Raw genomic sequence first — 56079 nt, 5'->3', positions numbered from 1 at the left:
CGCATGGTCGATGCGATCACCACCGGCCGCAGCGCGGCCGACTTCGATCTCTCGCAGGTGCCACGCGTGCTGAGCGGGGCCGAGGTGGTCGCGCTGCAGCAGGCGACCGCGGCGATCACGGTCGATCCGGAAGTGATCGACTACGCGGTGCGTATCGTCGCCGCCACGCGGCAGTGGCCGGGTATCGCGCTCGGTGCCGGCCCGCGCGGCAGCATCGCGCTGGTGCGGGCAGCGCGTGCGCAGGCGGTGCTGTCCGGCCGTGATTTCGTCACCCCCGACGACGTGCGCGACATCGCCAAGCCGGCATTGCGCCACCGCATCGCCTTGGCACCGGAACTGCAGATCGAAGGACAAAGCGCCGACGATGCATTGACCGCACTGCTGGCCAAGGTGGACGCACCACGCAAATGAGTGCGCGCGCCGTCCATCGCAGGCGACCGGCATGAGGCCGGGACCGCTGCTGCTGGCACTGCTGGCCGGCTGGGGCCTGCTCGGCGTGCCGGTGGTGCTCGGTGCCTGGCCGCACGCGGTCTGGTGGGCGGTCGGTGCCGGCGTGGGCCTGATCGCGCTGGTGGACCTGCTGCGCCTGCGCCGCCAGCCCTCGCCGAGCGTGCACCGCGAGTTGCCCGAGTCGCTGGCGCTGAACGTCGAGCGCGAGGCCACGCTGCGGCTGGAATCGAGCCGGCACCAGCGCGTGGAGGTGTTCGATCTGGTGCCCGGTGGCTGGGCCCTGCACGGCCTGCCGCGTGCACTGGCGCTCAAGCCGATGGTCAGCAGCAGCGTGGCGTACCGGCTGACGCCCACCGCGCGTGGCCGATTCGTGTTCGAGGGCGTGCACCTGCGCGTGCACAGCGCGTGGCGGCTGTGGCATCAGCGGCGGCAGCTGCCGCCGGCGATGACGGTGCGCGTGTACCCCAACTTCGCACCGCTGACCCGCTTTGCGTTGTTCAGTGCCGAACAGGCCTCGCGCCTGGTCGGTGCCCACCTCAAGCGCCGTCGCGGCGAAGGCACCGATTTCCACCAGATGCGCGAGTACCGCATCGGCGACAGCCTGCGCCAGATCGACTGGAAGGCGACCGCGCGGGCGCGCAAGCTGATCTCCCGCGAATACCAGGACGAGAAGAACCAGCAGTTGGTGCTGATGATCGACACCGGCCGGCGCATGATGGCCAGCGAAGGCGGCCTGTCGCACTTCGATCATGTGCTCAATGCAGCGCTGGTGGTCTCCTACCTCGCGCTGCGCCAGGGCGACGGCGTGGGCCTGTTCGCCGCCGGTGGCGAAAGCCGCTGGGTCGCACCGAAACGCGGCATGGGCACGATCGATACCCTGCTGCGCGCCAGCTATGACCTGCAGGCGCAGCCGGTCGCCACCGACTATCTCGCCGCGGCCACCGAGCTTTCGCTGCGGCAACGCCGGCGTTCGCTGGTGATGCTGGTCACCAACGTGCGCGATGAAGACATCGAAGACCTGCTCGCGGCCGTGCACCTGCTGCAGCGCCAGCACCTGGTGTGCGTGGCCAGCCTGCGCGAGCGCGAGCTGGACGATGCGCTGGCCCAGCCGGTGGAGACCCTGCAGGACGCCACCCAGGCCGGTGCGATCGCCCGCTACCTGCAGCAGCGCAGCGACGCACATGACGCGCTGCGCAGCCATCGGGTGATGGTGCTGGATGTCACCGCCGAGGCCCTGCCCGGGGCGCTGGTGGAGCGCTATCTGGCGGTCAAGCGGGATGGGTTGCTGTAACCCACGCGCAGCGACCAACGGTCGGTAGCTACCCGGCGATGCGGGCGCTGGCGATCAGGCGCGTTATCGCCTTCTGCACCGCCACACGATTGCGGGCGAGCTTCATCCACCCCGGCAGGCGGGAAAACATCGAACGATGCACGCCACGGCTTTCGCGCAGTGACGCGTTGACGTAATCCAGAAGGGCCTGCAGATGCGCTGTGTTGTACGCCCACAGCAGACCGGCGCGGGTCGGCTCGACCAGGCGCAGGGGTAGCCCGAAATGCGGATCGGCCGGGTCCCCAGCGCGCAGTGGGCGTACCGTGACGCTGACCTCGCTGCTGCGCCCGCATTGCGCGCACTCCGCAGGCAACGTGCCCGGCACCCCGGTGGTCGCAGATGGTCGGTGCTGGTGTACGGACAGCCATTGATGACCACAGTGGCCACAGGGCCGACGCCCATCCAGGCGGACCGGGCCCACCCAGGGGTTGTCGACGCTGTCCAATGCCGCGCTGCAACCGGTGCAGCGGAAACGCGCGGTCCAGCGATACGGTGCCCAGCTCGCCAGCACCCAGCCAGGCGTATCGCAGCGGTGGCAGCGGACGGCCACGCGATCGGCAAACGCCTGCAGGCTGCGGCCGTCATCGAAGTGACGGCCGGCAACAGGTGTTGTGCGCCCGCGCGAGCCGGGCCGGCGCTGCACAGCCATCAGACGAAGATACGCGTCGGCGCTTCGTCGATGATCGCGTGCGGTACGAAGCGGGCGCTGTCGCGGGTGATCCGGCTGTTGTCTTCGCGGATGCCCATCCCACAGGCCTGGTCGCCCACGATCCAGCTGCCGATCAGCGGATAGCCGCCATCGAACGCGGTAAGCGGATGCGCGGCCTGGCGGATCGCCGGGCCGGTGTAGGGGCCTTCGCTTTCCTGCCAGCTGCCGTCGGCCAGGTGCATGGCCACGTTGGCGCCCTCGCGCGAGAACAACGGCTTGCGCACCCAGCCGCGCGGCAGCTCACTGCCGTCGTCGAATTCGGCGGCGAGCAGGTTCGGGTGGCCACGGTGACGCTGCCACAGCAGCGGCAGCACGCCCTTGTTGCTGAGGATTGCCTTCCACGCCGGTTCCAGCAGCTGCACGCCCGAGGCGGGCAACGCCTGGCCGAACGACTCGGTCATCAGGTCTTCCAGCGGGTACAGCTTGAACAGGCTGCCGATCACGGTGTCGTCGAGCGCGGTGAAGCGCCCATCCTCGGACAGGCCGATATCCTCGATCGCGATCGCGTCGCCACGCAGGCCGGCCTGGGCCGCACAGTCGCGCAGGTAGGCGACGGTGCCCTGGTCTTCTTCCGAAGCACCGACCGCGCTGAAATACAGCGGCGGCGGCAACTGCGCGGCCAGTTCGCCGAAGCGTTCGACCAGCGCCTCATGGATCGCGTTGAACTGATCGGCATCCGGCGGCAACCGGTTCTGGTTGCGCTGGTCCTCCAGCCACTGCCACTGGAAGAACGAGGCCTCGAACAGCGAGGTGGGCGTGTCGTAATTCAGCTCGTACAGCTTGGCCGGGCCGCTGCCGTCGTAGGCGAAATCCAGCCGACCGTACAGATGCGGCTCGCGGCGGCGCCAGCTGTCGGCGATCCAGTCGCGGAACTGCGGCGGGATCGCCAGCTGGTCCATCAACTGCTGGCTGCCCACCACCTCGTCGACCAGATCCATCGCCATCGCATGCAGCTCGGCGCTGGGATCCTCGATGTCCTGTTCGATCTGACGCAGGGTGAAGGCGTAGTACGCGGTTTCATCCCAGTACGGCAGGCCATCGATGGTGTGGAAACGGAACCCCGACTCTTCGGCCCGGGCGCGCCATTGGCTGCGCTCGGCGATACGCACGCGCTGCATCGATCAGCCGCCGACGCTGCTGCGGTTGCTGCTGGTGTTGCCGAAGCCACCACGGCTGGCGGTGACCGCACGGTTCGGGGTGGCAGTGACCGGGGCCAGGCCGGCCTTGCCGGCGCCAATGCCGCTGGCGGTGTTCAGCCCGCCGGTCGACGGACCCGGGCGTGCCCAGCCCTTGGCCTTGTCCTGATAGGCCGGGCTTGCCGCCGGCTGCTGGGCCAGGCCTGCACCGCCGCGGTTGCTGAGCATCTGCGACATGAAGAAGCCCATCATCATCGGCCCGATGAACGAATGGCCGGTGGAGGTCTTCTGTTCCACGCACTGCTCGGCGTTGTACTCGGCTTCGCAGGCTTCACGCGAGGCGTACTTGGGGGCGGCATCGGCGGACTGCTTCTGCGCGTCGGCAAAGGCCGTGCGGCAGCTGGACGGATCGCCGGTGGCTTCGGTACAGGCCTGCACCGAGGTGTAGAGCCCTTCCTGCACCTGCACGGCCTCGTTCTTCTGGCAGGCGGTGAACAGCAGCGGCGCAGCGCTCATCAGCAGCAGCGCAGTGGTCCTGGAACGTTTCATGGCGTCATGCCCCCTAATGCGGTTATCTCCCCAATCATGCCTGATCGGGGCGAACAACCAAAACCGGCAAAGTCCAGAACATGAACAGCATTTCAGGATTCCATCACGGCAGCGGCGAAGGTGGTTGCAAACGCAACCGGAATTTTTCGGCAGAATCGAGATGAAACGCGCCCCCACGGCCCGCCAGATCCTGCCAGCCACCATGCCTGAATACCGCTCCCGCACCTCCACCGCCGGCCGCAACATGGCTGGCGCACGCGCCCTGTGGCGCGCCACCGGGATGACCGATGGCGACTTCCACAAGCCGATCATCGCCGTCGCCAACTCGTTCACCCAGTTCGTGCCCGGCCACGTGCACCTCAAGGACCTGGGCCAGCTCGTGGCGCGCGAGATCGAGCAGGTCGGCGGCGTGGCGAAGGAGTTCAACACCATCGCGGTGGATGACGGCATCGCCATGGGCCACGACGGCATGCTGTATTCGCTGCCCAGCCGCGAAATCATCGCCGACTCGGTGGAGTACATGGTCAACGCGCACTGCGCCGACGCCTTGGTGTGCATCTCCAACTGCGACAAGATCACTCCCGGCATGCTGATGGCCGCGCTGCGCCTGAACATCCCGGTGGTCTTCGTCTCCGGTGGGCCGATGGAAGCGGGCAAGACGCGCCTGTCCGAGCACAAGCTGGACCTGGTCGATGCGATGGTGATCGCCGCCGATGAAAGCGCCAGCGATGAGAAGGTCGCCGAGTACGAGCGCAGCGCCTGCCCTACCTGTGGCTCGTGTTCGGGCATGTTCACCGCCAACTCGATGAACTGCCTGACCGAAGCGCTGGGCCTGTCGCTGCCCGGAAACGGCTCGACCCTGGCCACGCATGCCGACCGCGAGCAGCTGTTCCGCCGCGCCGGGCGACTGATCGTGGAGCTGTGCCACCGCTGGTACGGCGGTGAGGAGATCGGCGCCCTGCCGCGTGGCATCGCGACCCGCGCGGCGTTCGAGAACGCGATGACGCTGGATATCGCCATGGGCGGCTCCACCAACACCATCCTGCACCTGCTGGCCGCGGCGCAGGAAGCGGAAGTGGACTTCGACCTGCATGCCATCGACGAACTCTCGCGCCGTGTGCCGCAGCTGTGCAAGGTCGCCCCGAATACCCCGAAGTACCACATGGAGGATGTGCATCGTGCCGGTGGCGTGTTCGGCATCCTCGGCGAACTCGCGCGCGGGGGGCTGCTGCATACCGACGTGCCGACCGTGCACAGCCGCACCCTGGCCGAGGCGATCGCACGCTGGGATGTCGCGGTGAGCACCGATGAAAAGGTCCACGATTTCTTCCGCGCAGGGCCCGCCGGCATCCCGACCCAGGTCGCCTTCAGCCAGGCCACGCGCTGGCCGACGCTGGACGTGGACCGTGCCGAAGGCTGCATCCGCGCCGTGGCGCATGCCTATTCGGCCGAAGGCGGGCTGGCGGTGCTGCGCGGCAATCTCGCCGTCGATGGCTGCGTGGTGAAGACCGCCGGCGTCGACGAATCGATCCATGTGTTCGAAGGCAACGCGCGTGTGTTCGAGAGCCAGGACGCCGCCGTGGCCGGCATCCTCGCCGACACGGTGGTGGCCGGCGATGTGGTGGTGATCCGCTACGAAGGCCCGCGCGGTGGCCCGGGCATGCAGGAAATGCTGTACCCGACCAGCTATCTGAAATCCAAAGGCCTGGGCAAGCAATGCGCGCTGCTCACCGACGGTCGTTTCTCCGGCGGCACCTCGGGCCTGTCGATCGGGCATGCCTCGCCGGAAGCGGCTTCGGGCGGCGCCATCGGCCTGGTCCGCGACGGCGACCGCATCCGCATCGACATTCCCGCGCGGCGCATCGACCTGCTGCTGGATGACGCCACGCTGGCCGCACGCCGCGCCGAGCAGGATGCACTGGGCTGGAAGCCGCGCGAGGCCCGCCCGCGCAAGGTCACCGGCGCGCTGAAGGCGTATGCGTTACTGGCCACCAGTGCCGACAAGGGTGCGGTGCGCGACCTGGCGAAGCTGGAGGACTGAGGGTGCCAGCGCAGGCTCCCGGCTTGACCTGAGTGCAGCACTGGCAAACACTCAGGTCAGACCTCTGCACAAGGATGTGACAATGCACGGCACGCGTTCTCTGCTGTTACTGGCTTTGTCGGCCGCCGCATTTCCGGCCTTTGCCGAGGCGTGCGCCGTGGATCGCGCCGCGATGCTGGCGCTGAGCCCGGAGCACTTTGATCAGGATCTGGAAGGCGGCTGGCGACCGATGGCGGAGAAAGCCGAGTGCCAGTTGGCCGCCGCCGATCTGATCGCGGCCTACCGTGCGCAGCCCAAGGCTGCCGGCAACACCACGATGATCTGGCATGAAGCACAGATGCGCGCGCAGGCCGGTCAGGACGCGCAGGCGGTCGCACTGATGCGCCAGACCTACAAACCCGCACCCGATGCCGGCGGCTGGAATCCTTACATGGATGCCAGCGTCGCGCTCATCGAAAAGGACCGCCCGGCCCTGGCCGCCGCCCGCGCGACGCTCGCAGCCCTGCCTGCGCCGCCTGAGACCAACGTCGAGAACGGCTTCTTCGACTTCACGATGCCCAACGGTGAGGTGGTACAGGTCGCTTGGCCGCCCAATCTCGATATCGTCGATGCGTTTGTGCGGTGCTTCGGCCAAAGCTACCGGGAGGCCTTCTCCAACCAGGCCTGCCGTCATCCAGACACCTCGGCCGCGCCTCAAGGAAGCACACCCTGACCTAACTGCCAGAGAGCATTCGGCGCTACCCGATCACCCGCTTGAACGGCGGCAGTGAATCGATGATCCGCTTGCCGTAGCGGCGGGTCAGCAGCCGCGAGTCGAGAATGATCACGCGGCCGGTATCGGTGGAGGTGCGGATCAACCGGCCGGAGAACTGGGTGAGCGTACGCAGCGCGTGCGGGATCGCGATCAGGTTGAAGGCGTTCAGGCCGCGGCTTTCGAACCACTCGCTCAGAGTGGAGGTCTGCGGGTCGGTCGGGACCGCGAACGGCACCTGGGTGATCACCACCGTGGTGCAGGCTTCGCCCGGCAGGTCGAGGCCTTCGCCGAAGGAATTGAGCCCGAACAGCACCGAGCCCTCACCGGCCGAGGTGCGCCGCAGGTGCTCGTCGATCATCTTCTGCTTGGCGGTTTCGCCCTGCACCAGCACCTGCTTGCGCTGCGCGGCCGGCATCAGCTCGGCCACCTTTTCCATCTTCCAGCGCGAGGTGAACAGCACGATGCTGCCCTTGTCCCAGTCCAGTTCCTTGACCAGGTACTTGGCGATTTCCTTGGGGTGACCTTCCTTGTCATCCGGAGTGACCGGGAACGCCGGCACGATCAGCTGCGCCTGGTTGGGCAGATCGAACGGCGACGCCAGCGAGACCATCTCGGCCTCGGCCGGAATGCCGTTGTCGATCGCCAGCGCCTGGAAGTCCCCGCCGCCGGTGAGCGTGGCCGAGGTCATCACCACCGAATCCACTTCATCCCAGAGCAGCTTGCGCAGCACGTTCGCGGCCGAAACCGGCGAGCCGTGCAGGACCAGGTCGCCATCGCGCGAGAGGGTGATCCAGCGCGCGGTCGGCGGCTGGCCCTCCTTGTCTTCGCGACGCCAGCCGGTCCACAGGTTGTGCTGCTGCTCGATCATCTCCAGCGCCATGCCGAGGTTGCGCTGCAGGCGCTCGCGCGCGGCATCCTCGGGCTTGCCCTTGGCCACCTGGGTCAGCGCGGCGTGCGCCCAGTTGAACAGCGCGCGGGTGTCGTCGGCGATGGCCTCGATATCCGGCATCCAGATCTCCGGCAGGCGACCGTTCGGGGCGCGCCACATCGGCTCCTGCGCGGACGGGTCCGGCCGCCAGCTGCGCTCGATCACATCGCGGAAGGCCTTGAGCTGCTTGCTGACCTTGGCGGCGGCCTCGATGGCCTCGTTGGGCAGCAGGTTGCCCAGCTTGTCCTTGTCCACCGCGCGGTAGGACGCGGCGATCAGCACCTGCAGGCGGCCGGTACGCTTGGCCATCTCGTCCAGCGCGAGGCTGGCCGCGCCCTGGTCGATGGCGACGTTGCCGATGTGATGGCCTTCGTCGAGCACCAGCAGCATGTCCGACGGCGGCGCGATCAGCGGCTGGCCGTTGTCGCTCTCCCCGATCGACAGCGCCGACAACAGCAGCGCGTGATTGGTCACCACGATCTGCGCCTCACGCACCGTGTTGCGCGAGCGCAGCACCGCACACTGCGCCGAGTAGGCGCACTTGCGCCCGGCGCAGCCCGAGGCCGGCGTGGTGATGCGCGAGCGCAGGGTGTTGCTGATCGTTTCCGGGGCGTTGTCCAGGTCGCCGTTCCAGCGGCCTTCGAGGAAGGCCTTGCTCAGCGACTGCGCCAGGTCCATTTCAATCGGTGCCAGCGGGCGATCGAACAGCGGCTGCTCGTCCTCGAACATGCCTTCCTGCGCGCCGTCGCCATGCGCTTCGGCGGCATTGCGGGTGCACAGGTAACGGGTGCGGCCCTTGGCCAGCGCCACGGTCGCTTCGATGCCGGTGGCCTTGAGGAAATTGGGGATGTCGCGCTCGACCAGCTGCGACTGCAGCGCCACGGTGCCGGTGCTGATCACCAGCTTTTTCTTGGTCGCCAGCGCGATCGGCACGCCGGCGGTCAGGTAGCCCAGCGACTTGCCGACGCCGGTCGGCGCTTCGACCACGCCGACGCCGCCGCTGTGCGAGAGCGCACGCGACACCACGCCGATCATCTGGCTCTGCGAGCGCCGGGTACTGAAGCCGGGCGTATTGGCCTGCAGCTTGGCGTAGGCGTCGCGGATGCCGGCCTTGAGCGCGTCGTTCAGGGCGCGGGGGGCTTCAACTTTTTCGGTCACGCCGGGGGACTGCCTGACTGGATCACGGTCCCCATTTTCTCACGACCCGGGGGCCGTGACCGGCGCCATTTTCCGCGCCGGTTCATATCCGTGACGCGGCCCACGCGAAAGGTGTGGACCACGGCAGACGGCGGCTGCACCCGCTCAGCGCGGCGGCAGCGGCGGAGACGGTTGAACGGCGCGGCCGCGCAGCGCGCGGGTCATGGCCCAGACCAGCAGGACCAGGGCGAGCGCCTCGAACAGGTTGAGTGCGAAGTGGCCGACACCCAGCAGCGTCGACATCAGCTGCAGGTTCTCGTAGTTGCCCTGCTGCACCAGCCACATCGGCACCACGTTCAGCACCAGGCCTGCCAAGGTGGTCAGGGCCATCACGCCCAGGGCCCACAGGGCCACGCTGCGGATCGATCCGCGCGGGGTATCCACTACCCATACCACGGCGATCGCCAGCGCGATCAGCACGGGCAGGCGTACGCCGACCATGCCCAGCATCGAAATCAGCAGGTCCATGTTCACCGGCTCAGTCCTCGCCGACCAGCGGCGCCAGTTGGGTTCGCAGCTCGGTGTAGACCGCATCGGTCTGCGGACGCACCGCGTGCCACTGCAGGAAGCTCTCGGCGGCCTGTTCGACCAGCATGCCCAGGCCATCGACGATGTTGCGGCAGCCGGCCGAGCGCGCCCACGCGGTGAAGGCGATGGCCGCCTCGCCGTAGTTGAGATCCACTGCGGTGGTCATGCTGTTGACCAGCGACAGCGGCAGCTTGAACTCCGCGGCGCGGTCGCGGCCGGCCGAGGTGGCGTTGATGATCAGCTCGAAATCGCCCAGTTCGCGGATGTCTTCCCAGTAGCGGGTGATCGCGCGGCCCGGCTCGCCCATCGCATCGATCAGCGCGTCGGCGCGTTCCGGCGTGCGGTTGACCACCACCAGCTCCAGGATGCCGGCATCCAGCAGGGCCGGGGCCACGCTGCGGGCCGAGCCGCCGGCGCCGATCAGCAGGGTGCGGCGGCCACGCAGGTCCAGCCCGTGGCGGTCGGTGAGGTCGCGGACCAGGCCGATACCATCGGTGGTGTCACCGTGCCAGCGGTCGCCCTTGCGCAGCAGCGTGTTGACCGCACCGGCGCGGCGCGCGCGCGAGGTCAGCGTGGTGCACAGTGCGAAGGCGGCTTCCTTGTGCGGCGCGGTGATGTTGGCGCCCACGCCCCCCTCGGCGGCAAAGGCCTCCAGGGCCGCCAGGAATTCGGCCGGCGATGCCTCGATCGCGCGGTAATCCAGCGCCAGGCCTTCCTGCCGGCCGAACGTGGCGTGGATGTGCGGCGACTGCGAATGCGCGATGGGCTGGCCGAATACGGCGTAACGGTCGGTCATGGGTTTCCTGCTCCGGGCCTAGAATGGAACGCAAACCCCAACGGACGCGATGATGCGCATTCCATTGTCTCTGCTCGCGCTGAGCGCCAGTTTACTCTGCACACCCGCCGCGATGGCGCTTTCCGAATTCGGCATCGAGGGCATGGGCGTGGTTTCGACCCAGGCCAATGAGGCCCAGGCCACGATCGCGCCGGACGGCCAGCGCATCGTCTGGGCCAGCGACCGCGCCGGGGGCAGCGGCGGTTGGGACCTGTGGCAGGCGGTGCTGCGCGATGGCCGCTGGCAGGACGCCGCCCCGCTCGCGCTCGACAGCGCCCGCGACGAACGCGATCCCTACTTCAGCCACGATGGCCGCTGGCTGTACTTCGCCTCCGACCGCAGCGGCGGCCAGGGCGGGTTCGATCTGTACCGCGCCCCGGTGGGCGCCGATGGCAGCCTCGGCCCCGTCCAGGCCCTGCCAGCATCGCTCAACACCCGCGATGACGAACGTACGCCTGCGCTGCGCCCGGATGGACGCACCCTGCTGTTCTCACGCAATGGCAGGCAGACCCAGGGCGGCTTCGATCTGTACCTGGCGCCCGTGCAGGGCGAAGGCGTCGGCACCGCGCAGGCCCTGCCTGCTCCGCTCAATACGGCCGCCGACGAACTCGGTGCCGCCTGGCTGGACACTGCGGGCGCACTGGCCTTCACCCGCGCGACCGATGGGCATTCGCAGGTGTGGCGGGTGGGCTGCGATCACCGCCAGGCGGCGGAGCCGCTGACGCTGTCGTTCAATACCGCCGACGGCCAGACCGGCGCGCCGGTGGTGGACGCCTCGAAGCCGTCGGAGATGGTCCTGGCTGGCGTGGCACGCGCACCGCGTGCCGGCGGGCTGGATCTGTACCGGATCAAGACGCCGTCAGCGCCGCAGGGTCCGGGCTGCGGGTGACGTTGCGGGGCCGAAGGGCAGCGACGCTTGGCGTCGCTCTACCCGTGGAGGCGGCGTGGCCCGGCGTCACTGGCCCTGCAGCAGCGCCGCACGTTGCTGTTCGTACTGCGCTTCGCTGATCTCGCCGCGGTCCTTGCGCTGGTTCAACGTGGCCAGCTGCGCCTGCAATGCGGGCGACAGCTGGGCCTCACGGGCGATGCGGGCGGCGGCGGAGGGTTGCTCCGGTGCCTGCCGCGCCGCGCGGCGCACGCCACGGATCACCAGTCCGATGACCACGGCGAAGGCCAGTACACCGGCACTCCAGGTCACCCACTGTAGCCATCCCATCGTCTGCATCATCGTCGTCCTGTGTCGGGGTGGGCGCGTATTGTCAGCGCTCGCGCAGCCAACGCGCCACCTGCGGGGCGAAATAGGTCAGCACGCCATCGGCGCCGGCACGCTTGAAGCCGATCAGCGACTCCATCACGCAGGCCCGCTCGTCCAGCCAGCCATTGGCGAAGGCGGCCTTCATCATCGCGTACTCGCCGCTGACCTGGTACGCGAAGGTGGGCACGCCGAACTGCTGCTTCACCCGGCGCACGAGGTCCAGGTAGGGCATGCCGGGCTTGACCATCACCATGTCCGCGCCCTCTTCCAGGTCCAGCGCGATCTCGCGCATGGCCTCGTCGCCGTTGGCCGGGTCCATCTGGTAGGTCTTCTTGTCCGCCTTGCCGAGGCCGGTGGAGCTGCCGACCGCATCGCGGAACGGGCCGTAGAACGCCGAGGCGTACTTGGCCGAGTAGGCCATGATGCGCACGTTGACGTGGCCGGCGGCATCCAGCGCGCGGCGGATCGCACCAATGCGGCCGTCCATCATGTCCGAGGGCGAAATGATGTCCACGCCCGCCTCGGCATGCGACAGCGACTGCTTCACCAGTGCCTCGACGGTGATGTCGTTGAGCACGTAGCCCTTGTCATCGATGATGCCGTCCTGGCCATGCGTGGTGTACGGATCCAGCGCGACATCGGTCATCACGCCCAGTTCCGGAAAACGCGACTTCAACGCGCGGATCGCACGCTGCGCCAGGCCGTTCCCGTCCCATGCCGCCGCCGCATCGAGCGACTTGCCGGCCGGATCGATCACCGGGAACAGGTCGATCACCGGGATGCCCAGTTCCAGTGCCTCTTCGGCCACCTTGAGCAGCTCGTCGATCGACAGCCGTTCCACGCCCGGCATCGAGGCCACCGCCGCGCGGCCGGCCAGTTCGTGCACGAACACCGGGTAGATCAGGTCGTCGGTGGTCAGCGTGTTCTCGCGCATCAGGCGGCGCGAGAACTCGTCGTGACGCATGCGGCGGGGGCGATAGTCGGGGTGTGCCATGAGGAACTCCGGAACGGAATGCAGGAAGGAGTGCAGGAACTACTGCAGCAGGTACTGCCGCGGTTGCAGCGGCTCGGGCAGCGGCTGGACGCCCAGGCTGTCGAGCAGGTCGATCTCGATGATGCGCACCATGGCGTCCAGCGGCAGGTCGTTGGATTCCAGCCCGAAGGGTTCTTCCATCTCCTCGCCGAGCTGGTCCAGACCGAAGAACGCGTAGGCCAGTACGGCCGACACCACCGGCGTCGCCCAGCCCAGCGAACTGGCCAGGCCGAACGGCAGCAGCACGCAGAAGAGCCAGGCGCAGCGGTGCAGCAGCAAGGTGTAGGCGAACGGCAGCGGCGTGGTCAGGATGCGCTCGCAGCCGGCCTGGATGCTGGACAGCGCATGCAGGCGCGTGTCGAACTGGGTGTACAGGTAAGGATCCAGCTGCCCGGCACGCAGCGCCTGGGCCAGGTCGGTGGCGATCATGGCCAGCAGCTGATCCGGCGCATTGAGGCGCTGGCCGAACCGCGCACGGTCGGCCTCGGGCACCCACGGCAGCGCGGCCAGCGCCATGTCGCGACCGCGCAGGCGGGCGGCCAGCGCATGCGCGAAGCCGATGCACCGCCGGCACACGCGGTCGCGCAGCGCGGCATCGTCGACCAGCAGGGCCTGGCACAGCCGGGCCAGGCTGCGCGATTCGTAGATCAGCTGGCCCCACAGCTTGCGGCCTTCCCACCAGCGTTCGAAACAGGCGTTGTTGCGGAAGCTGAGGAAGATCGACAGCACCAGGCCCAGCAGGGTGAACGGTGCCACCGAGACGCGCTCGATGCCCGGCGGATGCCAGAGCTCGGCCAGGGCGGCGACGGCGACCGACAACAGCAGGATCGCCACGACCTTCGGCGCCACCGCCGGAACGATGGAGCCGCGCAGGATGTAGAGCAGTTGCCAGCCGTGGGGACGAGGACGAATGATCATCGGTGCAGGGAGAGCGCCCGGAGAGGCGTGGACCGCCGGCGGAGCCGGATGCGGCAGCCGGTCATTCTACGCCGATGGTACCCGGCGGCCGTGAGCTGCGACGGTCGGTCGCACCCGGCGACGCAGACGCCGGCGGCTCAGATGATGCCGCCGCCCAGCCCCAGCCGGACGATGCCGACCACCACCACGATGCCGTTGAGCACCAGCCCGGTCCAGGCCCGGCCGCGCTTGCTGGCGTGGGTGAACAGGATGCCGATCGCGGCGATGACCGCGCCCACCGCGGCGAACGGGATCAGGAACCAGTTGCCCCACCCCAGCAGCGGGATCAGGGCCACAATCATCCACAGCAGCGACACGATGCCCCACAACAGACTGATCAATCCCATGCCCGGCTCCTTGAGGTGAATGCGTGGCCCACCATAGCGGTTCCGGGCGCAGGCGCAAGCGACGGCGAGACGCCGTTGGCGGGGGCCTCACCGACCCGGTGCTAGGGTGCGCTGGCAGGGGTTGGGACCGATTCAGTCGCCAGCACCGATCATCCCAGCCATCACACACAGGGGTAACGCCATGAACATCCGATGCGCTGCATTGCTGGGCCTGGCGCTGCTCAGCGCCGGCTGCGCCAGCACCTCCAAGGTCATGCTCGGCCAGGCGCGCGCGCCGGTCGATCCGGCCACGGTGCAGATCTATTCCACGCCGCCGGCCGGTTCGCAGGAAATCGCCCAGCTCGAGTCGGCCAGCGCAGTCGGTTTCGGCACGCAGGGCCAGACCGATGCCGCCGTGATGCGGCTCAAGCGTGAGGCCGCCGCACTTGGCGCCAATGGCGTGATCCTGATGGGCGTGGGCTCCAGCGGGTCGCCGGTCGGCATGTCCGTCGGTGCGGGCAGCTACGGCTCGCACGTGGGCGGTGGCGTCGGCATCGGCATCCCGACCACGCAGAAGCGCGCGGCCGGTGTGGCCATCTGGGTCCCGAATCCGCCGCCGGCCCCGCGCCTGCCGACGCAGACGATCACCCCGACGCGGTAACGAGAACCGCGGTAACGCAGACCGGGGTAACGCGAACCGGGGTAGGCCACGACCGTCGGTCGTGGCTGCTGGAACAGCGCACCGACCCACGGTCGGTGCCTACCGGAAGATGTTCCGCGCCTACCGGAACCGTGTCAGCGCTTGCTGGCGCGTTTGTACTTCGGCACGAAGACGTCATTGACCGCCTTGGCCAGCTGGTCCGGCGGCAGCAGGCCCTGGTCGAGCAGGAAGTTGTTGAAGGCCAGGCGGTCGAAGCGATCGCCGAGCGTCAGCTCGGTCTGCATGCGCAGTTCCAGGATGCGGGTGTAACCGTAGAAATAGCTGCCGGCCTGGCCGGGCATGCGCACCATGTAGCGGTCCAGTTCCTGGGTCGCCATCGCCTTGGACAGGCCGACCTCGTCGATCAGCACGCGCTCGGCGTTGGCACGGTCGATCTGGCCCAGGTTGAGCATCGGGTCCAGCATCGCGCGCGCGGCACGCAGCAGGCGGAACTGCAGCGCGATCAGCTGCCCGTCCAGCGGCTCGTACGGCACCATCTCCGCCTCGGCATACAGCGCCCAGCCTTCCACGTTGACCGAGTTGAACGCGAACATCGTGCGCGCCAGCGAGATGCCGCGCTCGACCATCGCAGTGAACTGCAGCTCATGGCCCGGGCGGCCTTCATGCGCACTCAGGGTCCAGGCAGCCGAGCCGAAGTTGAAGTCGTCGTACTGCGCGGCCTTGTCGCCGGCGGCCGGATTGCCCAGCGGCAGCACGAAGGTGCCCTGCTGCCCGGTGTTGCCGACCAGCGGCGCCGGCAGGAAATGCGGTGCCGGCGAGGCGGCGCTTTCGGCGGCCGAGCCCAGGCGCATCTGCATCGGACGCTGCGGCACGTCGACGATCTTTTCCTTGCGGATGATCGGGTCGATCGCATCGATCACGCCCCGGTAGTGGTGCTCGAGCTGGTCGTCCGGAATCTTGTCGCCCTTCAGCGCCCGCACCACCGCCACCGGATCGGTGCTGTCGGCGACCTTCAGGCCCTTGGCCTCCACCACCAGCGGCGCCAGCTGGCGCATCGCCGAGCGGGTTTCCATGAACTCCAGCTGGGCGCGCTGCATCAGCAGCGCCGGGGCGATGTCGATGCCCACGCGCTTGAGCTGGTAGGCATACAGCGGCTCGGGCAGGCGCGCGTCGGTGCGCGCCTTGGGCAGCACGTCACGGCGGGTCCAGTCGCGGTACTCGCGCAGCTGGCTGGCGATGGTCTGCAGCGCCTGCTCGGCGCCGGCGATCTTGTACTTGCCGAACAGCTGCTCGATGCCGGTGATGTAGGTGTCCACATTGGCCAGCGACTGCTCGACTTCGATCCTGGTCGGCTGCAGCAGTGCCTTGTCGCCCAGGCGCTCTTCATAACGCTGGCGCGACAGCGTGGTCACCGGCTGGCTGCCCGGGGCAAGCCCGGCGTAGGCCTTCAGGCGATCCAGCGCCTTGGCCCGGCGCTCGGCCGGCACCTGGTCGGAGAGCAGCAGGTTGAGGCCGCTGAACACCGTCTGCGGGGTATCGCTCCACGGCAGCAGGTACTTCTCGTTGAGCTCGCTGCCTTCGATGTTCTGGTCGGCGGCGGCGATCATGATCGCCAGGTCCTGGCGGACGTTGGCATCACGCTCGGTGGCGAGCTTGGCCTGCAGCTCGCTGCGCGCCTTGGCCATCGCCGCACGGTAGCGGGCGCCGTTGTCCGGGCCGAAATCGGCCACCTTGTCGTCGTAGCCGGGCACGCCGAAGAAGCCGGTTTCTTCCGGCTGGAACGGGCCCTGCGCATCGAGCAGGATCTGCGCCAGCTGGTTGCTGCGGGTCACCCAGGCCGGCGAGGCGGCAGGCTTGGCGGCAGCAGGGGCGGCCAGGGCCGGCGGGGCCGACAGCGCGGCGGGAACGGACAGGGCCAACGCGACAGCGAGGACAAGCGGCTTCATGCAGGAACTCCAGGGCAGGATGCCTGCGACCCTACGCACTTGGCGGGCCCGGGGCAATTGGCCGGAGGTCATGCCGCGTCGGGAAGCTGGCCGGCGGGGTCAAGAATCAGCGGTTCGACAGGATATGGGTCGAGCACCGTGGGTGCCTCGTTCGGCAACCGCCGTAGATCGATGCGCACCAGCAGGTCCCCGAAGAGCTGATACGGGACGTGGTCCCTGGAAAATCTGGTCATGAGCTCGCCGTTGCAGTTCGGAGATGTCTACGGTGCTCGGTATTCCCCCAGGCCCGCGCACCCCGATGATCGTTCCTGTCCACAGTTGCCGCGATGTGGGCGAGCGCTGGACAACATGTGTGCTGCCTTCCGCCACATACAGAGGAGCATCCTCCGGCTCGGTGGCGATGAGGGACGTGCGTTCGATGACGAGCACCTCGTCGAACAGATCGACCTGGATCCGATCGGAGGCCAGTGCGGTCCGGTCTACATGGAATCTCCCTAGCTAACGCTAGGCACGTTGCGTAGTTCTCTCGCCTGTAGGCAATGCTCAAGGGTCTGGATAGAAGGCCGCAATCGTGGCACGCGTCTCGTTCAGCACGCGAACGTTGTCATGTTGCCGCGCCGTTCCGGCGGGTAGTCCATTGTGACTTCCGCTTGGCGAAGACCATCGATTGATGCGACCGCATTCGCGGTCGCTGCAATCGTACGCCATCACTGTCCGCCAACGATCAGGCGTGTTCAGCGGCGCCTGATAGCCGTGGCCATATTCGAATTTCGGAGGATGGACGGAGGCATGCGCCAGGTCATGATCGGCGCCAAGCAAGTGGCCAATTTCATGAGCAAGGCTGTTCTTCTCGTCTGCAAGGCAATTCCGCTCCACCACCGCAAACGCCGTCTCCTTCGTTGCCAGCAAGCGCTGTGCCTGGCCGCAGACAGTCGGTGCGTCGTCTGTATCGACGATCATCAAGATGAGATCCACTTTCTCCATCTGCCGCATTCTATGGACGAGCCAGAGCGGCCCTTCAATGCCTAACGCTAGATCGTCCAGCGTCTGCAATACGGTCGATTCGGCATATCCGGGGAGCGCATTTCCTGCCCGCTGCAGGTCAACGAGAACTCCACTCTCTCGAAATCCTTCATTCGCATGTGCGACCGCTCTTTGCATCATGCTAAAGATCTTCTCTCTACCATCCGCCAGTGATTTGTTCCCATAGCCAAAGGCGACCCGGATGGTGGATCGCTCATCGGACTGAGTGACTTGGTCGAGAATGAGCGGATCCACCGGATAGGGGTCGCGCACCGTGGGTGCCTCGTTCGGCAGCCTCCGCAGATCACTGCGCACCAACAGGTTCCCGAACAGCTGGTAACGAAGATGACCTCGGGTGAAGCTCGTCATCAACTCGCCATTTTCCATTTCGATGACGTGGACAATCTGGGGCATGCCCCCTGCACCACGCCCACCGACCACTTCACCCACCCACAGCTGCCGCGACGAGGTGGTTTCACGATGGACTTCCCGTCCCGTTCCGATGGCCTGATAGAGCGGTGTAGTGTCCGTCTCACTATTGGCAGCGCGCGTACGGTTGACGACGAGGATGCCGTCAAACAGATCGACCTGAATCTGGTCAGCCGCCAGCGCAGCACGGTGCACCTCTACCCGCCGGGCCCAGTCGAAAATGCCCTTGGAGTAGCGCTTGCGCGCCTCCGGCCCGGGGTCCCATCCGTCGGCGGGCACCTCGATGAACGGTACCGCCGCCGAGGTCGTCGACACCAGCAACACACCGCACACCACGACCAACCAACCACACAGGATGCGTTTCATGTCTCCACCTCGCCTGCAGCATTGCCCGACCGGGCAGGTGCATCGAGGCTAGCGGCAGCAGGGGCGCGGAACGCCGCGCGGCATCACGGTATCAACGAAACCATCCGTCATCTCGGATTCGAAAGGCTGAAGCTTCCAAGCCACCCCTCAAAGACTGAGCGACGGCGGGCACTTCCCCTTCGCCCGGCATTCCTCCAGCGCGCAACTATCCGCGGCTTCGATGTCGTCCAGGGCCGCCAGATCGATGGCGTCCTTGCTGTCGGTCACCACGTACAGCATCGGGTAGTCCCAGTGGTCGCCGGAGCGCTTGGCGTTGAGGAACACGCGGCCCTTGCCCTGTGGGCCGGCGATCGCGATCACGAACTGGCTCTGGCCATTGGAGTGCATCGAGCCTGCGGGCAGGTAGCCATCGCGCAGGGGCTCACCGAGCGCTTCGACCAGCTCGATGTTGCAGCGTGCGCGACGCATGGCCTCCTGGTAGGGCGTACTGGATTTGCTCCAGTACGCCCACTGGTACAGCGCGAACCACACCGCGCCCACCGCCGCCGCAAGGCCGGACACCACGGCCAACGGCATGGCCCAGCGCCAGTGGCGGCGCCACCAGCCGGGAGGCACGGTCGAACCAGGAAGCGCGGGCGGCAATGTCATCGGCGAACTCCTTGTCGGGCCGGTGGCAGGAACGGGGAATCAGGGCGCCAGGCAGCGCCCCAGGAAGTCCTCGGCCAAGCGGTAGCGGTGCAGCGCGTTGCTGCCCGAGAGGCCGTGCTTGGCGCCGGGATAGGTCATCAGTTCGAACGGCTGGCCGCGCTTCTGCAGGGCGCTCATCAGCACCGTGGAGTTGGTGAACAGCACGTTGTCGTCGGCCATGCCGTGGATCAGCAGCAGGCGCGAACGCAGGCCATCGATGTGCGCCAGCACACGCGCTTCTTCATACCCCTTCGGATTGTTGCCCGGCAGGTTCATGTAGCGCTCGGTGTAGTGGGTGTCATACAGGCCCCAATCGGTCACCGGTGCACCGGCCACGCCACAGGCGTAACTGTCCGACGCCTTGGCCAGCAGCATCAGGGTCATGTAGCCGCCGTTGGACCAGCCCTGCACGCCGATGCGCGCCGGGTCCACCCACGCCTGCTGCTTCAGCCAGGCCACGCCGCGCAGCTGGTCGGCCACTTCGACCGTGCCCTGCACGCCGTACAGCGCGCCGCCGAAATCACGACCGCGACGCGGGGTGCCGCGGTTGTCCAGCGAGAACACCACGTAGCCCTGCTGCGCAAGGTACTGGTTGAACAGATGATCGCCACGGCCGGGCCAGCTGTTGGTGACCGTCTGCGAGGCCGGGCCGCCATAGACGTACACCACCACCGGGTAGCGCTTGGCCGGATCGAAACCGGTCGGCTTGATCAGGCTGTAGTGCAGTGCCGTCTTGCCGTCGGCGGCGGTCAGCGTGCCGAACTCGACCGGGCGCTGCGCATCGAGATAGCGCGCGTACGGATGCGCGGGATCTTCCAGGTCGTTCTCGACCAGGGTGGCGATCTTCTCGCCGTTGGCACGGTGCAGCGCGATCTGCGGCGGCGTGGTGGTGCTGGACCAGCTGTCCACGTAGACGCTGGCATTGCGCGCGAAGCTGGCGGTATGCATGCCCGGCGCCTGCGACAGGCGCTGCGGCGTGCCGCCCTGCAGCGACACGGCGTAGAGCTGGCTTTCGCGCGGGCTGTCCACGCCGGCGCGGAAATACACCTTGCCGGCGTCTTCGTCGACGGCCAGCAGTTCGTCCACCGGCCAGGTGCCGGCGGTCAGCGCGGTGACGCTCCCGCCGTCATCGGAGATGCGGTACAGGTGCTCGAAACCACTGCGCTCGGACGACCACACGAAGCCGCCCTGCTTGAGGAAGCGCAGGCTGTTGTGCAGCGGCACCCAGGTCGGCGAGGTTTCGGTCACCAGGGTGCGTTGCTGGCCGCTGGCCAGCTCGGTCTGGATCAGCTCGAGCGTCTTCTGGTCGCGCGACTGGCGCTGGAACGTCAGGCGCTGGGGATCACGCCAATCGACGCGAGCCAGGTAGATGTCCGGGTTGCGGCCCAGGTCGATCCAGGTCGGCTTGGCGTTCTGACGCGGCGCGATCACGGCCAGCTTCACGGTGACGTTGTGGTCGCCGGCCGCCGGGTAGCGCTGTTCGATCATCTCGGTGCGGTCGGCGTACATCTCGTAGCGCTTCTGCACCGGCACCGGCGATTCATCGATGCGGGCGAAGGCGATCGCCGAGTCGTCCGGTGCCCACCAGTAGCCGGTGTGGCGGTCCATTTCCTCATCGGCGACGAACTCGGCCACGCCGTTGCCGATCGTGTCGCTGCCATCGCGGGTAAGCTGGATCTGCTGGCCGCTGGCCAGGTCGATCACCCACAGGTTGCGGGCACGCACGAAGCTGATGAAGCCGCCCTTCGGCGACAGCTTTGCATCGGTCGCGAAGCCTTCCCCATGGGTGAGCTGGCGCACCGCGGCCTTGCCCTGCCTGCTCAGGTCGTACAGGTACAGCTCACCGCCGAGCGGGAACAGCAGCGTGCGTGCATCCGGCGACCACTGGTAATCGACGATGCCGGTCATCGCGGCGATGCGCTGGCGCTCGCGGCGGGCCTTCTCGGCGTCGCTCAGGGTTTCCGTGCCCGGCAGCACCACCTTGGAGTCGACCAGCAGATGGGTCTGGCCGCTGGCGATGTCGTACGCCCACAGGTCCAGCTGGTTGCGGTCGGCGTCCTTGCCGCGCAGGAAGCTGACCTGCGAGCCGTCCGGAGCCACCTTGGGCTTCATCAGGGTCGGGCCGGACAACGGCAGCGGACCGGTGATGGCATCCAGGGTGAGTTTTTCAGCGTGGGCGATCGAGGTCGAGGCGAGCATCAGGGCGAGTGAAGCGAACACGTGGCGCATGAAGGATTCCGGCAGCGTCTGGGCAGTCCCCGGCCGCGGGTGCGGCATGGGGAACGCTTCATCCTAACCAAAAGCCCTGTGGTCGTGCCGGCCGCACCGCGCCTCCTCGGGCGGCGGCCAGCGGCCGGAACGTCCGGGTGGAGGGGGTAGGGGCCGCGTCGGGTTCGGCGGGCAGCCGGCCAGCGGCCGGCACTACGCACGTTTCAGCGCTGGCCGAACAGGTGTTTGCGCTCTTCGTCGCTGAGCGGCTTGCCGGCCTGCGGGTTCACCTTCTCGCGCAGGGCGTAGGCACGCTGGGTGGCCGGGCGTGCTGCGATCGCGTCATGCCAGCGCTTGAGGTTCGGGAAGGCGCTGAAATCGACCGGCAGCGTGTCGTAGGCGCCGATCCAGGGGTAGCTGGCCATGTCGGCGATGCTGTACTCGTCACCGCCGAGGTAGGCGGCCTGCGCCAGGCGCTTGTCCATCACCCCGTGCAGGCGGCGCACTTCGTTGTCGTAGCGCTCGATCGCATAGGGAATCTTGTCGGGCGCATAGACGTTGAAGTGCCCCATCTGGCCGCTCATCGGGCCGAGCCCGGCCATCTGCCAGAACAGCCATTCCAGCACCGCCACCCGGCCGCGGCTGTCGGCCGGCAGGAAGCGGCCGGTCTTTTCGGCCAGGTACAGCAGAATCGCGCCGGACTCGAACACGGGCTGCGCGGCCCCGCCATCGGTGGGCTGGTGATCGACCAGGGCCGGCATCTTGTTGTTCGGCGAGATCGCCAGGAAGTCGGGCTTGAACTGGTCCCCGGCACCGATGTTCACCGGCTGGATCCGGTACGGCAGGCCGGTTTCCTCCAGCATCAGCGTGACTTTGTGGCCATTCGGGGTAGGCCAGTAGTACAGGTCGATCATGGCGAGGGCTCGCGCGGAGAGGGAATCCCGAGTCTAGTCCGTCGCTCGGCTTGGCAGGGTCAAGCTGGACCGTTACGCTGCGCCGTCCCCGCAACGCAGCATTCCAGCATGAGTTCGACCTCGAAATCCCCGAACGCCCTGTCCACCCTGATCTTCGCCTCGCGCTGGCTGCAGGTGCCGCTGTACCTCGGCCTGATCCTCGCCCAGGGCGTCTACGTGTTCCTGTTCGGCAAGGAGCTCTGGCACCTGTTGCACCAGGCCAACCAGATGGGCGAGCAGGAAATCATGCTGCTGGTGTTGGGCCTGATCGACGTGGTGATGATCTCCAACCTGCTGGTGATGGTGATCGTCGGCGGCTATGAAACCTTCGTCTCGCGCCTGCGCCTGGAAGGTCATCCGGACCAGCCCGAGTGGCTGAGCCACGTCAACGCAAGCGTATTGAAGGTGAAGCTGGCGCTGTCGATCATCGGCATCTCCTCGATCCACCTGCTCAAGACCTTCATCGGCGCCGGCAATCTGGGGGCGCTGCCGGCCTGCAACAGCGAGGCCTATCTGAAGGCTGTCGCCGCCGTCGGCGACGTCATCAAGTGCTCCACCATGACCTCGGACGGCGTGATGTGGCAGACCATCATCCATGGCGCCTTCATCCTGTCGGCCATCGGCATCGCCTACACCGACAAGCTGATGAGCGGCACGCCGAGCAAGGCGCTGTCGCACTGAGGCTTGCCCGGCAGCGGCGGCATCGGTGAGGATGCCCCCTGCCCTGACCGCCTGGCCCCCGGGCCGGGCGGGGTGATGCTAGATTGCACACCTGCGGGTCCGCCATGGGCGTCGGGAAACGTCCATGGCCGTCGGTTGGCCTGACCGCATCAGGCCCTACGTATCGTCGTCTTCAAAGGGGAGTTGGATGTCGCACGTCAAGACTCATGGCCCGGCGCGCCTGTTCGCGCCGATGATCCTGCTGATCGCCCTGTCCGCCTGCTCGGGCAAGGACGACACCGCACCGGCCACGCCTGCGGCACCGGCGGCCCCCACTGCTGCCCCGGCCGCACCGGCGGTGTCGGCCAAGGTCCAGTCGCTGGGCACCGAGGAACTGCGAGAGCTGGCCAGCAAGGCGCTGCGCGAGAACCGCATGTATGCCCCGGACGGCGACAACGCCATCGAGTATTACCTGGCACTGCGCGACAAGACCCCGGATGACGCCTCGGTCAAGAGCGCGCTGACCGATCTGCTGCCCTACACGCTGATCGCCGCCGAGCAGAACCTGGGCCGCGAGGACTTCGCCGAGACCCAGCGCCTGGTCGCGCTGATCGAAAAGGTCGACCCGACCGCCCCGGCGCTGCCGCGCCTGAAGCAGGGCATCAGCGGCAGCATGCAGACCGCGCTCAAGCGCACCCAGGAAGAGACCGACAAGGTCAAGAAGGACGCCGAGACCCGCGCCAAGCAGCTGGTGGAACAGCAGAAACTGGCCCAGCAGCAGGCCACGGAAGCCGAAGCAGCGAAGAAGATCGCCGCGCAGCAGGCAGCCGCCGCCCGCATCGACAACCAGGACACCGAGCGCCAGGCCGCCGCCCGCCGCGAGGCCGAACAGCGCCAGCAGCAGGCCGCCGCCGCCCAGGCAGCGGCCGCCCGCCAGGCCCCGGCTGCCGCCGCGCCGGCCGCGAGCCTGCGCCCGGTCAGTACCCCGGCCCCGCGCTACCCAGCCGACGCCCTGCGTTCGGGCACCGCCGGCGAAGTGCTGGTCGAACTGACGGTGGGCACGGACGGCTCGGTGACCGCCGCCCGCGTGCTGCGCGCCACCCCGGCCCGCGTGTTCGACCGCGAAGCACTCAACGCGGTCAAACGCTGGAAGTTCGAACCGGTCGGCGCCCCGGTCACGACCCGCCGCACGCTCGCGTTCGCGCCGGAAGGCGGCTGATCACAACGCACGGTTGGATGACGAAAGGCCCGGAGCGATCCGGGCCTTTCTTAATGGGGACGGAGGTAGTTAATAACGGGGACGGAGGTAGTTAAGCGCACTTCCCTTACCGCGTTCCGCGCCACCGACCTAGCGCGTTCTGATGCGCGGTTCTGCAGAGTGATGCCTCGCCATCCCGGTTGCGACCATGCCCCGCTCCCCTCGTCTGGTTCTGCCTGGAATTCCCCTGCATGTCATCCAGCGTGGCGTCAATCGCGCTGCGCTGTTCATCGACGACGATGATCGGAACCACTACCTGCGTCTGTTGCGCTCTGCCTGCCGAAGGCATGGCGTCCTGATCCACGCCTTCGTACTGATGGGCAACCACGTGCATCTTCTGGTATCGCCGATGGTGGCGGAAGGGCTGGCTTCAGCGATGCGGAGGTGCGGGCAGAACTACGTCCAGTACTTCAACAAGCGGCATGTTCGGAGCGGAACGCTGCTGCAGGGCCGCTTCAAGTCGTGCCTGGTGGATTCCGATGGCTACCTGCTGATGGTCCATCGCTACATAGAACTGAATCCGGTGCGGGCCGCGCTGGTAGCCCTTCTCGAAAGTTATCGATGGTCCAGCGCTCGGGCGTACCTGGGGCTTGAGTACAACCCGATGCTCACACCCCACGCCGGCTACACCGCCCTCGGCGCTACACCGAAAGCCCGTGCAGTGGCCTACAGTCAATGGCTGCAGGCCAGCATCCAACCACAGGAAAGAGAGCGGATCGTCGCCTACATCGCGCAGGAGCGCGCGTTGGGCAGCCCGCGCTTCCAGGACATGGTGGGACGGGCATTGCAGAGATCCGTGGTGTGCAGGCCTGCGGGAAGACCCATCAAGCAGCAGGGCCACTAGCCGTGAATGCGTCAGCGTTCCGAGGGCTAACGAATCGACAGCCGCGGGATTAACCACCTCCGTCCCTGTTATGAAGAAGGGCTCCTTGCGGAGCCCTTCGTGCATCAACCCGAGATCGCCAACCGTTCCTGATGGTAGCGACGCACGGCGGCGTACCAGAACAGGGCCGCCAAGCCGAAGCCTGCGCCGAGGTAGACCGCCCACATCTGCGGGCTGATCGCTTCGTGGCGGATGATCTTCAGCAGCATCTGGTTCTGCGCCAGGAACGGCACCGCGAACTGCCAGAGCTCACTCTTGATCGGGTACACCATCAGCGCGTAGCCCGGCAGCATCGGCAGCAGCATCAGCCAGGTCATGTGGCTCTGGGCTTCCTTCATGCTCTTGGCCGCTGCCGACAGGAAGGTCAGCAGCGAGGTGCCGATGAACAGCATCGGCAGCATGATCAGCAGCATCTGCAGCATCGGCAGGAAGCCCATGTTGAGCTGCCGGCCTACCCCGCCGGAGGAGAGCTGCGCGCTGATCTTGAAGGCCGCCAGGGTCAGCAGCAACGACGCCACACCGACCGCGCAGGCCGCGGCGATCTTGCCGCTGACGATCGCGCTGCGCGGTGCCGGCGTCGCCAGCAGCGGCTCCAGCGATTGCCGCTCACGCTCGCCCGCGGTGGTGTCCATCACCAGATACGCGCCGCCCAGGAACGAGGTGATGGTCAACAGGATCGGCAACAGCACCGACAGCATCATCCCCCGCTTGGCTTCAGCCGTCGCCAGATCCTGCGCGGCGACATCCAGTGGTCGCGCCACCTGCGGATCGATCCCGCGCGCCAGCAGGCGCAGCGCACCGACCTGCTGGCTGTAGCCGCCCAGCGCCGCCTCCAGCCGGCTGCTGGGAATATCGGCAGCACGGCGGGTACTGTCCTTGATGATCTCGACCAGCGCCGGACGGCCCTCGCTCCAGTCCTTGCCGAACTCCGGACTGATCCGCAACGCCACATCGATGCGCTGGCTGCGGATCGCATCCGTCAGGTCCTTCGGCGCCTCGGTCGCATTGAGACCCTGCGCGGCCAGGAAGCGCACCAGGTTGGGCGCATGTTCGCCGCCGATCATCGGGATTTCCAGCGGCTGCTCGATCTGTGTCTTTACCCGGCTTTCGGCGAGCTTGCTCATGCCCAGGATCAGCACCGGATACAGCAACGGCCCGAGCAGCAGCGTCAGCGCGAGCGTGCGGCGGTCACGCGAGAGGTCGCGCAGTTCCTTGCGCATCACGGTCAACAGCGTAGCGAACGAACTCATGCGTGCAATCCTTCTTCGGTACCGATCGCCTTGACGAAGGCATCTTCCAGGTTGCTCTCCCCGGTCTGTGCACGCAGCTCATCGGCGCTGCCGGCCGCCATCACCGTGCCCTGCGCGATGATCACCACGTGGTCGCACAGCGCGGCCACCTCCTGCATGATGTGGCTGGAGAAGATCACGCACCGGCCCTCGTCGCGCAGTCCGCGCAGGAACCCGCGCAGCGCGCGCGTGGTCATCACGTCCAGGCCGTTGGTCGGCTCATCGAGGATCACGTTGCGCGGATCGTGCACCAGCGCGCGGGCGATCGCGGTCTTGGTACGCTGGCCCTGCGAGAACCCTTCGGTCTGGCGGTCGAGGATGTCCTCCATCTCCAGCGCCGCCGAGAGCACCTTGGTGCGCTCGCGGATCCGCGCGGCACTCAGGCCGTGCAGCTGGCCGAAGTAGGCGATGTTCTCGCGCGCGGTGAGGCGCTTGTAGACGCCACGCGCGTCCGGCAGCACCGCCAGCTGGCGACGCACCGCGACCGGGTCCACCGCCGCGTCGATCCCGTCGACCACGACCCGGCCCTCGTCGGGCTTCATCAGCGTGTACAGCATGCGCATGGTGGTGGTCTTGCCGGCGCCGTTGGGGCCAAGCAGGCCGGTGATGCGCCCGTTGTCGGCCTGGAAGCCGACGTTCTGGACGGCATGGATCACGCCGGTCTTGGTCTTGAACGCTTTGTGCAGATGCTCGGCGACGATCATGCGCGCACCTCCCCGGTGCGGTACGAAGTACGGTTCATGGGGCCCATCCGTTGAACGAGGTGAACGCCGGCACCGGGCTGAGGGTGTCCAGGCAGGTGGCGTCGAGCGATGTGGCGTTGGCGGTGTCGATGAACTGACCCAGGATGCGCGGCATGCAGCCGGCGTTGATGGTGCCGTGACCCTGTCCCTTGGCGAGCAGGTGGCGACCCTGGGGCAGCTGCTTGAGCACCTGCTCGGCGTAGCGCGGCGGCGTGACCGGATCGAACTGGCCCGACAACAACAGCACCGGCAGCGTCGAGGCGAACGGCGCGGTGAAATCCTTCGGCCGCGAACCGGCATTCCAGGCCGGGCAGGCCGCGAAGAACATGCGCGCGACTTCCGGGCCAAGCACGCGATCGCCCGCGTCGCCTTCTTGGTAGCGATCGGCATCTTCGGCGCACAGCACCGACCACTGCATGCCACGGTTCATCTGCACGCCCAGCGTGCGGCTGGCCATCTTGCTCAGCGACATCAGCGGCGCATAGCGGCCCTGCGCGGCTTCATCCAGCGTGACCGGCAGCAGCGACGACAATTCCGGCATGTACGAAAACATGAACGCCAGTCCGGTAACCGAGTCGGCAGTCAATACATCGCGCTCGGCCTGGCCGGTGCCGGGGTTACGGTACTCGACCTCGACCGGGGCCTTGGCCAGTGCGGCCATCACGTTGCGCAGCTGGCTGCGGGTATCGACCGGGAAGCGCTTGGCGCAGATCGGATCCTGGCGGCACTGTGCCGATTGCAGGGTGATCGCATCTTCGAACGTGGTGGCGAAATCACCGCCGACCACCAGGTCGTTCGGCACCACGCCATCGATCACCACCGTGCGCGTGTGCTGCGGGTAGCGCGCGGCGTACTGCTGTGCCACGCGGGTGCCGTAGGAACCACCGACCAGGTTGACCTTGTCCACGCCCAGCGCCTTGCGCACCGTATCCAGATCACCGATGGCCTCGGTGGTGGTGTAGAAGCGGGTGTCCGCGCGCCCGGTCAGCGACTGCGCGCAGCGGCGGGCGTAGTCTTCGATGAGCGCGGCGCTCGGTGCCGCGTTCTCGTCCAGCGGCAGCTCCTTGCCCTGTGCATCCAGGCAGGTGAGCGGATTGGACTTGCCGGTGCCGCGCTGATCGATCAGGAAGATGTCGCGCTGCTTGCGCACGTCCCGAAGCGCCATGTTGACCGGGGCGGCAACCTCCGTCGCGGCCTGGCCCGGGCCACCGGCCAGGAAGAAGACCGGGTCGGCCTTGCCCGCGCCGTCATTGCCGGCGTCCAGCCAGGCGATGTTCAAGCCGATCCTGCGACCGTCCGGTGCCGCGGGGTTCTCCGGCACCTGCAGCGTGGCGCACTGCGCCTCGACATTCGCGCTGGCCTGCGCGCTGGTGAGGGTGCAGGGCTGGAACGCGAGCGTGCCGTACAGGCGCTGGGCGGCCGCGGTGCCGGGTGCAGCGTCGGGTACCGGCGCGCAGCCGGCACACAGGGCGGCGACCAGCGCGACGGCCAGCCTCAGGTGGTGTGTAGACATCTTCCGTACTTCCCCTTGTTGAAGGTCATGCCACCACGACGCACGGGCGTGGGCGATGTGACTCAACTTACACGGCTGCCCCGGTGCCGGGGAAGGCGGCGGGGGCCAGCGCGCTGATGGTGCGGTCACGGCCCTCGGCCTTGGCCCGGTACAGCGCGGCATCCGCCTCGCCGAGCAGGCGCGCCATGTCGCCCGTGCCCTGGTCGATGGCCAGGCCGATGCTGGCCGTCACCCGTACCGGAACACCGTCGATCCGGGCGGGCGACTCCCGCAGTGCCTGGCGCAGGCGATCGGCGCACTGGCGTGCCTGGTGTGGGTCCGCCCCGGGCAGCAGCAGCACGAACTCCTCACCGCCATAGCGGCCCAGCAGGTGCTCGCGGTCGGCCACGCACGCGGCCAGGACGTCGGCGACGTGGCGCAGCACCGCATCGCCGGCCAGATGACCCCAGCGGTCGTTGATCTGCTTGAAGTGATCCACATCCAGCAGCAGCAGCGCGAGCGGCGTCGGCGGGCGGCGGCTGAGCTGCAGCAGGGTCGCACCGTCGGCGAGCACCGCACCCCGGTTGAGCAGGCCGGTCAGCACGTCGGTGCGCGCCAGCCGCTGCAGGTCGACCAGCATGCGCTCCACCAGCAGCAGCACCAGCGCGAAGCAGCGCGCCAGTTCCAGGATCAGCCCGACCAGATAGGTCGCCAACACCGGTACGCCGGCGCGCAGGATGTCGTCGCCCGCATCGGGCGCCACCGGCATGAACAGACGGACCAGGTACAGCACAGCCTGCACGGCAAACACCGCGGCCGCCAGCCGGCAGCTGGTGCGCTGCGCCGGCGGGGCATGCCGCAGCAGCAACCACGTCATCCAGCTGTTGATCAGTACCGCGAAGACACTGAACACATGCAGCCGGATGGCCAGGCTGGGGTGGACGACCAGGAAAAAGGCGATGGCCCCGAGGTAGGCGGATACCAGCGCCACGGGCTGCCACGCGGGCTGCCGGCGGCCAAGATGGCGCGCCAGGCCATACAGCATCAGAACCCCGGACAGCGCCACGGCCGCGTTGCCGGCCAGGATGCCCGGGACCTGAGGCAGATGGGGCCGCAGCGCGACCAGGGTCAGGCTGACCGACAGCATCCACAGGCTGGCCGTCCACAACCGCAGGGCCGGCTGCCGCCGCAGCACCAGCAGCAGCAACGAGAAGCCCATGGCGATGCCCAGGCACAGCAGGAAGCCGAGCACGGCGATGGTGGGGAAATCCAGGGGCATCGTGTCAGCCAGACGGAAGCGGCGCGCGGCGCATCTTACCGCCGCCCGCACCCCGACGCCGCTGTCGGCCAGGCCCGATCGCAGGGCCGCCGGGCACGGTTACTTGCTGCTGACGTACTTCTCGCGGCGGACCTGCGGCGTGGGCAGCCCGGCCGCCTTCAGCACCTCGAAGGTGGCATCGACCATATCCGGGTTGCCGCACAGGTAGGCGATGTCGGTGGTTGGGTCCGGGGCGAATTCGGCCAGATGCTGTTGCACGTAGCCGTGGCGCACGTCCGGATGCGGGCTTTCCGGCAGCTCGCGGGACAGGCACGGCACATAGCGGAAGCCCGGGTGGGCGGCCGCGAAGGCGTAGAAGTCCTCGCTGTAGAGCAGTTCGGTCGGCGTGCGGGCGCCCTGCAGCAGGACCACCTCCACGCCACGCTCGGCCATGGCGGTGGCCAGCAGCGGCAGCATGGAGCGGTACGGGGTCACCCCGGTGCCGGTGGCAATCAACAGGTAGCGGGCATTGTGGTCGCCCGGCTGCAGGCAGAACCGGCCGAACGGGCCGCTGGCGCTGACGTGGCCGCCGATGTCCAGGCCCTCGAACAGGGCCGTGGCGGCGCCGCCGGGGACGAAACTGACCGCGATATCGACCGCTTCGCCCGCGCCGAGGGCGTGGTTGTGAAGGGTGGCCAGCGAGTAACTGCGCTTGGTGGCGGTGCCGTCGGCGTACTCGAAATGGACCTGGATGAACTGGCCGGGCTGGAAATCCAGCGGCTGGCCGTCATCACGCAGGAACTGGTAATGGCCGACGGTCGGCGCCAGCATGCGCCGGTCGACCAGTTTGAGGGGGAATTGGGCAGGCACGACTTTTCGGGACAGTGTGTAGCCGGGGCAAGCCCTCGGGGTCTTCTATAATAGCCCCTCCCCGCCCCTATCCAGCGCCAGCCCATAGGCGCGAAGGCAAGAGCTTGGCTTCCCAGAACACTCCCGCGCCCACCGCCGTGCCCGCCCTGCGGGTGCGTGACCTCCGCAAAACCTACGACAACGGCACCCAGGCGCTGAAGGGCGTCTCGCTGGACGTGGCCCCGGGCGACTTCTTCGCCCTGCTGGGCCCCAACGGCGCCGGCAAGTCGACCCTGATCGGCATCATCAGCTCGCTGGTGAACCTCAGCGAGGGCCAGGTCGAGGTCTTCGGCAGCGACCTGGTGCGCAACCGCAGCGCCACCATGCGCCTGATCGGCCTGGTCCCCCAGGAAATCAACTTCAACCTGTTCGAAAAGCCCTTCGACATCCTGGTCAACTACGCCGGCTTCTATGGCGTGGCCCGTGCCGAGGCCGAGAAGATGGCCGAAGAAGAGCTCAAGCGCGCCCACCTGTGGGAGAAGGCGCAGGTGATGAGCCGCACCCTGTCCGGCGGCATGAAGCGCCGGCTGATGATCGCCCGCGCGATGATGACCCGCCCGCGCCTGCTGATCCTGGACGAGCCGACCGCCGGCGTGGACATCGAGATCCGCCGCGACATGTGGCGCGTGCTCAAGGAGATCAACGCCGCCGGCACCACGATCATCCTGACCACGCACTACCTGGAAGAAGCCGAGCACCTGTGCCGGAACCTGGCCATCATCAACCATGGCCAGATCGTCACCCAGGGCCCGATGCGTGAGCTGCTGGCCAAGCTGGACGTGGAAGGCTTCCTGTTCGACATCGACGGCAGCCTGCCGGCCCAGCTGCCGGAGATCGAAGGCGCGATCCTGATCGCCACCGACAGCCACACGCTGGACGTGGACATGCCGCGCGCGATGGACCTCAACCGGGTGTTTGAAGCCTTGAACGCCGCGGGCATCCGCGTGCGTTCGATGCGCACCAAGAGCAACCGCCTGGAGGAGCTGTTCGTGCGCCTCACCGGCAACCAGGAGAACGTGGCATGAGCAGCACCCCGACCCCGGTCCTGACCGACGGCCAGCGCAACCGCATCGCCCTGATGACCATCGTGCGCCGCGAAGTGGCGCGCATCCTGCGCATCTGGGGCCAGACCCTGGTGCCGCCGGCGATCACCATGACCCTGTACTTCCTGATCTTCGGCGGCCTGATCGGTTCGCGCGTGGGCGAGATGGGCGGCTACAGCTACATGCAGTTCATCGTGCCGGGCCTGGTGATGATGAGCGTGATCCAGAACAGCTACGGCAACATCAGCTCGTCCTTCTTCGGCGCCAAATTCGGCCGCCACGTGGAAGAGCTGCTGGTCAGCCCGATGCCGAACTGGGTGATCCTGTGGGGCTATGTGTCGGGTGCTGTGCTGCGCGGCCTGATGGTCGGCGTGATCGTGCTGATCATCGCCATGTTCTTCACCCCGGTGCGCATCCCGCATCCGCTGGTGACGCTGACCACGGTGCTGCTGGGCGCGACGATCTTCTCGCTGGCCGGCTTCATCAACGCGGTATACGCCAAGAAGTTCGATGACGTGGCGATCGTGCCGACCTTCATCCTGACCCCGCTGACCTACCTGGGCGGTGTGTTCTATTCGGTGAAGCTGCTGCCGACCTGGGCCGAAGCGGCCACGCATGCCAACCCGATCTTCTACATGGTCAACGCGTTCCGCTACGGCCTGCTGGGTACCAGCGACGTGCCGCTGTGGGTGGCCTATGCGCTGATGATCGGCTTCGTGGTGGCGCTGACCGCGCTGGCGCTGTGGCTGCTCAAGCGTGGCGTGGGGATGCGCAGCTGATGCGCATCCTGATCCTCGGCGCCGGCGGGACCGGCGGGTTCTTCGGTGGTCGCCTGGCCCAGGCCGGCGTGGACGTCACCTTCCTCGTCCGCCCGGCGCGTGCGGCGCAGCTGGCGGGCGAAGGGCTGGTGATCCGCAGCCCGCTGGGCGATGCAACCTTCCCGGTGAAGCACGTCACCGCCGACGCGCTGCCCGCGCTGGCGACGGCCGAGCCGTTCGACCTGGTGATCCTGAGCTGCAAGGCCTACGACCTCGCCAGCTCCATCGAGGCGATCGCCCCGGCGGTCGGCCCGCGCACCACGGTACTGCCGATCCTCAACGGGCTGCGGCATTACGCCGATCTCGACGCACGCTTCGGCCGCGACGCAGTGCTGGGCGGGCTGTGCTTCATCAGCGCGACCAAGGCCAGCGACGGCGCGGTGGTGCATCTGGCGCCGGCGGCCAAGCTGACCTTCGGCGAGCGCGACGGCACCGGCAGCAGCGCGCGCGTGCTGGCGCTGGCGGCGGCCTGCGTGCAGGCGGGCGTGGACCACGTCGCCACCGATGCGATCGGCCAGGAGCAGTGGATCAAGTACACCTTCCTGACCACGCTGGCCGCGGCGACCTGCCTGATGCGCGCCGATGTCGGCACGATCGTGGCGACCGATGACGGCGCGGCGATCGTGCGTGGCCTGTATGACGAGTGCGTGGCAGTGGCCGAGGCGGCCGGCGAGCCGATCCCGGGCGAGGCGCGCGAGATCGCGCTGGCCGCGACCACCCAGTCCGGCTCGGCGTTGAAGGCTTCGATGCTGCGCGATCTGGAGGCCGGCCAGCAGGTCGAGGCCGAGCACATCGTCGGCGACATGCTGGTACGGGCACGGGCGGCCGGCCAGGCCGCACCGCTGCTGGCCGTGGCCTATGCGCACCTGCAGGCCTACCAGCAGCAGCGCAAGGGCTGAGCGTGTCGGCCGACACCGCACCGGCCCGCGTGCTGGTGCTGGGCCTGGGCTACAGCGGGCGGCACCTGGCCGCCCTGCTGCACGCGCAGGGCATTGCCTGCAGCGGCACCGTGCGCGATCCCTCCACCGCACCGGACGATGGTGTGATCCGCCACCGGCTGGCCGAGGGATACCCCATCGATGCGGCGCTGGCGGAGGCGATCCGCAGCGCCGATGCGATCCTGTGCAGCATTCCGCCCGATGCCCAGGGTGATCCTGCGCTACGCCTGCTCGGCGAAGCGCTGCAGCATGCGCCCGCGCTGCGCTGGCTGGGCTATTTCTCTTCGACCGCCGTCTACGCCGATCGTGATGGCGGCTGGATCAACCTGCACGCGGCAGCCGATGCCACCGACGACACCGCACTGAAGCGCCTGCGTGCCGAAGCCCAGTGGCAGGCGTTCGCCCAGGCGCGCGGCATTGCCTCGGCGGTCTTCCGGCTGCCCGCGCTGTACGGGCGTGGGCGCAACGCGCTGGTGCAGTTGGCGCAGGGCACGGCGCGGCAGGTCGTGCGCCCGGGCCAGGTGTTCAACCGGCTGCACGTCGAAGACCTCGCCACCGCAGCACTGGCAGCGATGCATCGCTCGCAGGAAAACGCGCTGTATCTGCCCGCCGACGATGAACCCGCCCCGTCGCAGGACGTGCTGGCGTATGCGGCGGCACTGAGTGGCCTGCCGCTGCCTGCCGCGCAGGCCTGGGATGACCCGGCCCTGCCTGCCTCGCTGCGACGCTTCTACAGCAGCAACAAGCGCATCGACAGTCACGGCACGCGCGACGCACTGCAGTGGCAGCCGCGGTTCCCGACCTACCGCGAAGGGCTGGCCGATGCGTGGGCCCATGGAGACGGACGGTAGCCCACGACCGTTGGTCGTGGGTGCCGCGCACCGACACGCGTACCGACCAACGGTCAGTACCTACCGGGTCTGCGGGAACCGGAAGAACGCGCGCGTGGCCGCCGTCGCATTGGCTGCCGTGGCTTCCACATCCTCGCCACGATCACGGGCCAGTTCCTCGACGATGTGCGAGAGGAACATCGGCTCGTTGCGGCGGTCCTTGGGCAACGGCTTGAGCGTGCGCGGCAGCAGGTACGGGGCGTCCGTTTCGATCATCAGCCGGTTGGCCGGGATGTGTTTGACCAGCTCGCGCAGGTGCGCGCCGCGGCGCTCATCGCACAACCAGCCGGTGATGCCGATGTACCAGTCCTGGTCCAGGTAGTCGAACAGCTCCTGGCGCTCGCCGGTGAAACAGTGCACCACGGCCGGGCCGAGCTTGCCGTCGAAGTTCTTCATCTGCGCCATGAAATCGGCATGCGCGTCGCGCTGGTGCAGGAACAGCGGCTTGCCGTTCTCGGCGGCCAGCTGCAGCTGGCGCTCGAAGGCACGGTGCTGCGCCGGGCGCGGCGAGAAATCACGGAAGTAGTCCAGCCCGCACTCGCCCACGGCGACCACCTCGGCATGCGCATGCAGCGCGCGCATCTCAGCATCGCATTCGTCGGTGTATTCCACCGCATGGTGCGGGTGCACGCCAGCCGTCGCGTACAGGAAGCCGGGATGCTGCCGGGCCAGATCCAGCGCCATCGGCGAATGCTCGCGGCTGGCGCCGGTGATCACCATCTGCACCACCCCGGCCTCGCGCGCACGCGCCAGCACGGCGTCGCGGTCGCGATCAAAGGAGTCGTGGGTGAGGTTGGCGCCGATATCGATCAGTTGCATGGGGGGCTACAGGACGGTGAACCTGCGCATTCTACCGTGCTGCCCGGCGATGCCCCGGGGCGCACGTCTCGCCGCCCTCGCCTGGGCCCCGTATCCTTGCCGCATGACCACCCCGATGTTCCCGATTGCCGCGCTGCTGCCGCAGATCCTGACCACCCTCGGGAGCGGCACCCGACTGGTGCTGGAAGCGCCACCCGGTGCCGGCAAGACCACCCAGGTGCCGTTGGCCCTGCTGGATGCGCCGTGGCTGGAAGGCCGGAAAATCATCATGCTGGAGCCGCGTCGCGTCGCCGCGCGCAGTGCCGCGCAGTTCATGGCGCGGCAGCTCGGTGAGGGCGTCGGTGAGACCGTGGGTTACCGCATCCGCTTCGAGAACAAGATCTCCGCGCGGACCCGCATCGAAGTGGTGACCGAGGGCATCCTGACCCGGATGCTGCAGGACGACCCGCTGCTCGACGGTGTGGGCGCGCTGCTGTTCGATGAATTCCATGAGCGGCACCTGGCCGCCGATCTCGGTCTGGCATTGGCGCTGGATGTGCAGTCGCAGCTGCGCGAGGACCTGCGCATCGTGGTGATGTCGGCCACGCTCGATGGCGAGCGACTGGCGCAGTTCCTCGATGCGCCGCGCCTGAGCAGCGAAGGCCGCAGCTTCCCGGTGACGGTCGCGCATTTCCCCGCGCGCCGCGACGAGGCGCTGGAGCCGCAGGCGCGGCGTGCGGTGGAGCAGGCCCTGGCCGAACATCCCGGTGACGTGCTGGTGTTCCTGCCCGGCCAGCGCGAGATCGCGCGCGTGCAGACGGCGCTGCAGTCCGTGCTCGACCCGGCCGTACAGGTGCTGCCGTTGCACGGCGAACTGCCGGTGGACCAGCAGTCGCAGGTGCTGCAGCCCGATCCCGGCGGTCGCCGCCGCGTGGTGCTGGCCACCAACGTGGCCGAATCCTCGGTGACCCTCCCCGGCGTGCGCGTGGTGATCGACTCGGGACTGGCGCGCGAGCCGCGCTACGACCCCAACAGCGGCTTTGCGCGCCTGGACGTGGTGAGCATCGCGCAGGCCTCGGCCGATCAGCGTGCCGGGCGCGCTGGACGCGTGGCTGAGGGCTGGGCCTGGCGGTTGTGGCCGCAGTCGCAGCGGCTGGAGGCACAGCGACGACCCGAGATCGCCCAGGTGGAACTGGCCTCGCTGGCGCTGGAGCTGGCTGCGTGGGGCAGTGACGACCTCCGCTTCGTCGATACACCGCCAGCCGGTGCCCTGGCCGCCGCGCGGGAACTGCTGCAGCGCCTGGGCGCGCTCAGCGACAGCAGCACGCTGACCCCACTGGGCCGGCGCATGCTGACCCTCGGCACGCATCCGCGGCTGGCGGCGATGCTGATGGCGGCAGGCAAGGGTGTCGAACAGGCGCTCGCCTGCGATCTGGCCGCGCTGGTGGAAGCGCGCGATCCCCTGCGCCAGGGCGGTGACGCGCTCGCCGCGCGGTGGCGTGCACTGGCCGCGTTCCGCCAGGGGCGCGTACCGCACGACGCGAACCGCGGTGGCCTGGCCACGATCGATGCCGCGAGCAGACAATGGCGGCGACGCCTGCGGTGTGATGCCGCGCCGCCGTCCTCGGTCGAAGCGCATCAACTCGGCGACCTGCTCGCACATGCCTTCCCGGACCGGATCGCCGCCCGCCATCCCACCGATCCGCTGCGCTACCTGCTGGCCAACGGCCGCAGCGCGCGCCTGTTCGATCCCAGCGATCTGCGCGGCGAGCCGTGGCTGGTGGCGGTGGAACTGCGCTACGAAGCACGCGACGCGTTGCTGCTGCGCGCCGCGCCGGTGGACGAGAACCGCCTGCGCCGTGACTTCCCGGATCGCTTCACGCAGGACGACGTGGTGCGTTGGGACGGTGAAAAGCGAGCGCTGGTCGCCCGCCGTGAGACCCGGTTCGATCGCATCGTGCTGGACAGCCGCTCGGCCGGCCGCGTGGACCCCGCCCACGCCGCGAAAGCCCTGACCGACGCTGTCGCCGAACTCGGCCTGGATGCCTTGCCGTGGACGGAGGGCCTGCGCCAATGGCAGGCGCGTGCGCTGGCCGTGCGCGCGTGGATGCCGGAACTGGATCTGCCGGACACCTCCGATGCGGCCCTGATGGCGACGCTGCCGACGTGGCTGACGCCTGCGTTCAACAGCAAGACGCGCCTGGATGCCCTCGATGAATCCACCCTCGGTGAAGCGCTGAAGTCGCCGCTGCCCTGGGCGCAACGCCAGCTGATCGATCGCCACGCACCGGTCCGCATTGCCGTGCCTTCGGGCATGGAACGTCCGATCCATTACGCGCTCGACGCCGATGGCATGACGCCGCAGGCGCCGGTGCTGGCGGTCAAACTGCAGGAACTGTTCGGCCTGAGCGATACCCCGCGCATCGCCGACGGCCGCATTCCGTTGACGCTGCATCTGCTCTCCCCCGGCGGTCGCCCGCTGCAGGTGACCCAGGACCTGCGCAATTTCTGGGCGAACACCTATGCGGAAGTGAAGAAGGAAATGAAGGGGCGCTACCCGCGCCACCCGTGGCCGGACGACCCGTGGACGGCCAACGCGACCCACCGGGCGAAACCGCGCGGCACCTGAGCACGCCCCCCACCATCGTCACCGGATGCGCGCATTCATGGCTGGCGCCTGACCGTGCCGCGTCCAAGCCCGCCTCCACCGGTGGGGAGCGGCTACAGTCGTGATGCGGCCGTAGCAGGCGGATGACGCCCCGTACACGGCCTAGGCGACACACTGGAACAGAACCTCAGGCAAGGACCCCCCATGAGCAGATTGACTGTGATTACCGACCGCGCCCTCGAGCGCGCCCTGGACATCGCCAGCACCGCTGGTGACGGCCTCAAGCATGCCGGCAGCAACCTGCGCCACTTCGGCCCGCAGGCCACCGACTGGATCAAGACGGGCGCCGCACTCGGCGCGGTCAAGACCGGCAGCAAGGTGGCTGCCAAGGTGGTGCGCCGCAATCCGGCCGTGACCATCGCAGCCGCGGCGGTCGGCGTGGGCCTGCTGGGCTACGCGCTGTACCGCAAGCAGCAGAAGAAGAAGCTGGCCAACGGCGGCGTGGTGAACGGCCAGGCGCAGCGCATCAGCGCCCGCAACCGCCGCAACGAGACCGTGGTGGATGAAACCAGCGATATCGGCAGCGACGCCTGATCCGCTGACGCAGCACTGCATGCGCATCGAAACCGCCGGTGTCCACCGGCGGTTTTTTAGTGTCCGATCTCCCGCCACTGCCCGGGCTGCAGGTCGCCGATCGCATGCTCGCCCATCGATACACGTACCAGCCGCAGCGTCGGCAGTCCGACCGCGGCGGTCATGCGGCGGACCTGGCGGTTGCGGCCCTCGCGCAGGGTGATGGCCAGCCAGGCATCGGGCACCGTCTTGCGGAAGCGGACCGGCGGCGTGCGCGGCCACAGCGCGGGCGGCGGTTCCAACCGTTCGACACCCGCCGGCAAGGTAGGCCCATCGTTGAGCAGCACGCCACGGCGCAGCGCCTGCACCTGTTCATCGGTCACCGTGCCTTCCACCTGCACCCAGTAGGTCTTGTCGGCCTTGTAGCGCGGATCGGTCAACTGGTGCGCCAGGCCGCCATCATCGGTCAGCAGCAGCAGGCCTTCGCTGTCGTAGTCCAGCCGTCCGGCCGCATACACCGCCGGCGGCAACCCGAAGCCGGCCAGGGTCGCGCGCGGCGGCTGGCTGCGGTCGGTGAACTGGCACAGCACGTTGAACGGTTTGTTGAAGGCGATCAGCATCGAGGCAACAGCGGCGGTGGGAGGGCCCATTGTCCCATCCCCGTGCCGCCGCCGCGATCCGCCCGATCGTCAGCCGATGACCTTCATCTTGAGCATCGCGCGGGCCGCAGCCCGCGCGCCGTGTCTCACGCGCGGGTTTCTTACTTGCCCGGCTTCACGAAGCGCAGCGTCATGCGGTCGCTTTCGCCGATCGCCTGGTACCTGGCCTGGTCGGCCGCGTCATGCTGGTTGGTCGGCGGCAGCGTCCACACACCGTTCGGGTAATCCTTGGTGTCGCGCGGATTGGTATTGATCTCGCTGCTGCCGGCCAGTTCGAAACCAGCAGCCTTGGCCATCGCGATCACCTGCTGCTGGCCCACGTAACCGGTCTTGTCGTCGGCCGGCACGTCGGCCTTGGCACGGTGTTCAACCACGCCGAGCACGCCGCCCGGCTTGAGCACCGAGTAGAAGCCCTTGAACATGCCCTCGGCCTGGCCGCTGCTGCGCCAGTTGTGCACGTTGCGGAAGGTCAGCACCACGTCGGCCGAGTTGGCCGGGCCGAACACCGGGGCCTTCGGATCATAGGCCACCACGCGACTCTTGCCGAACACCGCAGCGTTGCCGGCGAACTTCTTGTCCAGGCCCTCGCGGCTGCGCTGCTGGTAGTCGCGGCCACGCCCTTCGGCCACCGCCATCGGGTCGACCACGGCGGCCACGTACTGGCCCTTGTCGTGCAGCAGCGGCGCCAGGATCTCCGAGTACCAACCGTTGCCCGGGGTGATCTCGATGACGGTCTGGCCCGGCGCAACGCCGAAGAACGACAGGGTCTGTGCCGGATGGCGGTACGCATCGCGCTTGACGTTGGCCGGATCGCGGCGGCTGTCCTGCACGGCCTTCTGCACGGCCGGGGTGATCGCGACCTGCGCGTTCGGGCCGGCGGGCTTGATGGCCATCGCGGGCGCGGCAAGCATCAGGGTGGAGACAGTGAACAGGCAGGCACAGGTCAACGAACGGGCTTTCATCGGCGGGGCTTCCGGTAGCGGGATGCGGCGAGACTAGCAGCCAACCGTGCACAGGTGTTCACAAAATGTTAGTGCGGCGCAGCAATCCGGAACACTGTTTTGTGCCTGCTGCCGCAACGCTGTCACCACGCCGGCCGTATCCTGTGGAAACGATTCCCAGGGAGAACATCACCCATGACTGCTACGCGCGAACTCGGTCGTTCCGGCCTCCATGTCGCCCCCATCGCCTTCGGCGGCAATGTCTTCGGCTGGAGTGCGGACGAGAAGACCTCCTTCGCCCTGCTCGATGCGTTCGTCGATGCCGGCTTCAACCTGGTCGATACCGCCGATGCGTATTCGGCGTGGGTGCCCGGCAACCAGGGCGGTGAATCGGAGACCATCCTGGGCCGCTGGTTCAAGCACAGTGGCAAGCGTGACAAGGTGGTGCTGGCGACCAAGGTGGCCAAGTGGGCCGAGCGCCCCGGCCTGTCCGCCGACAACATCACCGTCGCGGTGGAAGACTCGCTGCGCCGCCTGCAGACCGATGTGATCGACCTGTACCAGGCGCACGAAGATGACGAATCCACCCCGCTGGAAACCACGCTGGCCGCCTTCGGCCGCCTGATCGAACAGGGCAAGGTGCGTGCGATCGGCGCCTCCAATTATACCGCCGAGCGCCTGCGCGACGCCTTGAAGGTCTCCGCGGACTACAAACTGCCGCGCTATGAAACGCTGCAGCCGGAGTACAACCTGTACGATCGCGCCGGTTACGAGGCCGGGCTGGAAGCGGTGGTGCGCGAGGCGCAGCTGGGCGTGATCAGCTATTACTCGCTGGCCAGCGGCTTCCTCAGTGGCAAGTACCGCAGCGCCGCCGATGCGGCCAAGAGCAGCGCGCGCGGCCAGAAAGTGGTGGACACGTACGTCAATCCGCGTGGGCTGCGCATCCTGACGGCACTGGACGACGTAGCCAGCACGCATGGCGTGAGCCCGTCGCAGATCGCGATCGCCTGGTTGATCGCACGCCCGGGCATCACCGCACCGATCGTGAGTGCGACCAGTGTCGAGCAGTTGAACGATGTGCTGGCCGCCGCGAACGTCGCGCTGTCGGCGCAGGAGGTGCAGCAGCTGGATGCGGCGAGCGCCGAACAGGCCTGAGCCCGACGTTCTCTGTTACGGACAGCCGCCGCAGGGCGGCTGTTTCTGTTTCCGGTCGGGCCGGGCGCCCTCGCCTCAGCGACTGGCGCGGCTGTCCTCGGCGACCAGCGCGTGGTGCAGGCTCACGCCGGCGCGTACGCCTTCGGCGCTGGCCAGGCTGATGTTGCCAACCAGCGTGGCATCGCCCGCCGCGTAGATGCCGGGCACGCTGGTCTGCTTGCCGGCGTCGACCTGCACCAGCACGCCGATCGGACTCTCTTCCAGCGCGCAGCCGAGCTGTTCGGCCAGCGGTGCCGCCATGTGCTGCCGCGCGGTGACGAACAGCGCGCGCAGTTCGACCCGGCGCCCATCCGCGAGCACGGCGGCACTCAGGGCCGGCGCCTCGCCTTCCAACCCGACCACGGCTGCGTGTTCGACGCTGACACCGCGGTGCTGCAGGGCCGCAAGTTCCTCCGGTGCCAGGGCCATGCCGTGCGCGAACAGAGTGACCTCGCCCCAGTCGGCGAGCAGCACGGCCATCGTGGCCGACTTCTCGTGTCCCCCCAGCAGGCCGATCGCCCCGCCGCCGATCTCATAGCCATGGCAGTACGGGCAGTGCACCACGCTATGGCCCCAGCGTTCGGCCAGGCCGGGCAGTTCAGGCAGTTCGTCGCGGATGCCGGTCGCCAGCAGCAGCTTGCGCGTGGCCCAGGTGTCGCCGTTTCCGGTAGCCACCACGAAGCCATCGACCGTCGGTTGCGCGCGGGTGGCGGTGTCGCTGATCCAGCGCACGGTGGGATAGTCGAGCAGCTGCGCCTTCGCGTTGCGCAGCAGCTCGGCGCCGGCGATGCCGTCCTGGCCTAGCACCCCGTGCGAATGCGCGGCGAAGCGGTTGCGCGGCAGGCCGCTGTCGATCACCAGCACGTCGCGGCGGGCGCGGGCCAGGATCAGCGCGGCGGACAGGCCGGCGAAACTGCCGCCGACGACAATCGCATCAAACGTCATGGGGAACTCCCGCAGCGTGGTGGGCCAGGTGGCGGGCGAATTCGTCGCCCAGCGTGGCCAGGGTGGTGGCGCGCAGGCGGGCCTCGAGCAGGGCCTGTGCCTGGCGGTAACTGTCATCGAGCGCTTCGTTGACCACGCGCTGCACCGGGCAGCCGCGGCCGGTCTCGCGCGCACCGGTATGCAGCAGCGCGGGCGCACCGATGGCGAGATAGACGTCGTGCAGGGTGATCTCCGCCGGCGGCCGTGCCAGTTGGCTGCCGCCGCCGTGGCCACGCACGGTGGTCACCAGGCCGCCCTTGTGCAGGGCCGACAACAGGCGCCGGATCACCACCGGATGGGTCGGCAGACAGGTGGCGAGCTGCTCGGAGGTGCGCGGGCCATCCTGGCCGACCAGATGGGCCATGACGTGGAGCGCATCGGAGAACTGGTTGCTGGATTTCATGTAACAACTATAGTTACATATTAGTTGCCTGTCCAGTCCTGTTTCGTTCCATGTGTGACCAAAATTCATCTACACGCCACCGTCACAACATTTAATGGAACGGTAACCGTGATTGGCGTCGCACTTCAGCCTGTTCCTTACAGACCGATACCGCATCGCCCTTCCTTACTTTTGATCTCTCATGACGTCCTCCGCACCGGCGCGTCCACGCGCCCTGAGTCTTCAATTCAAACTGCTGGGCGCGCTGTCGCTCGGCCTGGTCATCATCGTGCTGGCCGCCTTGGCCGGGCTGGGTTCTGCCTGGCGCAACCTCTCGGCCGAGGTGCCGGTCGAGGTCGCCCGGCAGGCACAGGCCGAGCTGCTGCAGCGCGAGTTCCGCCTGCAGGTGCAGGAGTGGAAGAACGTGCTGATCCGCGGTGCGGACGCTGCACAGCGCGAACGCCACCTGGCGGCATTCGATGCGGAAGGACGCCGCATCGAAGCGCTGGCCGGTACGCTCGCCACCAGCCGCGATGAACAGACGCGCACGCTGGCCAACCAGTTCCTGGCCGAGCACCGTGCGCTGGAGGCCCGCTACCGCGGCGCGCTGGAGGCGTTCGCGGCCAGTGGCTATGACACCCAGGCCGGTGATGCACTGGTGCTCGGGGCCGACCGCGCCGTGGGCACCACGCTGGATGCGCTGGCCGCGCGCGCCAGCGAACGTGCCACGTTCGAAACCCATGCCACCTCCGAGCGCGCGCGCGCCGCGCTGGTGGCATCGGCGGTCACCACGGCGCTGGCCGCCGTAGTGCTGATGGGGGTGCTGGCGGTGTGGCTGCGACGCGCCGTGATCGCCCCGGTGGTCGCCGTGGAAGCCGCCGCCCGTGCTGTCGCCCGTGGCGATCTGGAGCATGCCGTGGTGGTGCGCAGCCGCGATGAGATCGGCCGTCTGGGCACGGCCATGGCCGAGGTCACCCAGACCCTCAAGGCCGTGCTGGCGGCACAGGCGACGATGGCGCAGCGCCACGATGCGGGCGAGATCAGTTACCGCATGGATGCGTCCGTGTTTCCCGGCGGCTACGGCCAGATGGTGCGCGACACCAACACCCTGGTCGCCAACCACATCCAGGTGAAGCTGCGGGCGATCGAGATCATGGGCCACTACGCGGTCGGTGACCTGTCGGTGGACATGGAACGCCTGCCCGGCGAGAAGGCGGTGATCACCCAGGCGCTGGATACGGCCAAGGCCAACCTCGGTGCGATCAATGCCGAGATCAAGCGGCTGGCTGCAGCCGCCGCCGTGGGCGATTTCAGCCAGCGCGGCGATGAAGCGCGCTACCAGCACGACTTCGGCGAGATGGTCGGCGGCCTCAACCGCCTGATGCAGACCACCGAGCAGGATCTGGGCGAGGTCTCGCGGGTGCTGCAGGCGATCGCCGGCGGTGATCTCAGCGCGCGCATGCACGGTGATTTCCACGGCGTGTTCGCGCGCATGCGCGATGACATGGCGCGCACCACCGGCCAGCTGACCACGATCGTCGGCGACATCAAGCAGGCCGCGCAGTCGATCCAGACCGCGGCCGGCGAGATCGCCGCGGGCAACAATGACCTGTCGCGCCGTACCGAGCAGCAGGCGGCCAATCTGGAAGAGACCGCTGCTTCGATGGAAGAGCTGACCTCCACCGTGCGCCAGAACGCCGAGCACGCGCGACAGGCCAACCAGCTCTCGATCAGTGCCGCGTCCGTCGCTTCGCAGGGCGGTGAGGTGGTCGGCCAGGTGGTCACCACCATGAGCGCCATCCAGGGCTCGTCGCGGCAGATCGCCGAGATCATCAGCGTCATCGACGGCATCGCGTTCCAGACCAACATCCTCGCGCTCAACGCAGCGGTGGAGGCCGCGCGCGCCGGTGAGCAGGGCCGTGGTTTCGCGGTGGTCGCCAGCGAAGTGCGTACCCTCGCGCAGCGCTCGGCCGGTGCCGCCAAGGAGATCAAGGCCCTGATCGATCAGTCCGTCGCCGATGTCGGCAGTGGCGCGGCCTTGGTCCAGCAGGCCGGGCAGACCATGGGTGAGATCGTCGGCAGCGTGCAGCGCGTCACCGACATCATGGCCGACATCGCCGCCGCGTCGCAGGAGCAGTCGGCCGGCATCGAGCAGGTCAACCAGACCGTCGTGCAGATGGACGAAACCACGCAGCAGAACGCCGCGCTGGTCGAGGAAGCCTCGGCGGCGGCGCGCAGCATGGAAGAGCAGGCCGTCGCCTTGAATGCGGCGGTGGATGTGTTCGTGCTGGATGCGGGACGCGGTGCGGTGGCCGGATTGCCTCGCGCCGCATGATGCAGCCGTAGTGCCGGCCGCTGGCCGGCAACCGTATGCAGCAGGCATTGCGAGGGTGCCGGCCAGCGGCCGGCACTACCGGACGTAGGGGGTGCCCACCATGGCCTCGGCCAGGTGATCGAGGAACGAGCTGATCCGCGCCGAGACCGCCGTGTTGCGGTAGTACACGGCGTGGATCGGCTGGCGGACTTCCACGGTGATCTCCGGCAGCAGCTGCACCAGGGCGCCGGCCTCGCGGTCGCGGTGGGTCATGAAGTCGGACAGGCAGACGATGCCGACGCCTTCCAGCGCGAGCCGGCGCAGCGTTTCGCCGCTGGACACTGCTACCGCCGGGCGCACGTGCAGCAGCGCGTCGGTCGCGCCGGGCAGTGGCCAGTGGTTGAGCGAATCGGGCTCGTTGAAGCCGAGCAGCGTGTGCTCGCCCAGTGCCGCCACATCGCGCGGGCTGCCGTGCTGCTGCAGGTAGGCCGGGCTCGCCATCACGCGCAGGCGGCTGTGGGCCAGCGGCCGCGCATGCAGGGTGGAATCGGCCAGCGGCCCGATCCGGATGGCGACATCGGTGCGCCGCTCCAGCAGGTCGATGTAGCGCTCGCTGCTGTTTAGCTCCAGTGCCACGTCGGGATAGCGCGCCCGGTAGCTGGCCACCAGCGGGGCGATCACGTGCAGCACGAAGGGCATCGCCGCATCCACGCGCAGGCGCCCGGCTGGGCGTTGGCGCCGCGCGGCGATCTGCTCCTCGGCCGCTTCCACGGAGGCCACGATCGCGCGGGCCTGGGCCAGGAAGGCGTCGCCTTCTTCGGTCAGCTGCAGGCGCCGCGTGGTACGGGTCAACAGCGTGGTGCCGAGCTTTTCCTCCAGCCGGCCCAGCGCCCGGCTGACCCCGGAGGTGGTCTGGCCCAGGTGTTCGGCGGCGGCGGTGATCGAGCCGCTGTCGATCACGGCGATGAACGCCTGCATCTCATCCAGGGTGGTTTTCATGGCGGCGGCACGGTGGAGGTGCTCCATTATTGATCATGGGGCAACAGTGATTGGCGTGAAGGTCGCTTTTTCCGCAAGAGTACGGCGCGCAGACTGCGCAGCCTCATTCCCCACCGGTATCCGTCCATGTCCCGTGGTATCCCCTTGGCCTTGTTGGCGTTGACGCTGGGTGCGTACGCCATCGGCACCACTGAATTCGTCATCGTCGGCCTGATTCCAACCATCGCCGCCGACCTTGGCGTCACCCTGCCCTCGGCCGGCCTGCTGGTGTCGCTGTATGCACTGGGCGTGGCGGTCGGTGCGCCGGTGCTCACCGCGCTGACCGGCCGGGTGCCGCGCAAGACCCTGCTGGTCGCGCTCATGCTTCTGTTCACCCTCGGCAATGTGATCGCCTGGATGGCCCCGGGCTACGGCGCGCTGATCGTGGCGCGCGTGCTGACCGGCCTGGCGCACGGTGTGTTCTTCTCGATCGGCTCGATCATCGCCACCTCGGTGGTGCCCAAGGAAAAGGCCGCCAGCGCGATCGCGATCATGTTCACCGGCCTCACCGTGGCGTTGGTTACCGGCGTGCCGCTGGGCACCTTCATCGGCCAGCACCTGGGCTGGCGCGCCACCTTCCTGGCCGTGGCCGCGCTCGGCGTGATCGCGCTGATCGGCAGCCTGCTGTTCGTCCCGCGCAACCTGCAGCGCAGCGCGCCGGCCACGTTCGGCCAGCAGCTCGCCGTGCTCGCACAGCCACGCCTGCTGCTGGTGTATGCGATCACCGCGCTCGGCTACGGCGGCACCTTCCTGTCGTTCACCTACCTGGCCTCGATCCTGCAGGACGTCACCGGCTTCTCCGCCAACGCAGTCAGCGGCGTGCTGCTGGTGTATGGCGTGTCGGTGGCGATCGGCAATCTGTGGGGCGGCCGCCTGGCCGACCGTCGCGGCCCGATCCCGGCACTGAAGCTGATCTTCGCGTTGCTGGCCGCCGTGCTGTTCGTGCTTACCTTCACCGCCTACAACACTTGGCTGGTGCTGCTGACCGTGCTGGCGCTGGGTGCGGTGGCCTTCGGTAACGTGCCCGGGCTGCAGGTGTACGTGGTCAAGCAGGCACAGCGGTTCGCCCCGCAGGCCGCCGATGTGGCCTCGGGCCTGAACATCGCCGCGTTCAACGTCGGCATCGCACTCGGTGCTTCGCTCGGTGGCCTGGTGGTCGATCACTTCGGGCTGATGCATACCCCGTGGCTGGGCGCGCTGGTGGTGATGGGGGCCTTCGGCCTGACCGCATGGAGTGGCCGCCTCGACCGCCGCGATGGTGTGGCCGACCGCGCCGAAGGCATCGCGGTGAGTGCGCATTGATCGCTCCCGGCAGCGGACCGACGGTCGGCAGTACGCGACAGCAGTCGCCCAACGATTCGTTTCACGCAACCGCAGGCGACCAACGGTCGGCTCTACGTCGCTTTACGGTGCACGGCGTAGCCTGCACCTCACCCCATGAAGGAGTTTCCATGAGCATTCCCGCATTCGGCCTCGGCACCTTCCGCCTGAAGGGCCAGACCGTGATCGACTCGGTGCGCAACGCACTGGACGTCGGCTACCGCGCCATCGATACCGCACAGATCTACGAGAACGAGGCCGAGGTCGGCCAGGCCATCGCCGAATCCGGCGTGGCCCGCGATGATCTGTTCCTCACCACCAAGATCTGGATCGCCAACTTCCAGCACGACGCCTTGCTGGCCAGCCTGCGCGAGAGCCTGCGCAAGCTGCGCACCGACCATGTCGACCTGACGTTGATCCACTGGCCGTCGCCGAAGGACGCGGTGCCGATGGCCGAGTATCTCGGTGCACTGGCCGAGGCCAAGTCGCTCGGGCTGACCCGGCAGATCGGCATCTCCAACTTCACCATCGCCCAGACCCGCCAGGCCATCGACATCCTCGGGGCCGACGCGATCGCGACCAACCAGATCGAAGTCCACCCGTACCTGCAGAACCGCGCGCTGATCGCGTTCCTGAAGGAACAGGGCATCCCTGTCACCGCCTACATGAGCCTGGCCTACGGCGAAGTGCTCAAGGACCCGGTGATCCAGGCCATCGCCGACCGCCACCAGGCCACCCCGGCCCAGGTCGCGCTGGCCTGGGCGTTGCAGCAGGGCTACGCGGTGATTCCGTCCTCGACCAAGCGCGACAACCTGGCCAGCAACCTGCTGGCGGCCGAGCTGCGGTTGAGCGAGGAAGACATGGCGCAGATCGCCACGCTGGATCGCGGGCATCGCCTGGCTAACCCGGAAGCGATCGCGCCGGCCTGGGATTGATCGGTAGCGCCCGACCGTTGGTCGGTCGTTGGTGGTGCGTGCCGACCAACGGTCGGCACCTACCCCTGCAACCACGCGCGCATTGCCGCGCTGACCTTGTCGGGCTTCTCCATCGGGGCCAGATGCCCGCAGTCGGGCAGCACGACCAGGTTCGAGTGCGGCACCAGCGCATGCATCTCCTCGCTGATCGCCAGCGGGGTGATGCGGTCGTTCGCACCGCACACTATCACCAGCGGATCGCGATACCCGGCCAGCACGTCATGGCCATCTACCCGATCCAACGCACTCTGCCGCAGGAACACGTCCGCGCCCAGCCGCGCCGTCATGTCGCGCACGCGCTGGACCAGCACGTCGTCATCCAGCCGCGAGGCGTCGATATAGCTGCGCATCAACGTGTCGCCGAAGCCGTGGAATTTCCCGGGCAGGCGCACGCTGGCCCGCTGGGTCTGGCGCTGCCTGGCGCGCTCGGGCGAGTCGGCATGGATCGAGGTGTCGATCAGGGCCAGCCGCAGCACCCGCTCCGGCGCGGTGCGCAGGATCGCCTGCGCCACGAAGCCGCCCAGCGAGAATCCCGCCAGGGCAAAGCGCGCCGGTGCCTGTGCCAGCACATCCTCGACCACCGCCTGCATCGTCTCGCCGCGGGTCTGGTCGCCGACGATGCAGTCGGCGATATCGGAGAGGTCGGCGATCTGCGCACGCCAGAGTTCAGCGTCGTTGAGCAGGCCGGGGAGCAGCAGCAGGGGGATGCGATCGGTCATCCCGTATTGTCGCCCCGCCCACGTGCATGCGCCGTACCGCGATCGGCTCAGTGCGTTGCAGGATCGGGCGCCTGCGGCACCTGTACGTCCTGCACCGGCAGCGTCACCACCATCACCGTCGAATCGTCCGGGTCGAGCTTGGTCTTGAAGCCGAGGCTCTGGCACATCGCCAGCATGGTGCTGTTCTCGCGCAGCACCTGGCCTTCGATGATGTTCAGGCCGAGCCATTGCGCGTACTCGATCATGATCGCCATCAACCGCCAACCGATGCCGTGGCCCTTGAGGTCGGAGCGGATCAGGATGCCGTACTCGCCGCGGTCGTAATCGGCATCGGCGTGCAGCCGCACCGCGCCGAGCATGTCGCCGTTGCGTGGGTCGATGGCGACCAGCGCGATGGAGCGCGCGTAATCGAGCTGGGTCAGGCGTGCGATGAACTCGTGGCTGAAGTGCTTCACCGACTGGAAGAAGCGCAGTCGCAGGTCGTCGTCGGTGACGCGCGCGAAGAACGCGCGGAACAGCGCGTCATCCTCGGGGCGGACCGGGCGCACGAACGCCGGCGCGCCGTCGGACAGGGTGATGGTGCGCTCCCATTCCTTGGGATACGGGAACACCGCGAAGCGCGGATGGCCGCGGCCCTTGTGCAGCTTGCGCGACGGTTCGATCGCCACGCGCGCATCCAGCGCGATGACGCCGTCGCGGTCGGCCAACAGCGGGTTGATGTCGAGCGTGCGGATCTCGGGAATGTCGGCGGCCAGCTGGGCGAGCTTGACCAGGATCAGGGCGACCGCGCGCTCGTCGGCGGCCGGGACATCGCGGTAGGCCTTGAGGATGCGTGAGACCCGCGTGCGTCCGATCAGTTCATGCGACAGGCGCAGGTCCAGCGGTGGCAGGGCGATCGCCTTGTCGTCGATCACTTCGACGGCGGTGCCGCCACGGCCGAACACGATCACCGGGCCGAAGGTCGGGTCGTCGGCAATGCCGGCGATCAGCTCGCGCGCCTTGGGCCGCACGATGGTGGGTTGCACCAGCACGCCATCGATGCGCGCATCGGGTCGCTTCTCGTGCGCGCGCGCGATGATCGAGGTGGCGGCCGCATGCACCGATTGCAGCGTGCTGAGGTTCAAGCGCACGCCGTCGACATCGGACTTGTGCGGGATGTCGGCCGAGAACACCTTGATCGCCACCGTGGCGCCCTGCTCCAGCAACGGCTGGGCCAGGTCCATCGCCTCGTGGGCATCACGGGCCTGCATCACCGGGGCCGACGGAATGCCGTACGCGGTGAGCAGCTGGTGGGTGGCGATCGGGTCCAGCCACTGCTGGCCCGCGGCGAGCGCAGCGTCCACCAGCGCACGCGCGCCGGCGGTATCGACCACGAAATCCTCGGGCAGGCTGGGCGGAGTTTCCATCAACGCGGCCTGCGCATCCCGGTAGCGCACCAGATGCTGGAAGCCGCGGACGGCCTCGGCTTCGGTGGGATAGGTCGGCACGCGCGCGGCGTTGAGCGTGGCGGTGGCACGGTCGTCGTTGCCCAGCCAGACCGCGAATACCGGCTTGTCGCGGTGATAGCGGGGACGCAGGCCAAGCGTGCGGGTCAGCGCCTGGGCGGCATCGGCCGAGGAGGTGAACGCGGTGGGCACGTTGACCACCAGCACGGCGTCGTTCTCGGTATCGGACATCAGCGCTTCGATCGCGGCGGCGTAGCGGTCACCATCGGCATCGACCACGATGTCGACCGGATTGCTGCGCGACCAGCCTTGCGGCAGCACCGCATCGAGCTGGGCGACGGTGGCCGGCGACAGCTCGGCCAGGCTGCCGCGCAGGGCCAGCAGCTGGTCCACCGCCAGCCGCCCCACCCCGCCGCCATTGCTCAGGATCGCCAGGCGGCGACCGGGGAACGTGCCGAGCCGGCCCAGCGTTTCGGCGGCGGTGAACAGTTCGTCCAGCGCACTCACGCGCAGCAGGCCCGCGCGGTTGAATGCCGCGCCGTAGACCGCATCGGCGCTGGCCAGCGCCTGCACGTGGGTATCGGCATCGGGATTGATGCGGATGTGGCGGCCGGATTTGACCACCACCACCGGCTTGGCGCGCGCAGCGGCACGCGCGGCCGACATGAACTTGCGCGCGTCGCGGATGTGTTCGACGTAAAGCAGGATCGCGCGGGTGCGGTAATCGGTGGCGAAGTAATCGAGCAGGTCGCCGAAATCCACATCCAGCGTGTCGCCCAGCGAGACCACGGCGGAGAAACCGACCGAGCGTGCCACGCCCCACTCCACCAGGGCCGCGGCAATCGCGCTGGACTCGGAGATCAGGGCCAGGTCACCGGCCTGCGGGAAATGCGCGGCGATGCTGGCGTTCAAGCGCGCATGCGGGGCGATCACGCCCAGGCAGTGCGGGCCGAGGATGCGCAGGCCCTTGGGCCGGGCGGCCGCCTCCACCTGCGCGGCCAGCGAGCCCGGGCCTTCGCCCAGGTTGGCGGTGAGGATGATCGCCGCACTGACACCGCGCTCGGCGGCGGTGGCCACCACCTGCGGCACGATGCTGGCCGGGGCGGTGATCACCACCAGTTCCGGCACCCAGTCCAGGTCCTTGAGCCGCTTCACGGTGCGGATGCCGTCGATCTCGCTGTACCGCGGATTGATCCAGGCGACCTTGCCGGGGAACCCGGTGTCGCGCAGATTACGCATCACCGCACGGCCGGCGGAGCGTTCACGCGGGCTGCCGCCGATCACGGCGACCGACTGCGGGCGGAAGACGGCTTGCAGGTGGTAGGTGCTCATGCGACCAGACAGTAACAGGGACGGAGGTGGTTAATAACCACCTCCGTCCCTGTTATTAACGACCTCCGTCCCCGTTAAAGGAGGGTGCCGCGCAGGATCATCGCGGCGATGCTGAAGTAGATGACCAGGCCGGTGACGTCCACCAGCGTGGCCACGAACGGGGCCGAGGCGCTGGCCGGGTCGAAGCCGAGGCGCTTGAGGATGAAGGGCAGCATCGAGCCGGACAGCGATCCGAAGGTGACGATCCCGACCAGCGCCGCGCCGATCGTCAGCGCCAGCAGCTGCCAGTGCTCGCCGTAGTCGTGCAGGCCCAGCAGCTGCCAGGACACGATGCGGATGATCGCCAGCACGCCCAGGATCGCGCCCAGGGTGATGCCGGTCGGCACCTCGCGCAGCGCCACCTTCCACCAGTCGCGCAGGCGCAGCTCGCGCAGGGCCAGGCTGCGGATCAGCAGCGAGGTCGCCTGCGAGCCGGAGTTGCCGCCCGAGCTCATGATCAGCGGGATGAACAGCGTCAGCACCACCGCGCGTGCCAGCTCGTCCTCGTAGTGCTGCATCGCGCTGGCGGTCAGCATTTCGCCGAGGAACAGCACGCTCAGCCAGCCCGCCCGCTTGCGCAGCATCTCGAAGAAGCCGATCTGCATGTACGGCTTTTCCAGCGCTTCCATGCCGCCGAACTTGTGCACGTCCTCGGTGGATTCTTCGATCAGTGCATCCAGGATGTCATCCACGGTGACGATGCCGAGCACGTGGTGCTGCGCATCGACCACCGGGATCGCGAGCAGGTCGTGGCGGCGGATCAGCTGCGCGACCTCTTCCTGGTCCATCTGCACCTCCACCGTCACCGGCGGGTTGACCTGGGCGACGTCGAGGATGGGTTCCTCCGGCAGCCCGGTGATCAGCCGGCGCATGGTCACCACCTGCACCAGCGCGCGGGTATGCGGGTCCAGCACGTAGATCGCGTAGACGGTCTCGCGGGTGCGCTCGACCTCGCGGATGTGCTGCAGGGTGCGCCCGACCGTCCAGTCCGAAGGCACGCTGACGAACTCGGTGGTCATCAGCGCACCGGCGGTATGCGCCGGGTAGCTCAGCAGCTGCTGGATCGCCTTGCGCGCTTCCGGGCTGAGCAGCGGGATCAGGCGCGCACGCTCGTCCTCGTCCAGCTCGTGGACGATATCGGTGGCGCGGTCATCGGCCATCAGCCCGAGCAGGGCGGCCGCGCGGGCCACAGGCATGGCCGCCACGAGATCGCCCCCGCGGTTGAGCTCGGGCTGTTCGAGCATCTTCACCGCACGCGGCAACGGCAGCGCGGCCAGCGTGTCCGCGGCGCGCGACAGGCTCAGCGTGTTGAGGAATTCCACCGCATCGGCGGTGTTGAAATTATCGAGGGGTGCGCTCAACGAGGCGGCATCGGCCACCGGGCGCAGCAGGTCTTTCTGGTTCATCGTATTCGCCTGTGGGTATCGCATTGCGCGACGCCAACGCTGGCGAACCGACCCGTGTCAGGCGGTAGCCATCGCTGGCGTCGAGCAAGGTCGACTTCTACTGTCGCTGGACATGGGTTGGAGACTCCGGAGGGGTGTACTGCCGACGGCGGACGCGCCAGCAGCGGCGGGCAGTCTGGACCCGGGTGTGACGCAGGTCAACCCTTGGGCCGCGGCCCGTTCGGGTGACAGTGGCCTTCGGCGTCCATGCCGGCCGCATAATGGTGCGTGGCCCCGGCCACGGGCCCCGGCTGCCGGGGAGGTTTCCCACCCGCACGGCACACGATCCCATGAGCAGGTTCTCCCATGCATAGCGGCGCGCTCGAGCTGGCCCTGGTGCTGCTGCTGGCCGCGGTGATCGCGGTACCGGTCTTCAAGAAGCTCGGCCTCGGCGCGGTGCTCGGCTACCTGGCCGCCGGCGTGGTGCTCGGCCCGGATGGCCTGGGCTTCGTGCAGGACGCCGACCGCATCCTCAGTGCCGCCGAGATCGGCGTGGTGATGCTGCTGTTCGTGATCGGCCTGGAACTGTCCCCCGCCCGCCTGAAGGTGATGCGCCGCTCGGTGTTCGGGGCCGGCGCGCTGCAGGTGGCGCTGAGCGCGCTGGTGCTGGGCAGCCTGCTGATGCTGGATCACTTCCAGTGGAAGAGTGCATTGATCGTCGGCATCGCGCTGGCGCTGTCTTCCACGGCGGTCGGGCTGCAGCTGTTGTCCGAACACAAGGCGATCAACAGCGATTACGGGCGGCTTGGCTTTGCGATCCTGCTGTTCCAGGACCTGATCGCGATCCCGTTGCTGGCGGCGATCCCGCTGCTCGGCGGTGTGCGCAACGACACCCTGCAGTGGAATGACGTCGCGATCGCGATCGGTGCCCTGGCGGTGGTGATCCTGTGCGGCCGGCCGGTGCTGCGCCGGCTGTTCAACATCATTGCGCGCACGCGCAGCCCGGAAGTATTCACCGCGACCGCGCTGCTGGTCGTGCTCGGCACGGCGTGGTTCATGCAGGAGGCCGGCCTGAGCCCGAGCCTGGGCGCCTTCCTGGCCGGTGTGCTGTTGTCCGATTCGGAATTCCGCCACGAGCTGGAATCGCAGATCGAGCCGTTCAAGGGCCTGCTGCTCGGCCTGTTCTTCATCGCCGTGGGCATGGGCATCGACCTGGACCGCATCGTCGCCGAGCCGATGATGATCGCGGCGGGCGTGGCGATCCTGCTGGTGGTGAAGTTCGGCCTGCTGTTCGGCATCGGCAAGCTGGCCAAACTGCGGACCCGCCACGCGGTGCTGCTGGGCAGCGTGCTGTGGCTCGGCGGCGAGTTCGCGTTCGTGGTGTTCAACGAGGCGCAGCGCGCGCATCTGCTCGGCAATGCCAACCATGACCGGCTGGTGGCGATCGTCGGCCTGTCGATGGCGATCACCCCGCTGCTGATGATCGGCCTGATCCGCCTGCTGGGTCGCGATGAGGGGCCCAAGGCCCCCGCCCAGCCGGCCGACACCGTCGATATCAACGATGTGCAGCCCCAGGTGATGATCGCCGGCATGGGCCGCTTCGGCCAGGTGGTCGCGCGCCTGCTGACCGCGCAGAAGATTCCGTTCGTGGCGCTGGAGTCGAATCCGGACACGGTCTCGGACCTGCGCCGCTTCGGCAACAAGCTGTATTACGGCGACCCGACCCGGCCGGAAATGCTGCGTGCCGCCGGCGGCGAGCACATCCGTGTGTATGTGGTCACGCTGGATGATCCGGACGCCAACATGCGGGCCACGCGGCTGATCCGGCGCATGTACCCGGATGCGGTGGTGCTGGTGCGCGCGCGCAATCGACAGCATGCGTGGCGTCTGATGGACATGTCCGCCGAGCCGTTCCGCGAGGTGTTCGGGACCAGCCTGGAACTGAGCGAACGGATGCTGATCGCGCTCGGCATGTCGGTGGAGACCGCGCGCAACCATGTGCAGCGTTTCCGCGAGCACGACGAGAAGCTGCTGCGCGACCAGTACCTGGTCTACGACGACGAAGCGGCGGTGATCCAGACCTCGCGCGATGCGCGTGCGGACCTGATGCATCTGTTCGAGGCGGATGCGGAGAGTGATGGGAAGGGTGCGGACGGCGCCCCACCGCGTTGATGAACCTGCGGGTGCACCTGCCCGTGCATCATTGAGCGCTGCCGGCCAGCGGCCGGCACTACCAGGCGGGGCTCAGCCGTTATCGCGCAGGAACCGGGCCATCGAGGACACCCCCGGCACCAGCGGTTCGAATTCGCCGGCGACGTCGATGAAACCACGCATCACCGCGATCTCGCGCGGGCTGCGGTTGAGTGCGTCGCGCACGTCCGGGTCGGCGCCGGCACGCAGCAGGCGCTGCACCAGCAGCGGCAGTCCGTGCAGGGCCGCCAGATGCAGCGGGCCGAAGCCACGCGGATCCCGCACGTCCAGCGAGACCTCTTCGTCCAGCAGGCGCTCCACCGCGGCGAGCACGATCTGCTCGTCGCAGGCGGTGCCCGGTTCGGCGCGGGCGCCGAGCAGCAGCAGCAACGGCGTGACCGAGCCGGCGGCGGCCTGGTCCGGTTCGGCGCCGGCCAGCAGCAGCGTGTCGAGCAGCGCGAGCAGACGCGAGCGATCGCGCGCACTGAAGCCGTACAGCGCGGCGCAGTGCAGCGGGCCGAGCTGCTGGGCATCGCCCGCATGTACGTTGGCACCGGCGGTGAGCAGGCGCGAGACGATGTCCGGCAGGCCCAGCGCCGAGGCCAGCATCAGCACGGTGACGCCGCCGGGCAGGCGGTATTCGAGTTCGGCACCGGCATCGAGCAGGGCTGAAACGATATCGATCTGGCGCATGCTCACCGC

The 56079-nt window shown here is 68.2% G+C and carries 51 protein-coding genes (2 of these 51 cut by a window edge); 20 read left to right on the top strand and 31 right to left on the bottom strand.

The window, feature by feature from the left end:
• Positions 1-411: the 3' end of a MoxR family ATPase gene (locus HDC96_RS09405; protein ID WP_257018680.1), read on the top strand. Its footprint begins 603 nt before the window's first position; the window shows 411 of its 1014 coding nt (coding positions 604-1014); its start codon lies off the left edge, out of view; its stop codon occupies positions 409-411.
• 31 nt (positions 412-442) lie between these two features.
• Entirely contained in the window at positions 443-1741 is a 1299-nt protein-coding gene (locus HDC96_RS09400) for a DUF58 domain-containing protein (RefSeq protein WP_179459771.1), read from the top strand.
• A 28-nt stretch (positions 1742-1769) separates the two neighbouring features.
• Here the strand turns inward: HDC96_RS09400 and HDC96_RS09395 are convergent, their stop codons facing one another.
• From HDC96_RS09395 to HDC96_RS09385, 3 genes are read right to left on the bottom strand one after another with little or no spacing between them, the layout of a single operon-like run.
• Positions 1770-2429 (bottom strand): hypothetical protein, encoded by a 660-nt coding sequence (locus tag HDC96_RS09395; protein ID WP_179459770.1) that lies wholly within the window; start codon positions 2427-2429, stop codon positions 1770-1772.
• Complete coding sequence (locus HDC96_RS09390; RefSeq protein WP_179459769.1) at positions 2429-3607, bottom strand: glutathionylspermidine synthase family protein; 1179 nt, start codon at positions 3605-3607, stop codon at positions 2429-2431. The genes HDC96_RS09395 and HDC96_RS09390 overlap by 1 nt, the downstream gene beginning before the upstream one ends.
• A 3-nt stretch (positions 3608-3610) precedes the next feature.
• Positions 3611-4174 (bottom strand): DUF1190 domain-containing protein, encoded by a 564-nt coding sequence (locus HDC96_RS09385; protein WP_179459768.1) that lies wholly within the window; start codon positions 4172-4174, stop codon positions 3611-3613.
• 202 nt (positions 4175-4376) lie between these two features.
• On the opposite strand from HDC96_RS09385, the gene ilvD reads away from it, so the two are divergent.
• Positions 4377-6215: a dihydroxy-acid dehydratase gene (gene ilvD / locus HDC96_RS09380; RefSeq protein ID WP_179460375.1), complete on the top strand. Its 1839-nt coding sequence runs from the start codon at positions 4377-4379 to the stop codon at positions 6213-6215.
• Positions 6216-6297: 82 nt separating this feature from the next.
• A complete protein-coding gene (locus HDC96_RS09375; RefSeq protein WP_179459767.1) occupies positions 6298-6927 on the top strand; it encodes a hypothetical protein in 630 nt (209 codons plus the stop codon).
• A 25-nt stretch (positions 6928-6952) separates the two neighbouring features.
• On the opposite strand, the gene dinG is transcribed toward HDC96_RS09375, so the two are convergent.
• From dinG to aroE, 3 genes are all read right to left on the bottom strand, one after another.
• Positions 6953-9055 carry an ATP-dependent DNA helicase DinG gene (gene dinG / locus HDC96_RS09370; RefSeq protein ID WP_179459766.1) on the bottom strand — a complete coding sequence of 701 codons (2103 nt, stop codon included), beginning with the start codon at positions 9053-9055 and terminating at the stop codon, positions 6953-6955.
• Between the two features lie 144 nt (positions 9056-9199).
• The gene (locus tag HDC96_RS09365; RefSeq protein WP_179459765.1) at positions 9200-9562 is read right to left on the bottom strand and encodes a hypothetical protein; all 363 of its coding nucleotides are present in this window, start codon (positions 9560-9562) and stop codon (positions 9200-9202) included.
• Between the two features lie 10 nt (positions 9563-9572).
• Entirely contained in the window at positions 9573-10418 is an 846-nt protein-coding gene (gene aroE, locus HDC96_RS09360; protein WP_176987875.1) for a shikimate dehydrogenase, read from the bottom strand.
• Positions 10419-10470: 52 nt separating this feature from the next.
• Between aroE and HDC96_RS09355 the strand changes: the two genes are divergently transcribed.
• On the top strand, positions 10471-11346 hold the full coding sequence (locus HDC96_RS09355) for a PD40 domain-containing protein (RefSeq protein ID WP_179459764.1): 876 nt from the start codon (positions 10471-10473) through the stop codon (positions 11344-11346).
• Between the two features lie 66 nt (positions 11347-11412).
• Here the strand turns inward: HDC96_RS09355 and HDC96_RS09350 are convergent, their stop codons facing one another.
• The 4 genes from HDC96_RS09350 to HDC96_RS09335 form a co-directional block, all read right to left on the bottom strand.
• Positions 11413-11682 (bottom strand): SHOCT domain-containing protein, encoded by a 270-nt coding sequence (locus HDC96_RS09350; protein WP_257018679.1) that lies wholly within the window; start codon positions 11680-11682, stop codon positions 11413-11415.
• A 34-nt stretch (positions 11683-11716) separates the two neighbouring features.
• Positions 11717-12706: a porphobilinogen synthase gene (gene hemB, locus HDC96_RS09345; RefSeq protein WP_179459762.1), complete on the bottom strand. Its 990-nt coding sequence runs from the start codon at positions 12704-12706 to the stop codon at positions 11717-11719.
• 39 nt (positions 12707-12745) lie between these two features.
• Positions 12746-13663 carry a bestrophin family protein gene (locus HDC96_RS09340; RefSeq protein WP_179459761.1) on the bottom strand — a complete coding sequence of 306 codons (918 nt, stop codon included), beginning with the start codon at positions 13661-13663 and terminating at the stop codon, positions 12746-12748.
• Positions 13664-13800: 137 nt separating this feature from the next.
• Positions 13801-14049: a hypothetical protein gene (locus tag HDC96_RS09335; protein WP_179459760.1), complete on the bottom strand. Its 249-nt coding sequence runs from the start codon at positions 14047-14049 to the stop codon at positions 13801-13803.
• Positions 14050-14230: 181 nt separating this feature from the next.
• Between HDC96_RS09335 and HDC96_RS09330 the strand changes: the two genes are divergently transcribed.
• Positions 14231-14689, top strand: a complete 459-nt coding sequence (locus tag HDC96_RS09330; protein WP_176987869.1) for a hypothetical protein — start codon at positions 14231-14233, stop codon at positions 14687-14689.
• 134 nt (positions 14690-14823) lie between these two features.
• Here the strand turns inward: HDC96_RS09330 and HDC96_RS09325 are convergent, their stop codons facing one another.
• The 6 genes from HDC96_RS09325 to HDC96_RS09300 form a co-directional block, all read right to left on the bottom strand.
• Complete coding sequence (locus HDC96_RS09325) at positions 14824-16635, bottom strand: DUF885 domain-containing protein (RefSeq protein ID WP_179459759.1); 1812 nt, start codon at positions 16633-16635, stop codon at positions 14824-14826.
• A gap of 68 nt (positions 16636-16703) precedes the next feature.
• Positions 16704-16868 (bottom strand): hypothetical protein, encoded by a 165-nt coding sequence (locus HDC96_RS09320; protein WP_179459758.1) that lies wholly within the window; start codon positions 16866-16868, stop codon positions 16704-16706.
• Positions 16869-17178: 310 nt separating this feature from the next.
• The gene (locus HDC96_RS09315; RefSeq protein ID WP_179459757.1) at positions 17179-18453 is read right to left on the bottom strand and encodes a M12 family metallo-peptidase; all 1275 of its coding nucleotides are present in this window, start codon (positions 18451-18453) and stop codon (positions 17179-17181) included.
• A gap of 147 nt (positions 18454-18600) precedes the next feature.
• Positions 18601-19101: a cytochrome c oxidase assembly factor Coa1 family protein gene (locus HDC96_RS09310; protein WP_179459756.1), complete on the bottom strand. Its 501-nt coding sequence runs from the start codon at positions 19099-19101 to the stop codon at positions 18601-18603.
• A 39-nt stretch (positions 19102-19140) separates the two neighbouring features.
• On the bottom strand, positions 19141-21369 hold the full coding sequence (locus tag HDC96_RS09305; RefSeq protein WP_179459755.1) for a S9 family peptidase: 2229 nt from the start codon (positions 21367-21369) through the stop codon (positions 19141-19143).
• A gap of 203 nt (positions 21370-21572) precedes the next feature.
• On the bottom strand, positions 21573-22262 hold the full coding sequence (locus HDC96_RS09300; protein WP_179459754.1) for a glutathione binding-like protein: 690 nt from the start codon (positions 22260-22262) through the stop codon (positions 21573-21575).
• A gap of 108 nt (positions 22263-22370) precedes the next feature.
• Here HDC96_RS09300 and HDC96_RS09295 point away from each other — a divergent pair, with 108 nt between their 5' ends.
• The 3 genes from HDC96_RS09295 (at position 22371) to HDC96_RS09285 (ending at position 25063) form a co-directional block, all read left to right on the top strand.
• Positions 22371-22982: a TIGR00645 family protein gene (locus tag HDC96_RS09295; RefSeq protein WP_121040802.1), complete on the top strand. Its 612-nt coding sequence runs from the start codon at positions 22371-22373 to the stop codon at positions 22980-22982.
• Between the two features lie 187 nt (positions 22983-23169).
• Entirely contained in the window at positions 23170-24180 is a 1011-nt protein-coding gene (locus HDC96_RS09290; RefSeq protein ID WP_179459753.1) for an energy transducer TonB, read from the top strand.
• Between the two features lie 187 nt (positions 24181-24367).
• Entirely contained in the window at positions 24368-25063 is a 696-nt protein-coding gene (locus HDC96_RS09285; protein WP_179459752.1) for a transposase, read from the top strand.
• 104 nt (positions 25064-25167) lie between these two features.
• Here HDC96_RS09285 and HDC96_RS09280 read toward each other — a convergent pair whose 3' ends face one another.
• The 5 genes from HDC96_RS09280 to HDC96_RS09260 form a co-directional block, all read right to left on the bottom strand.
• Positions 25168-26352 carry an ABC transporter permease gene (locus HDC96_RS09280; RefSeq protein ID WP_179459751.1) on the bottom strand — a complete coding sequence of 395 codons (1185 nt, stop codon included), beginning with the start codon at positions 26350-26352 and terminating at the stop codon, positions 25168-25170.
• The gene (locus HDC96_RS09275) at positions 26349-27095 is read right to left on the bottom strand and encodes an ATP-binding cassette domain-containing protein (protein ID WP_179459750.1); all 747 of its coding nucleotides are present in this window, start codon (positions 27093-27095) and stop codon (positions 26349-26351) included. Before HDC96_RS09275 ends, HDC96_RS09280 begins: the two co-directional genes overlap by 4 nt.
• Before the next feature lie 34 nt (positions 27096-27129).
• Positions 27130-28647: an alpha/beta hydrolase gene (locus HDC96_RS09270; protein ID WP_179459749.1), complete on the bottom strand. Its 1518-nt coding sequence runs from the start codon at positions 28645-28647 to the stop codon at positions 27130-27132.
• Positions 28648-28714: 67 nt separating this feature from the next.
• Entirely contained in the window at positions 28715-29905 is a 1191-nt protein-coding gene (locus tag HDC96_RS09265; protein WP_179459748.1) for a GGDEF domain-containing protein, read from the bottom strand.
• Positions 29906-30004: 99 nt separating this feature from the next.
• On the bottom strand, positions 30005-30754 hold the full coding sequence (locus HDC96_RS09260) for a ferredoxin--NADP reductase (RefSeq protein ID WP_179459747.1): 750 nt from the start codon (positions 30752-30754) through the stop codon (positions 30005-30007).
• Positions 30755-30858: 104 nt separating this feature from the next.
• Here HDC96_RS09260 and HDC96_RS09255 point away from each other — a divergent pair, with 104 nt between their 5' ends.
• Genes HDC96_RS09255 through HDC96_RS09240 form a run of 4 tightly spaced genes read left to right on the top strand, consistent with a single transcriptional unit; the run spans position 30859 to position 34443 of the window.
• Positions 30859-31818 carry an ABC transporter ATP-binding protein gene (locus HDC96_RS09255; RefSeq protein ID WP_176987856.1) on the top strand — a complete coding sequence of 320 codons (960 nt, stop codon included), beginning with the start codon at positions 30859-30861 and terminating at the stop codon, positions 31816-31818.
• Positions 31815-32615 (top strand): ABC transporter permease, encoded by an 801-nt coding sequence (locus HDC96_RS09250; RefSeq protein WP_019185458.1) that lies wholly within the window; start codon positions 31815-31817, stop codon positions 32613-32615. Before HDC96_RS09255 ends, HDC96_RS09250 begins: the two co-directional genes overlap by 4 nt.
• Positions 32615-33553: a 2-dehydropantoate 2-reductase gene (gene panE / locus HDC96_RS09245; RefSeq protein WP_179459746.1), complete on the top strand. Its 939-nt coding sequence runs from the start codon at positions 32615-32617 to the stop codon at positions 33551-33553. Before HDC96_RS09250 ends, panE begins: the two co-directional genes overlap by 1 nt.
• Before the next feature lie 2 nt (positions 33554-33555).
• Positions 33556-34443 (top strand): epimerase, encoded by an 888-nt coding sequence (locus HDC96_RS09240; RefSeq protein ID WP_343203007.1) that lies wholly within the window; start codon positions 33556-33558, stop codon positions 34441-34443.
• A gap of 60 nt (positions 34444-34503) precedes the next feature.
• On the opposite strand, the gene HDC96_RS09235 is transcribed toward HDC96_RS09240, so the two are convergent.
• Positions 34504-35301: a TatD family hydrolase gene (locus HDC96_RS09235; protein ID WP_179459745.1), complete on the bottom strand. Its 798-nt coding sequence runs from the start codon at positions 35299-35301 to the stop codon at positions 34504-34506.
• Between the two features lie 103 nt (positions 35302-35404).
• Between HDC96_RS09235 and hrpB the strand changes: the two genes are divergently transcribed.
• Positions 35405-37909, top strand: a complete 2505-nt coding sequence (hrpB, locus tag HDC96_RS09230; protein ID WP_179459744.1) for an ATP-dependent helicase HrpB — start codon at positions 35405-35407, stop codon at positions 37907-37909.
• A 183-nt stretch (positions 37910-38092) separates the two neighbouring features.
• On the top strand, positions 38093-38482 hold the full coding sequence (locus tag HDC96_RS09225; RefSeq protein ID WP_121040832.1) for a hypothetical protein: 390 nt from the start codon (positions 38093-38095) through the stop codon (positions 38480-38482).
• Between the two features lie 56 nt (positions 38483-38538).
• On the opposite strand, the gene HDC96_RS09220 is transcribed toward HDC96_RS09225, so the two are convergent.
• Together HDC96_RS09220 and HDC96_RS09215 are read right to left on the bottom strand one after the other, a co-directional pair.
• Positions 38539-39081, bottom strand: a complete 543-nt coding sequence (locus HDC96_RS09220; RefSeq protein ID WP_179460373.1) for a pseudouridine synthase — start codon at positions 39079-39081, stop codon at positions 38539-38541.
• Positions 39082-39221: 140 nt separating this feature from the next.
• Complete coding sequence (locus HDC96_RS09215; RefSeq protein WP_257018722.1) at positions 39222-40031, bottom strand: methyltransferase; 810 nt, start codon at positions 40029-40031, stop codon at positions 39222-39224.
• A 225-nt stretch (positions 40032-40256) separates the two neighbouring features.
• Between HDC96_RS09215 and HDC96_RS09210 the strand changes: the two genes are divergently transcribed.
• Positions 40257-41216 carry an aldo/keto reductase gene (locus HDC96_RS09210; RefSeq protein WP_179459742.1) on the top strand — a complete coding sequence of 320 codons (960 nt, stop codon included), beginning with the start codon at positions 40257-40259 and terminating at the stop codon, positions 41214-41216.
• A gap of 75 nt (positions 41217-41291) precedes the next feature.
• Here the strand turns inward: HDC96_RS09210 and HDC96_RS09205 are convergent, their stop codons facing one another.
• Positions 41292-42200: an NAD(P)/FAD-dependent oxidoreductase gene (locus tag HDC96_RS09205; RefSeq protein ID WP_179459741.1), complete on the bottom strand. Its 909-nt coding sequence runs from the start codon at positions 42198-42200 to the stop codon at positions 41292-41294.
• Positions 42190-42642 (bottom strand): Rrf2 family transcriptional regulator, encoded by a 453-nt coding sequence (locus HDC96_RS09200; RefSeq protein WP_179459740.1) that lies wholly within the window; start codon positions 42640-42642, stop codon positions 42190-42192. Before HDC96_RS09200 ends, HDC96_RS09205 begins: the two co-directional genes overlap by 11 nt.
• Positions 42643-42823: 181 nt before the next feature.
• Here HDC96_RS09200 and HDC96_RS09195 point away from each other — a divergent pair, with 181 nt between their 5' ends.
• On the top strand, positions 42824-44956 hold the full coding sequence (locus HDC96_RS09195) for a methyl-accepting chemotaxis protein (RefSeq protein WP_179459739.1): 2133 nt from the start codon (positions 42824-42826) through the stop codon (positions 44954-44956).
• 75 nt (positions 44957-45031) lie between these two features.
• On the opposite strand, the gene HDC96_RS09190 is transcribed toward HDC96_RS09195, so the two are convergent.
• Complete coding sequence (locus HDC96_RS09190) at positions 45032-45934, bottom strand: LysR family transcriptional regulator (RefSeq protein WP_179459738.1); 903 nt, start codon at positions 45932-45934, stop codon at positions 45032-45034.
• Between the two features lie 126 nt (positions 45935-46060).
• On the opposite strand from HDC96_RS09190, the gene HDC96_RS09185 reads away from it, so the two are divergent.
• Positions 46061-47275, top strand: coding sequence for an MFS transporter (locus HDC96_RS09185; protein WP_179459737.1), 1215 nt, complete (start codon positions 46061-46063; stop codon positions 47273-47275).
• A gap of 149 nt (positions 47276-47424) precedes the next feature.
• Positions 47425-48228, top strand: a complete 804-nt coding sequence (gene dkgB, locus HDC96_RS09180; RefSeq protein WP_179459736.1) for a 2,5-didehydrogluconate reductase DkgB — start codon at positions 47425-47427, stop codon at positions 48226-48228.
• 59 nt (positions 48229-48287) lie between these two features.
• Here the strand turns inward: dkgB and HDC96_RS09175 are convergent, their stop codons facing one another.
• The 3 genes from HDC96_RS09175 to mgtE all read right to left on the bottom strand — a co-directional run bounded on the left by HDC96_RS09175 (position 48288) and on the right by mgtE (position 53208).
• Positions 48288-48986, bottom strand: coding sequence for an alpha/beta fold hydrolase (locus HDC96_RS09175; protein WP_179459735.1), 699 nt, complete (start codon positions 48984-48986; stop codon positions 48288-48290).
• A gap of 47 nt (positions 48987-49033) precedes the next feature.
• Positions 49034-51763: a bifunctional acetate--CoA ligase family protein/GNAT family N-acetyltransferase gene (locus HDC96_RS09170; RefSeq protein WP_179459734.1), complete on the bottom strand. Its 2730-nt coding sequence runs from the start codon at positions 51761-51763 to the stop codon at positions 49034-49036.
• 74 nt (positions 51764-51837) lie between these two features.
• Positions 51838-53208 (bottom strand): magnesium transporter, encoded by a 1371-nt coding sequence (gene mgtE / locus HDC96_RS09165; RefSeq protein WP_176987840.1) that lies wholly within the window; start codon positions 53206-53208, stop codon positions 51838-51840.
• 345 nt (positions 53209-53553) lie between these two features.
• Here mgtE and HDC96_RS09160 point away from each other — a divergent pair, with 345 nt between their 5' ends.
• Positions 53554-55359 carry a monovalent cation:proton antiporter-2 (CPA2) family protein gene (locus HDC96_RS09160; protein WP_179459733.1) on the top strand — a complete coding sequence of 602 codons (1806 nt, stop codon included), beginning with the start codon at positions 53554-53556 and terminating at the stop codon, positions 55357-55359.
• Positions 55360-55431: 72 nt separating this feature from the next.
• On the opposite strand, the gene HDC96_RS09155 is transcribed toward HDC96_RS09160, so the two are convergent.
• A protein-coding gene (locus HDC96_RS09155) for an ankyrin repeat domain-containing protein (protein WP_179459732.1) crosses the window boundary here: on the bottom strand, positions 55432-56079 show its 3' portion. Its footprint extends 2688 nt past the window's final position; the window shows 648 of its 3336 coding nt (coding positions 2689-3336); the start codon falls outside the window, past its right edge — the gene reads right to left on this strand; it ends in the stop codon at positions 55432-55434.

This window comes from Stenotrophomonas sp. JAI102, from assembly GCF_013409105.1.
Taxonomy (GTDB): Bacteria; Pseudomonadota; Gammaproteobacteria; order Xanthomonadales; family Xanthomonadaceae; genus Stenotrophomonas; species Stenotrophomonas maltophilia_AA.
This window is presented reverse-complemented; position numbering and strand designations above follow the sequence as displayed.

Coding starts and splice junctions, on each gene's coding strand:
- HDC96_RS09400 (WP_179459771.1), top strand. CDS start 443: ATGAGGCCGGGACCGCTGCTGCTGGCACTGCTGGCCGGCTGGGGCCTG.
- HDC96_RS09395 (WP_179459770.1), bottom strand. CDS start 2,429: ATGGCTGTGCAGCGCCGGCCCGGCTCGCGCGGGCGCACAACACCTGTT.
- HDC96_RS09390 (WP_179459769.1), bottom strand. CDS start 3,607: ATGCAGCGCGTGCGTATCGCCGAGCGCAGCCAATGGCGCGCCCGGGCC.
- HDC96_RS09385 (WP_179459768.1), bottom strand. CDS start 4,174: ATGAAACGTTCCAGGACCACTGCGCTGCTGCTGATGAGCGCTGCGCCG.
- ilvD (WP_179460375.1), top strand. CDS start 4,377: ATGCCTGAATACCGCTCCCGCACCTCCACCGCCGGCCGCAACATGGCT.
- HDC96_RS09375 (WP_179459767.1), top strand. CDS start 6,298: ATGCACGGCACGCGTTCTCTGCTGTTACTGGCTTTGTCGGCCGCCGCA.
- HDC96_RS09365 (WP_179459765.1), bottom strand. CDS start 9,562: ATGGACCTGCTGATTTCGATGCTGGGCATGGTCGGCGTACGCCTGCCC.
- aroE (WP_176987875.1), bottom strand. CDS start 10,418: ATGACCGACCGTTACGCCGTATTCGGCCAGCCCATCGCGCATTCGCAG.
- HDC96_RS09355 (WP_179459764.1), top strand. CDS start 10,471: ATGCGCATTCCATTGTCTCTGCTCGCGCTGAGCGCCAGTTTACTCTGC.
- HDC96_RS09350 (WP_257018679.1), bottom strand. CDS start 11,682: ATGCAGACGATGGGATGGCTACAGTGGGTGACCTGGAGTGCCGGTGTA.
- hemB (WP_179459762.1), bottom strand. CDS start 12,706: ATGGCACACCCCGACTATCGCCCCCGCCGCATGCGTCACGACGAGTTC.
- HDC96_RS09340 (WP_179459761.1), bottom strand. CDS start 13,663: ATGATCATTCGTCCTCGTCCCCACGGCTGGCAACTGCTCTACATCCTG.
- HDC96_RS09335 (WP_179459760.1), bottom strand. CDS start 14,049: ATGGGATTGATCAGTCTGTTGTGGGGCATCGTGTCGCTGCTGTGGATG.
- HDC96_RS09330 (WP_176987869.1), top strand. CDS start 14,231: ATGAACATCCGATGCGCTGCATTGCTGGGCCTGGCGCTGCTCAGCGCC.
- HDC96_RS09325 (WP_179459759.1), bottom strand. CDS start 16,635: ATGAAGCCGCTTGTCCTCGCTGTCGCGTTGGCCCTGTCCGTTCCCGCC.
- HDC96_RS09320 (WP_179459758.1), bottom strand. CDS start 16,868: ATGACCAGATTTTCCAGGGACCACGTCCCGTATCAGCTCTTCGGGGAC.
- HDC96_RS09315 (WP_179459757.1), bottom strand. CDS start 18,453: ATGAAACGCATCCTGTGTGGTTGGTTGGTCGTGGTGTGCGGTGTGTTG.
- HDC96_RS09310 (WP_179459756.1), bottom strand. CDS start 19,101: ATGACATTGCCGCCCGCGCTTCCTGGTTCGACCGTGCCTCCCGGCTGG.
- HDC96_RS09305 (WP_179459755.1), bottom strand. CDS start 21,369: ATGCGCCACGTGTTCGCTTCACTCGCCCTGATGCTCGCCTCGACCTCG.
- HDC96_RS09300 (WP_179459754.1), bottom strand. CDS start 22,262: ATGATCGACCTGTACTACTGGCCTACCCCGAATGGCCACAAAGTCACG.
- HDC96_RS09295 (WP_121040802.1), top strand. CDS start 22,371: ATGAGTTCGACCTCGAAATCCCCGAACGCCCTGTCCACCCTGATCTTC.
- HDC96_RS09290 (WP_179459753.1), top strand. CDS start 23,170: ATGTCGCACGTCAAGACTCATGGCCCGGCGCGCCTGTTCGCGCCGATG.
- HDC96_RS09285 (WP_179459752.1), top strand. CDS start 24,368: ATGCCCCGCTCCCCTCGTCTGGTTCTGCCTGGAATTCCCCTGCATGTC.
- HDC96_RS09280 (WP_179459751.1), bottom strand. CDS start 26,352: ATGAGTTCGTTCGCTACGCTGTTGACCGTGATGCGCAAGGAACTGCGC.
- HDC96_RS09275 (WP_179459750.1), bottom strand. CDS start 27,095: ATGATCGTCGCCGAGCATCTGCACAAAGCGTTCAAGACCAAGACCGGC.
- HDC96_RS09270 (WP_179459749.1), bottom strand. CDS start 28,647: ATGTCTACACACCACCTGAGGCTGGCCGTCGCGCTGGTCGCCGCCCTG.
- HDC96_RS09265 (WP_179459748.1), bottom strand. CDS start 29,905: ATGCCCCTGGATTTCCCCACCATCGCCGTGCTCGGCTTCCTGCTGTGC.
- HDC96_RS09250 (WP_019185458.1), top strand. CDS start 31,815: ATGAGCAGCACCCCGACCCCGGTCCTGACCGACGGCCAGCGCAACCGC.
- panE (WP_179459746.1), top strand. CDS start 32,615: ATGCGCATCCTGATCCTCGGCGCCGGCGGGACCGGCGGGTTCTTCGGT.
- HDC96_RS09235 (WP_179459745.1), bottom strand. CDS start 35,301: ATGCAACTGATCGATATCGGCGCCAACCTCACCCACGACTCCTTTGAT.
- hrpB (WP_179459744.1), top strand. CDS start 35,405: ATGACCACCCCGATGTTCCCGATTGCCGCGCTGCTGCCGCAGATCCTG.
- HDC96_RS09225 (WP_121040832.1), top strand. CDS start 38,093: ATGAGCAGATTGACTGTGATTACCGACCGCGCCCTCGAGCGCGCCCTG.
- HDC96_RS09220 (WP_179460373.1), bottom strand. CDS start 39,081: ATGCTGATCGCCTTCAACAAACCGTTCAACGTGCTGTGCCAGTTCACC.
- HDC96_RS09215 (WP_257018722.1), bottom strand. CDS start 40,031: ATGCTTGCCGCGCCCGCGATGGCCATCAAGCCCGCCGGCCCGAACGCG.
- HDC96_RS09210 (WP_179459742.1), top strand. CDS start 40,257: ATGACTGCTACGCGCGAACTCGGTCGTTCCGGCCTCCATGTCGCCCCC.
- HDC96_RS09205 (WP_179459741.1), bottom strand. CDS start 42,200: ATGACGTTTGATGCGATTGTCGTCGGCGGCAGTTTCGCCGGCCTGTCC.
- HDC96_RS09200 (WP_179459740.1), bottom strand. CDS start 42,642: ATGAAATCCAGCAACCAGTTCTCCGATGCGCTCCACGTCATGGCCCAT.
- HDC96_RS09195 (WP_179459739.1), top strand. CDS start 42,824: ATGACGTCCTCCGCACCGGCGCGTCCACGCGCCCTGAGTCTTCAATTC.
- HDC96_RS09190 (WP_179459738.1), bottom strand. CDS start 45,934: ATGAAAACCACCCTGGATGAGATGCAGGCGTTCATCGCCGTGATCGAC.
- HDC96_RS09185 (WP_179459737.1), top strand. CDS start 46,061: ATGTCCCGTGGTATCCCCTTGGCCTTGTTGGCGTTGACGCTGGGTGCG.
- dkgB (WP_179459736.1), top strand. CDS start 47,425: ATGAGCATTCCCGCATTCGGCCTCGGCACCTTCCGCCTGAAGGGCCAG.
- HDC96_RS09175 (WP_179459735.1), bottom strand. CDS start 48,986: ATGACCGATCGCATCCCCCTGCTGCTGCTCCCCGGCCTGCTCAACGAC.
- HDC96_RS09170 (WP_179459734.1), bottom strand. CDS start 51,763: ATGAGCACCTACCACCTGCAAGCCGTCTTCCGCCCGCAGTCGGTCGCC.
- mgtE (WP_176987840.1), bottom strand. CDS start 53,208: ATGAACCAGAAAGACCTGCTGCGCCCGGTGGCCGATGCCGCCTCGTTG.
- HDC96_RS09160 (WP_179459733.1), top strand. CDS start 53,554: ATGCATAGCGGCGCGCTCGAGCTGGCCCTGGTGCTGCTGCTGGCCGCG.